This is a genomic window from Enterococcus sp. DIV0187, from assembly GCF_051713785.1.
GTDB classification, from domain to species: domain Bacteria; phylum Bacillota; class Bacilli; order Lactobacillales; family Enterococcaceae; genus Enterococcus_A; species Enterococcus_A avium.
Window position 1 is genome coordinate 1,473,872 of sequence record NZ_JBIOQO010000001.1, and the last position, 57,671, is coordinate 1,531,542.

General features: G+C 40.9%; 44 protein-coding genes. 14 read left to right on the plus strand and 30 right to left on the minus strand.

Translation table 11 applies throughout. The features are described from left to right. Positions 1 to 317 precede the first annotated feature (317 nt). The 10 genes from IGI52_RS07275 to IGI52_RS07320 all read right to left on the minus strand — a co-directional run bounded on the left by IGI52_RS07275 (position 318) and on the right by IGI52_RS07320 (position 10,086). Positions 318 to 1,184: a class II fructose-bisphosphate aldolase gene (locus IGI52_RS07275; protein WP_438780853.1), complete on the minus strand. Its 867-nt coding sequence runs from the start codon at positions 1,182 to 1,184 to the stop codon at positions 318 to 320. Beyond that, positions 1,178 to 1,717 (minus strand): hypothetical protein, encoded by a 540-nt coding sequence (locus tag IGI52_RS07280; RefSeq protein ID WP_438780854.1) that lies wholly within the window; start codon positions 1,715 to 1,717, stop codon positions 1,178 to 1,180. Before IGI52_RS07280 ends, IGI52_RS07275 begins: the two co-directional genes overlap by 7 nt. Continuing rightward, positions 1,714 to 3,183, minus strand: coding sequence for a xylulokinase (locus tag IGI52_RS07285; RefSeq protein WP_438780855.1), 1,470 nt, complete (start codon positions 3,181 to 3,183; stop codon positions 1,714 to 1,716). The genes IGI52_RS07280 and IGI52_RS07285 overlap by 4 nt, the downstream gene beginning before the upstream one ends. 19 nt (positions 3,184 to 3,202) lie before the next feature. Beyond that, a complete protein-coding gene (locus tag IGI52_RS07290; protein WP_102871450.1) occupies positions 3,203 to 4,246 on the minus strand; it encodes a zinc-dependent alcohol dehydrogenase in 1,044 nt (347 codons plus the stop codon). Between the two features lie 88 nt (positions 4,247 to 4,334). Continuing rightward, positions 4,335 to 5,165 carry a PTS system mannose/fructose/sorbose family transporter subunit IID gene (locus IGI52_RS07295; protein ID WP_016181929.1) on the minus strand — a complete coding sequence of 277 codons (831 nt, stop codon included), beginning with the start codon at positions 5,163 to 5,165 and terminating at the stop codon, positions 4,335 to 4,337. Beyond that, complete coding sequence (locus tag IGI52_RS07300; RefSeq protein WP_049222203.1) at positions 5,158 to 5,922, minus strand: PTS mannose/fructose/sorbose/N-acetylgalactosamine transporter subunit IIC; 765 nt, start codon at positions 5,920 to 5,922, stop codon at positions 5,158 to 5,160. The genes IGI52_RS07295 and IGI52_RS07300 overlap by 8 nt, the downstream gene beginning before the upstream one ends. Positions 5,923 to 6,233: 311 nt before the next feature. After that, complete coding sequence (locus IGI52_RS07305; RefSeq protein WP_016181927.1) at positions 6,234 to 6,710, minus strand: PTS sugar transporter subunit IIB; 477 nt, start codon at positions 6,708 to 6,710, stop codon at positions 6,234 to 6,236. Between the two features lie 31 nt (positions 6,711 to 6,741). Beyond that, positions 6,742 to 7,155 (minus strand): PTS sugar transporter subunit IIA, encoded by a 414-nt coding sequence (locus IGI52_RS07310; protein WP_438780856.1) that lies wholly within the window; start codon positions 7,153 to 7,155, stop codon positions 6,742 to 6,744. A 168-nt stretch (positions 7,156 to 7,323) separates the two neighbouring features. Further along, the gene (locus IGI52_RS07315; protein ID WP_438780857.1) at positions 7,324 to 9,225 is read right to left on the minus strand and encodes a BglG family transcription antiterminator; all 1,902 of its coding nucleotides are present in this window, start codon (positions 9,223 to 9,225) and stop codon (positions 7,324 to 7,326) included. Between the two features lie 24 nt (positions 9,226 to 9,249). Next, entirely contained in the window at positions 9,250 to 10,086 is an 837-nt protein-coding gene (locus IGI52_RS07320; RefSeq protein WP_438780858.1) for a class II aldolase, read from the minus strand. A 56-nt stretch (positions 10,087 to 10,142) separates the two neighbouring features. On the opposite strand from IGI52_RS07320, the gene IGI52_RS07325 reads away from it, so the two are divergent. After that, positions 10,143 to 10,349: a hypothetical protein gene (locus tag IGI52_RS07325; protein WP_438780859.1), complete on the plus strand. Its 207-nt coding sequence runs from the start codon at positions 10,143 to 10,145 to the stop codon at positions 10,347 to 10,349. Positions 10,350 to 10,745: 396 nt separating this feature from the next. Here the strand turns inward: IGI52_RS07325 and IGI52_RS07330 are convergent, their stop codons facing one another. After that, positions 10,746 to 11,837 carry a hypothetical protein gene (locus tag IGI52_RS07330; protein WP_438780860.1) on the minus strand — a complete coding sequence of 364 codons (1,092 nt, stop codon included), beginning with the start codon at positions 11,835 to 11,837 and terminating at the stop codon, positions 10,746 to 10,748. An 803-nt stretch (positions 11,838 to 12,640) separates the two neighbouring features. Here IGI52_RS07330 and IGI52_RS07335 point away from each other — a divergent pair. The 7 genes from IGI52_RS07335 (at position 12,641) to IGI52_RS07365 (ending at position 19,252) form a co-directional block, all read left to right on the plus strand. Beyond that, positions 12,641 to 13,495 carry a helix-turn-helix domain-containing protein gene (locus IGI52_RS07335; protein WP_438780861.1) on the plus strand — a complete coding sequence of 285 codons (855 nt, stop codon included), beginning with the start codon at positions 12,641 to 12,643 and terminating at the stop codon, positions 13,493 to 13,495. A 110-nt stretch (positions 13,496 to 13,605) separates the two neighbouring features. Next, positions 13,606 to 14,715, plus strand: coding sequence for an ABC transporter ATP-binding protein (locus IGI52_RS07340; RefSeq protein WP_438780862.1), 1,110 nt, complete (start codon positions 13,606 to 13,608; stop codon positions 14,713 to 14,715). A gap of 120 nt (positions 14,716 to 14,835) precedes the next feature. Beyond that, positions 14,836 to 15,594 carry an IclR family transcriptional regulator gene (locus IGI52_RS07345; protein ID WP_049219370.1) on the plus strand — a complete coding sequence of 253 codons (759 nt, stop codon included), beginning with the start codon at positions 14,836 to 14,838 and terminating at the stop codon, positions 15,592 to 15,594. Positions 15,595 to 15,801: 207 nt separating this feature from the next. Then, a complete protein-coding gene (locus tag IGI52_RS07350; RefSeq protein WP_438780863.1) occupies positions 15,802 to 16,449 on the plus strand; it encodes a bifunctional 4-hydroxy-2-oxoglutarate aldolase/2-dehydro-3-deoxy-phosphogluconate aldolase in 648 nt (215 codons plus the stop codon). Positions 16,450 to 16,506: 57 nt separating this feature from the next. Further along, complete coding sequence (locus tag IGI52_RS07355) at positions 16,507 to 17,517, plus strand: PfkB family carbohydrate kinase (RefSeq protein WP_438780864.1); 1,011 nt, start codon at positions 16,507 to 16,509, stop codon at positions 17,515 to 17,517. A gap of 70 nt (positions 17,518 to 17,587) precedes the next feature. Continuing rightward, complete coding sequence (gene kduI, locus IGI52_RS07360) at positions 17,588 to 18,427, plus strand: 5-dehydro-4-deoxy-D-glucuronate isomerase (protein WP_311894262.1); 840 nt, start codon at positions 17,588 to 17,590, stop codon at positions 18,425 to 18,427. Positions 18,428 to 18,463: 36 nt separating this feature from the next. Further along, a complete protein-coding gene (locus IGI52_RS07365) occupies positions 18,464 to 19,252 on the plus strand; it encodes a gluconate 5-dehydrogenase (RefSeq protein ID WP_016181910.1) in 789 nt (262 codons plus the stop codon). Between the two features lie 166 nt (positions 19,253 to 19,418). Here the strand turns inward: IGI52_RS07365 and tnpC are convergent, their stop codons facing one another. The 10 genes from tnpC to IGI52_RS07415 all read right to left on the minus strand — a co-directional run bounded on the left by tnpC (position 19,419) and on the right by IGI52_RS07415 (position 30,937). Next, on the minus strand, positions 19,419 to 20,981 hold the full coding sequence (gene tnpC, locus IGI52_RS07370) for an IS66 family transposase (RefSeq protein ID WP_070557863.1): 1,563 nt from the start codon (positions 20,979 to 20,981) through the stop codon (positions 19,419 to 19,421). 149 nt (positions 20,982 to 21,130) lie between these two features. Beyond that, positions 21,131 to 21,484, minus strand: coding sequence for an IS66 family insertion sequence element accessory protein TnpB (gene tnpB, locus IGI52_RS07375; RefSeq protein ID WP_070557861.1), 354 nt, complete (start codon positions 21,482 to 21,484; stop codon positions 21,131 to 21,133). A 1-nt stretch (position 21,485) separates the two neighbouring features. Further along, entirely contained in the window at positions 21,486 to 21,671 is a 186-nt protein-coding gene (locus IGI52_RS07380; protein WP_070557862.1) for a hypothetical protein, read from the minus strand. 147 nt (positions 21,672 to 21,818) lie between these two features. Further along, positions 21,819 to 22,907, minus strand: a complete 1,089-nt coding sequence (locus IGI52_RS07385; RefSeq protein ID WP_438780865.1) for a glycoside hydrolase family 88/105 protein — start codon at positions 22,905 to 22,907, stop codon at positions 21,819 to 21,821. Positions 22,908 to 22,992: 85 nt separating this feature from the next. Then, the gene (locus IGI52_RS07390) at positions 22,993 to 24,324 is read right to left on the minus strand and encodes an ABC transporter substrate-binding protein (protein ID WP_438780866.1); all 1,332 of its coding nucleotides are present in this window, start codon (positions 24,322 to 24,324) and stop codon (positions 22,993 to 22,995) included. A gap of 77 nt (positions 24,325 to 24,401) precedes the next feature. Beyond that, positions 24,402 to 25,238 (minus strand): carbohydrate ABC transporter permease, encoded by an 837-nt coding sequence (locus tag IGI52_RS07395; protein WP_102871459.1) that lies wholly within the window; start codon positions 25,236 to 25,238, stop codon positions 24,402 to 24,404. Between the two features lie 2 nt (positions 25,239 to 25,240). Further along, on the minus strand, positions 25,241 to 26,152 hold the full coding sequence (locus IGI52_RS07400; RefSeq protein WP_102871460.1) for a carbohydrate ABC transporter permease: 912 nt from the start codon (positions 26,150 to 26,152) through the stop codon (positions 25,241 to 25,243). 214 nt (positions 26,153 to 26,366) lie between these two features. Further along, positions 26,367 to 27,812: a response regulator gene (locus IGI52_RS07405; RefSeq protein WP_438780867.1), complete on the minus strand. Its 1,446-nt coding sequence runs from the start codon at positions 27,810 to 27,812 to the stop codon at positions 26,367 to 26,369. Beyond that, the gene (locus IGI52_RS07410; protein ID WP_438780868.1) at positions 27,809 to 29,542 is read right to left on the minus strand and encodes a cache domain-containing sensor histidine kinase; all 1,734 of its coding nucleotides are present in this window, start codon (positions 29,540 to 29,542) and stop codon (positions 27,809 to 27,811) included. Before IGI52_RS07410 ends, IGI52_RS07405 begins: the two co-directional genes overlap by 4 nt. A 39-nt stretch (positions 29,543 to 29,581) precedes the next feature. Then, positions 29,582 to 30,937, minus strand: coding sequence for a glycoside hydrolase family 28 protein (locus IGI52_RS07415; RefSeq protein WP_438780869.1), 1,356 nt, complete (start codon positions 30,935 to 30,937; stop codon positions 29,582 to 29,584). Positions 30,938 to 31,158: 221 nt separating this feature from the next. Here IGI52_RS07415 and IGI52_RS07420 point away from each other — a divergent pair, with 221 nt between their 5' ends. From IGI52_RS07420 to IGI52_RS07440, 5 genes are all read left to right on the plus strand, one after another. Next, positions 31,159 to 32,172: a LacI family DNA-binding transcriptional regulator gene (locus IGI52_RS07420; RefSeq protein ID WP_438780870.1), complete on the plus strand. Its 1,014-nt coding sequence runs from the start codon at positions 31,159 to 31,161 to the stop codon at positions 32,170 to 32,172. A 123-nt stretch (positions 32,173 to 32,295) separates the two neighbouring features. After that, entirely contained in the window at positions 32,296 to 33,720 is a 1,425-nt protein-coding gene (locus tag IGI52_RS07425) for a tagaturonate reductase (protein ID WP_438780871.1), read from the plus strand. Next, entirely contained in the window at positions 33,717 to 35,216 is a 1,500-nt protein-coding gene (locus IGI52_RS07430; RefSeq protein WP_438780872.1) for a UxaA family hydrolase, read from the plus strand. Before IGI52_RS07425 ends, IGI52_RS07430 begins: the two co-directional genes overlap by 4 nt. A 41-nt stretch (positions 35,217 to 35,257) precedes the next feature. Continuing rightward, positions 35,258 to 36,646, plus strand: coding sequence for a glucuronate isomerase (gene uxaC, locus IGI52_RS07435; RefSeq protein ID WP_438780873.1), 1,389 nt, complete (start codon positions 35,258 to 35,260; stop codon positions 36,644 to 36,646). 74 nt (positions 36,647 to 36,720) lie between these two features. Continuing rightward, positions 36,721 to 37,560: a sugar phosphate isomerase/epimerase family protein gene (locus IGI52_RS07440; RefSeq protein ID WP_438780874.1), complete on the plus strand. Its 840-nt coding sequence runs from the start codon at positions 36,721 to 36,723 to the stop codon at positions 37,558 to 37,560. Between the two features lie 380 nt (positions 37,561 to 37,940). Here IGI52_RS07440 and IGI52_RS07445 read toward each other — a convergent pair whose 3' ends face one another. From IGI52_RS07445 to IGI52_RS07485, 9 genes are all read right to left on the minus strand, one after another. Further along, positions 37,941 to 38,225, minus strand: coding sequence for a hypothetical protein (locus IGI52_RS07445; RefSeq protein WP_431414454.1), 285 nt, complete (start codon positions 38,223 to 38,225; stop codon positions 37,941 to 37,943). 36 nt (positions 38,226 to 38,261) lie between these two features. After that, positions 38,262 to 39,197: an Rpn family recombination-promoting nuclease/putative transposase gene (locus IGI52_RS07450; protein ID WP_438780875.1), complete on the minus strand. Its 936-nt coding sequence runs from the start codon at positions 39,195 to 39,197 to the stop codon at positions 38,262 to 38,264. Positions 39,198 to 39,390: 193 nt separating this feature from the next. Continuing rightward, positions 39,391 to 41,853: a VaFE repeat-containing surface-anchored protein gene (locus tag IGI52_RS07455; protein WP_438780876.1), complete on the minus strand. Its 2,463-nt coding sequence runs from the start codon at positions 41,851 to 41,853 to the stop codon at positions 39,391 to 39,393. A 13-nt stretch (positions 41,854 to 41,866) separates the two neighbouring features. Further along, positions 41,867 to 43,174 (minus strand): DUF5068 domain-containing protein, encoded by a 1,308-nt coding sequence (locus IGI52_RS07460; protein WP_438780877.1) that lies wholly within the window; start codon positions 43,172 to 43,174, stop codon positions 41,867 to 41,869. Between the two features lie 69 nt (positions 43,175 to 43,243). Next, positions 43,244 to 51,241 carry a VaFE repeat-containing surface-anchored protein gene (locus IGI52_RS07465; protein ID WP_438780879.1) on the minus strand — a complete coding sequence of 2,666 codons (7,998 nt, stop codon included), beginning with the start codon at positions 51,239 to 51,241 and terminating at the stop codon, positions 43,244 to 43,246. 278 nt (positions 51,242 to 51,519) lie between these two features. Continuing rightward, on the minus strand, positions 51,520 to 52,287 hold the full coding sequence (locus IGI52_RS07470) for a helix-turn-helix domain-containing protein (RefSeq protein WP_438780880.1): 768 nt from the start codon (positions 52,285 to 52,287) through the stop codon (positions 51,520 to 51,522). 241 nt (positions 52,288 to 52,528) lie between these two features. Further along, positions 52,529 to 53,257 carry a LytR/AlgR family response regulator transcription factor gene (locus IGI52_RS07475; RefSeq protein ID WP_438780881.1) on the minus strand — a complete coding sequence of 243 codons (729 nt, stop codon included), beginning with the start codon at positions 53,255 to 53,257 and terminating at the stop codon, positions 52,529 to 52,531. 45 nt (positions 53,258 to 53,302) lie between these two features. Then, positions 53,303 to 54,241 (minus strand): GHKL domain-containing protein, encoded by a 939-nt coding sequence (locus IGI52_RS07480; RefSeq protein ID WP_438780882.1) that lies wholly within the window; start codon positions 54,239 to 54,241, stop codon positions 53,303 to 53,305. Positions 54,242 to 55,150: 909 nt separating this feature from the next. Continuing rightward, positions 55,151 to 56,185: a tyrosine-type recombinase/integrase gene (locus tag IGI52_RS07485; protein WP_438780884.1), complete on the minus strand. Its 1,035-nt coding sequence runs from the start codon at positions 56,183 to 56,185 to the stop codon at positions 55,151 to 55,153. 619 nt (positions 56,186 to 56,804) lie between these two features. On the opposite strand from IGI52_RS07485, the gene IGI52_RS07490 reads away from it, so the two are divergent. Next, a complete protein-coding gene (locus tag IGI52_RS07490) occupies positions 56,805 to 57,506 on the plus strand; it encodes a hypothetical protein (RefSeq protein ID WP_438780885.1) in 702 nt (233 codons plus the stop codon). Positions 57,507 to 57,671 lie beyond the last annotated feature (165 nt).

Genomic DNA, 57,671 nt, shown 5'->3' on the forward strand with positions numbered 1-57,671 from the left:
ATCGCTCCCTTTTCCTCACATTCGATGATTTTTTTATCAGCAAAATTTCATCATCCTTTTATTATAGAGGATATGGTGCAAGGGAGCTAGAGAGAATTCATTTTTTCAGTAAAGATAGCTGTTTTTTGCTTAATCTAAAATGTTCTTTGTTAGCCCATTACTTTAAAAAAATCAGAACAACTGTATTTAACGAGCGGCTGGATATCTGGCGCCGTATTACTTTTACTGTGGATGCAGAATAATTCGAAATCCTCATCATTCAAGAAAAACGGTGCATAATCACCTTTCCTGATTACGCACCGTTTCATCTTCTCATTCTATTTTCCGTTAAAAATCTTCAACGCTTCCATATAATCTTCTCGCAACCCTTTTGTTGCAGCCTCAATACAATCTTCCAAGAAATAATCCTGATTATCCGCCTTCAGGTAATCCCTCAATGCAGCGGCGCCCGCTTGATTCGCATAGGTATAGTAATTGATTTTAGCGATGCCGTTTTCTATCGCGGTTCGATAATCACTAGCTTCTACCCCTGAACCGCCATGCATAACCAGTGGAATTTTCACTTCGTCATAAATTTTCTTAACTCGATCTAAATCTAATTTCGGCTCCTTCAAATAAACACCATGAACCGTACCAAAAGCCACAGCTAAACAATCCACAGCAGTCGCATCCACAAAATCCTTGGCTTGATTGGGATCAGTATAAATATCTGTTTCGCCAATTTGATCATCGTCTGGAGCGCGTCCTTCGCCACCGCCCAATGATGAGGTAAAAACATGCCCCAACTCTGCTTCAACACTGACGCCTAAACTATGGGCAATTTTAACAATTTCTTTGGTGCGAGCAATGTTTTCTTCAAAAGGTAAATCTGAGGCATCGATCATGACTGAAGTAAAGCCCAGCTTCATCGCCTGCATAATCATCTCAAAGCTTTTTCCATGATCCAAGTGAACAACTACTGGAACTTTGCTGCGTTTAGCATATTGGAGCATGATCGGACCAATCTCTTCTAATGAGATCAATGAAGCATGGCCCTCAGCATGCTGCAAAATCACTGGCACATTTACCTCTTCGGCCGCTTGAATTGCAGCTCGGATCATTTCTAAATTGGGTACATTAAAGGCTGCGATCGCTTGTTTTTCTGCTCTGGCTTTGACTAACACTTCTTGCAATCCGACTAACATGCCACGACCTCCTTCGATTGATTGACTTCGACAACAATATTTTTCGCCAATGAACGCATCGTTTTATAAGCCATGCTATCAATATTGATGTAATTCGGGATCAGCCAAATATCCCGGCTCTTGTTTTGGAAAGTCAAAACAACTTTGATACAGCCTAATTGCTGCGGCTTTTTCTTGACCACTCTTTCAATCTGTTCCTCCACAAGCTGGCAATCTACAATTGCAGAAAAGGAATAGACTTCTGGTTTTAACGTTTCCTTGGTATATTTTTTATGATTCGGCAGACAAATCTGCTGGTTGTAATCATCGAAGAAAATTAATTGATTGATCCTTCGTGAAATTTCAAATGTCTCCTCTTTGTTTTCTTCAAGAGGTACTTTCATAATTTCCAATAGCTCTGCTTTGGTTTTCCTTTTGATTGTCTGAGAAAAATTCATACTGGCCTTCTCGTAACAAGTTTTGCAGACGTGCCCTTCTGCACACTTGAATTTAATTAGCTTTAATGAGGCACTGCAAAGCAAACACTCTTTCATGATTCTTCACCTCCGAAAAGTCGTAAATGTTGGGATAATTTTAGATAATTTTCGTAACGCTGGTTGTACTTTGCGCTAATCACTGGATCAGGAGGGATCACCTGAGCATCACTTTTCGGAAAAACAAAGCTTCCTTCCACACCCATCATTGCTAAAATCGCCGCTCCGTGGACAGCCTCTTGCGAAGTCTGTATCCGCTTGGTTGGATAGCCTAAAACATTGGCAAAAATCTTAATCCACAGTTCGCTTTTGGCACCACCGCCAACGATGGTAAAATATTGCGGGGCTTCGTCATTTTTCAGTGAAAGAAACAATTGACGAATACCAAAAGCCAATCCTTCCAGCACGGCCAGATACATTTCCGCTCTTCTTGTCTCCAATCCTAGTCCGATAAAAGCACCCTTCAAATTGGGATCGGCAAAAAGTGTTTTTTCACCATTCATATGGGGAAAGAAGAGCACCTCGTTTTTTCCCAACAGCGTTAACGGAATTTCTTCTTGTTCCTTTGTATAGTTCTTGGTTCGTAAAATTTTTTCCATCCACCAGCTATTGATTTTCGCTCCAGATTGGACCGTTCCTTGCGTAATGATTGCCTCATCCTCATCAGTCAGTTTGGCCACAACATTTTTGCCTATCTGCTTTAATTGATGATGAGCATTTGGAATTACCACCACTCCTGAAGTCCCTAATGAGACCAGCGGCTGCATATTTTCGAAGCTTCCAGAAATCAACGCGGAGGCCACGTTGTCACCAGTACCAGAAACCACTGGTATGGTGCTCTCGATATTCAACTCCCGACATATTTCCTTCGTCAACTCGCCAATAATCGTCGATGCTGGTCGAATATCGGGAAAGAAACTCCTCGGTAAATCAAACAATTCTTGAACCTCTTCAGACCAGCAATCCGCATGTAAATCATAAAGAGAGGACGTAGACGCATCGCAATAGTCCGTGGTATAGGTGCCGGTCAATTTCAATTTCACATAATCTTTTGCAATCAGAAATTTATTGATCTGCTGATATTGCTCTGGTTCGTGCTCTTTTACCCATAATAAATTAGCTAAAGGACTGCCGGTCGAGACGATTTTAGCAAGATGAACCGTCTCCGCTTTACTTTCCAAACGCTGCTTGATTTCTGATAAACTGCTCTTTGTACGATTGTCGTTCCACATAATGGCTGGTCGAACGGAAAGACCGTGTTTGTCAACAAACACGGTCGTGTGCATCTGTCCGGTAATTCCAATTCCTGCGACCGTTTCGGCAGGAACCTGTTGGAACAGCTCTTTTAAGCCTTTTATCACGAGTTCGCCCCATGTATCTGGTTCAATCTCCGTCCAGCCTTTCTGAGGGACAAGGTAGTCATAGGCATACTGCTTTTCAAAAACCGTTTCTAATTGCTTAGTTACAGCAGCTACCTTAATCGACGTGGTGCCGATATCTAATCCAACATAAACAGATGCACTCATTTTCTTCTCCTGCTTTCTTCTAATCAAAGGTAATCATTGTTTTTAATGTATCTGGTCTTAACGCATATTCAAAGGCTTCAACTGCCTCCGTGTAATCAAAAGTCTTCGCTAATAATGGTGTTACGTCTACGATTCCTTTTGCAATCAATTGAACCGAACGATAAAAGGTTGGTATTTTAGGACTGACTGTTCCAGTAATCAACTTTTCATAAGAATGGACCGCCCCCATATCGGTCGGCACGGGCTCATTCGGATGCAGCGAGCTGAACATAAAGGTTTGCCCCCCAGTTGCTGTAAAATCCATAGCCTGTTTCGCAATTTGCGGAAGAGCCGTAGTATTGAAAACAACTTCCGCGCCGCGTCCTTCTGTATGTTCTTTGACAAAATTCACCGCATCGACCTTGGTTGGATCAAAGGTGAGGTCCGCACCTAATTCCTCCGCCAATTTCCTGCGTTCAGCATTGGGTTCACTGAGAATAACACGCGTTCCTGACAATTTCGCCAAAACGACATGAAAAAGTCCCATCACTCCGCCGCCAATAATCACCACGTCCTGTCCAAACATCAGCTGGGCCCGTTCAACACTATTTACCACACAGGCCAACGGTTCGGTAAATGCACTATGGGTAAAAGGAACCTCTTTCGGATATTTGTAAAGATCGCGACTTTTTACGGCGATGTATTGCGACATCCCTAAAAAGCCGGAAATGCCATCAGGGTTTTGGAAGGTCGTTGATTTTGACACCTCGATACATAAATTCTCACGCCCTGTTTTACAATAATGGCACTCTCCGCAGGCTGGAATAATGTATTTAACGACATGATCTCCCACATCAAAATGTTCAGGATTTACATCGCTGCCGATTTCAACAACTTCTCCGCTAAACTCATGACCGCCAATTCTTGGATAGGTATATTTCATGTCGCCTAAATAATCGCGCAAATCATTGGTACAAAGGCCATTTGCTCTAACCTTCATTAGTACTTCATCCTTTTCGATCTTCGGCATTGGCAGCTCTTGAATCTCCAGCTGCTTGATTCCTGTTTCAACAATTGCTTTCATTTCATAGCCTCGTTCCTGTTAAGGTAATATTTTTATCTGGTTAACCAGCCCAAACCACACTTGCTGATAGTTTGAGCTGGTCGATAGCTTAGCCTAAAATCCCAAAGAAGCCCGCAACTACTCCGACAACGACGATCAGACCAATGATTTTTAATGAAGACCAGCCTTTTTTCATTAAGAAATAAATCAGCATAGTAAAGGCAAATGGTAAAATATTCGGCATCACGGCATCCAGGAACTGTTCCTGAACTTTAAAGGTTGTGGTGGAGCTGACGATCTTCAAGGCAACATGCATTTTTACATAACTAGAAATCAGACCGCCCATTACCATACAACCCATGATTTCGGCGCCGCGCAGAACCTTATTTAACAGACCCTTCTCGAGAAAATCCATGACGGCATCTGCTCCGGCTCGATAACCGAACATGAAGTTGGCATAACTCATGCCCCAAGCGATCGCGATAATAGCAACAGCGTAAATGATCGAACCCCAGATTGTTCCTTTTAATGTCAAATCAATACAGATCGCTAACAAGATTGGGATTAAAACTCCTTGAAAAATCGTATCGCCGATCCCCGACAGCGGCCCCATCAATGATGTCTTCAAACTCGTAATAAACTCACTTGGAATCGCAACACCTTTGGCTTTTTGTTCCTCCAGCGCAATAATCATTCCGATAATACAAGAACCAAATTCGATATGCACATTGAAGAATTCAATTTCACGCTTCATCATTTCTTTTTTCTTTTCCGGATCATCGTTATACAAACGTTTCGAAATAGGAACGAAAACATGTGCAACCGCTTGGCCCATCATCCGTTCATAGTTGTAACAGGTTTGCGGTAAATTTTCCCAAATCAGCCAAGAGCGAATTAGATCCTTTTTGCGAATAACACTTCCTTCTACCTCTTTACTCATAGATTTCGTCCTCCTCTGAATCAGATTTATTGCCTGTCGCTTGTACATAGATCAATGCTGTTAATCCGGCGATCACACCTAATGGTAATAAATCCAAACCAGAATAAGTCGCTAAAATAAAGCCTAAGAACAAGAAGACACGCGCCTCTCCTTTAAAAATATATTGCAAAGTGATCGCAACCCCTAAAGCCGGCATCATTCCGCCGATAACTGTGAAGATCGTCAGAGCCGTTCCGCTCAATGCCTCAATGAATCCTGAGATGTAGCTCGCTCCGAAGTAAGCCGCCAATCCACAAGGAATGATCGTGATTACTGCGGTCAAAAGCTGCGGAAAGAGGACATTGGCTCGCCAAATTTTATTGTATTCGCCATTTTCGATATAATTATCTGCCACGTGAACAAAGATTGAACCAAAGGTCATTCGCCCATACCAGACGATTGTTCCTAACAAACCGATCGGTACAGCAACTGACAAAGCTGTTTTGGCATCAAGTCCACCTGTGATAGCGAAGGCTGTTCCTAAAATCCCCGCCAATGCCATATCAGCAGGCATTGATCCCCCAGCTGAAATAAAGCCTAGATAAACTAAATTGATCGAAGCGCCTGTCATTGCCCCCGTCAGCGGGTCACCCAAAATAATTCCTGTAATAAGTCCGCATACCAATGGTCTTTGTAATGACCATAATCCAACAAAGGGTAGATTTCCTATCGCTAGAAAATAAACAACCCCACATAGAAAAGCTTGAAAAACTGACATACATTTTTCCTCCTTATTCTTAATAATGTATCTATTTTTTTCAAAAATAGGTTCGATTTTCATGCCGTATATCATCCAACTATACTTCTCGACAAAGTTAATTTACTCAGTTTGTTTTTTTCTTCGTCGCATTTTAATCCTGCGAAAAGTTGGACTGACATCCTTATTCTTAATAATGTATCTATTTTTTTCAAAAATAGGTTCGATTTTCATGCCGTATATCATCCAACTATACTTCTGGACAAGTTGATTGACTCATTTTGTTTTTTTCTTCGTTGCATTTTAATTCTGCAAAAAGTTGAACTGATATTTTATAATAAATTTGTAATCTCAATTAACCGTTGTTCAGGTACTAATTGATAGAAAACATGGACCCCCTTATCAACCATCTGACGGATCGCTTCCACCTCCGCTTCATCACATGCTACATTTTTGATAAATGGTTTTCGTTCATCGCGAATCCCCATTCCGCCAAGATTTACTTGCGGCAAATCAATCCCGCCTTCAACCAATTTGGCATACGTGATTGGTGTCTTGGTTAAGAGTAAAACACGTTCTTTTTCATTAAATGGTTTTTTTAGCTCTTCGATTCCTTCTTCAGTCGTAAAGGCATCCACTCTGACCTTCGTTGGTGCTAACGCTTTCAATATTCTTTTTTGGAAAGGGTCGCTGGCTACAATGTCATCAATAATGATAATATGGTTAATACTGTATGAAGGCGTCCAAGCTGTAACCACCTCCCCATGAATCAATCGATCATCTACTCGCGCAAAAACAATGTTTTTCATATTACTCGCTCCTTTTTTTCAGTTTTTTGTATTAATCTTCTAAATTTACGCCTAAATAATTATTGACATCGATAAATGTGGCAGGAGCTTCACGTAGCAGCTTGGCACAGATATCCTCGGCTGAATCCGTTTCATTCATTCTAGCCATAAAAGCCTCTAGCACCATCGGCAAGTTCATTCCGGTAATGTGACGAACCGGATACTCGCCCATCAATCCAACCACCGCATTAAATGGACTGCCGCTGAATAGATCGGTGAAACAAATAATATCCCCTCCGCCGCCAAATTCTTCAATTGCTTGTTTGACTTTAGCCTTCAGACCGCCGATATCATCCTTTGGGTACAAGCCAAAAGCCTTAACCTCTGTCTGTTCCCCAACGATCATCTGGGCACTTTCTAAAATACTCTTTGCGAGATCACCATGTGACACAAAAATATATTTCATGTTCATCCTCCTACTTCATGTCTAATGTACTTATTTTTTCAAAATAAAAAATTGAGTTTCACCACGTAGATCATTCTGCTAAATCGCTGGTACAACAACTCTTGTAACCAAAGATTTCACTTTCTTTTGTCGCAACCTGCAAAAGCAGAACGGATATCCTAGTCTCTACTAAATGTATTCATCCAAGAGCTGAGAAAGATTTTCTCGGAAATTCTCAAAAGTCGGATTTTTGATGACGCGATCAACAAATCCTTTTTCCTGAATGATTTTTGCTAGATAGTTCCATAATTGAAACACCTTGGCATTATTTTTTTCAATCGCCACTAACATGACCAAATGCACCTTGTTCCCATCTGAATCCCAATCAAGTTCATTCTTCAGTAAAATGACTGACACAAACGTTTCCGCAAGGATTGGATTGATCGGATGGGGCAATGCAATACCATTTCCAAAATAACTGCTGCCGATCTCTTCCCTTAGTTCAACTGCCTCTCTTAATTGAAAAACCTTATCGCCAACTTTTGAAACAGAGATAGAACAAAGCTTATCCAAGACTTCCTTCTTGTTGGTAAAATGACCATATCGAAAAAGTGCTTCATCAAACAGATTGACGATTTCAAATTTATCATTAAATCCATCGATGGCTAATTTGATTTTGGAATATTCTTGTTCGCTAGGGAAAAAGCTGATCAAAATCGCCCCCATTTTATCAGTCAATTCAGTTTGCTCCGTCGTAAAAATGACATCATAATCCTCAATATCCAGAAATCCAACCTCATGGGTGTTCACTAAAGTCAATATCGTAATTTCATTTGAGAACCAGGTAGCGAAGCGCTGCCTCAGAAGAATACTTTCACTGCGTTTTAAGCTAGTGATGATCAAAATCCGCTTCTTGCCGGAAATATCGTTGTATTTTGCTAGATATTGATTGAAGTAAATTGCCAGATAAGCGATCTCGCCTTCTTCAATTTTCTTGTCGATCGTATTTTGCAGCAGCATACACATATAGGCAGCAATATCAAATCCTAATGGAAAGGATTGCTTGATTTGATCCAGCAATTTATTTTCATTTTGAATATTGTATTCAATTCTTGTGAGTAATGGCATCAGGTGTAAAGCTAATGAAATTCGTAAATCAATTTCTTGACGAAAATCAATATCAAATTTTTCATTGATTTCCTTCAACGCATGAAGAATGAAGGTATTGACCTCTTCAGAGATATAGTCGTCATTTTCATAATCACTTTTACCTTTGATATAGATCGCCAGATTAAGAATTTCTTCTTGCGAAACCTTGAAATAGGAACGTTCAGCCAAACGCTGGAATATTTCTGTCGAAACCTCCATCTCTGAGTCAAAGTCCGTGATTCCTCCAAATTCATCTGAACCGATATAGAAGCCGCTTTTCATTCGTTTGATCGCCATTTCGATATGGACGATCAAGTTTTGGAAAAGCGTTTCGGAAATATGAAAATGATGCTTCAAAAGAACACTGACTAAAACCATCTCAATCTCTTGCCGGAAGGATTCTTCGGTTTCCATATTGCTTTGATTCTGATGAATATCCAGATGACCCAATTTCAATAAGCATTTTCTTTTATCGTATTCATTTCCACTGATAAAAATCCCTGAATTTCGTTTTCGCTCCACACTCAACTGATAATTACTCAACAGCTTGTCTGCTTCCTTTAAATCCATATTCAACGTTGACGAAGCAATAAATAGCTGATCAAGAATTTTTTGACGGTTGATCGGCCTTTTCTGATTCAACAGTAATACACACAATTTTCTTACTCGATCTGATTGATTTGATTCACTTATGTTTTCTTTTTGCTGGATATTTACTTGAAAAGCCGTATAATCCTTGATGATCAACTGACTGCCCTTAGATGCCACTGAGATCAGCTCAGCATATCGGGTAGTCGCTAAATGCTCCCGTATTTTTTTAATATCTGATTGCACTGTACGCATGCTTACTTGAAATTTTTCTACAAAATGGTCAGCAGTTAAAAAAGAGGGGCTGTGTCGTTCAAATTCTTGAATCATTTCTTTTTGTCTCTTTGTTAACACGTTATCTCCCTCCCTGTTTTAACCTTATTTCTCATTTACCTCGGTGATGATGGCTTTTACTCGATCTTCGACGTTGTCGATCGCCAGTTTTGAAAGCGACATAATATCAAATTCATTATGATTTCTTTCATAGGCTTGACCAAAGGTTCGGATAAAGGCCTGACGAAGATCGGAACCATAATTTACTTTAATCAAATTTTGCTGCTTCGCTCTTCTAACTTGATCAAAAGGAATTCCCGAACCACCATGCAAAACTAACGGAACCGATGATCGCGCCGCAACTTTCTCTAACAATGGGAAATCTAGATTCGGAGTCAGATCCATCCCATGCACATTTCCAATCGATACCGCCAACAAATCACAGCTGGTCCGCTCAACAAACTCTTTGACATCTTCAGGATTGGTTTTCGCATCTTCTTCAGAAATATGATCATCTTCTTTACCGCTGATCGCTCCTAGCTCCGCTTCCACCGGTATTCCATAAAAATGACAATACTCAACCGTTCGTCGAACTTCTTCAATATTTTCTTCAAATGGCAGGTGTGACGCGTCTACCATGATCGAAGTGAATCCCGCTTCAATACACGCCTTCACATCTTCAAAGCTCTTTCCATGATCCAAATGTAAGGCAACTGGAACAGACGCTTCTTTCATTGCTGATTTAACCATGTCAGCGATAATCTTTGGATTAGAAAGCTTCAAATTACTCGATGAAATAGCAATGTATCCTCCTAAGCCTTTTTCCTGATAGCCGCGAATGATTCCTGCCGTAAGCTCATAATTGGTTGTGTTGAATGCAGGTAAGACTAAACCTTTTTCTTTTGCATAATCCATCAACTTAAAACCATTTACTAATTGCATGTTGTGTGCCCTTCTTTCTCTCTTACTACCTGAATCATATAATGAAAGAAGAGAGCTTGGAGCCGAACTTTCTGCAGGATCAATCATGCAATTATTTGTACAAGTCAATCCTTGCGATCCAGATAATCATGACCATTACTTATTTATCCAGTTTTTTAGCGTCTTCCACAAAAGTTCGCGCCATTGGTAACAAAAAAGTTGCAGGAACGATCATGCAATCATCGTTGCTAAAGCATGCTTCAATTAATGACAACTATGAATAGTTTAAAAAATCTCTTTTTTACTGTTGACCATAACAGTAGGCGTACCATTTGATTATCTCAAAATTATAGTGCCGTGAATATTTTGATTAAAAAAAATGCGGAATTGCCTTATCATAGCTAATTCCGCATCCTTAATATTTATCTAAAATTTCGTGAATCTTTATGTGTAGGAAAATCAGTCACTTAATTCTTTAATCAGCAAAAGCTGTAATCACAGGATCTGTCAGATTTTCATGCTGGATTATCCAATGAATATTCGATTCTTCATTTGCAGTTCTTCCTTTGGCACACTTCTCCCTAAAAGCCCATTAGCAATACAATCAATCTTTATTACCATAACTGAAATCGCTATGTCCATGACAAATAACCCTTGAAAAAGGGATATAAAAATTTCTTCTATACCTTGCTAAATCTTTTCAGTAGCGCCCGTTCCGTTTTTGTATACTTCTTTTTGGGTGCGCTGTTGGATTTTGGTGGTTTTTCGGTAGGCTTTTCGAGAGATGTTTCCATCTTGGCTTCAGCTGCCACTAAAAACGGTATTTCTTCGCCTTTTTCCGATTCAGATTGATTAGACTTAGATGATCGCCGCTCTTTATCAGAAGTATCCGGAACAATTCGATCATTTAGCCTCGTTTTCTGTGAGATTACTTTATTGTAAGGTAACATGTCAAAATCTTCTTCACTTACCTCACCGAGCTCCGCTTCACGCATTATCGCTTCTGCTTCCTTTAGTAAACTTTTGATTAATGTAATCAGCTGTTCCTTATTCAGCAAATGAAGGTCGTAGCCCTTCAATAGATCTGACTCTGCATATGTAACCGCTTTTATTTTTTGAGGTTCAACAACAACTTCTTTTGCTTCTTGCTCTTTAGGTGCTCGTGTACTATAAAGCGTAGTGGTCCCTTGGCATTCGCAATCTAAGAATTTTGCAAATTGGCGTATATCTCCCTTTTTAAAAATTGTCATTTTTGTCAGAATGCCAAGCATGCGCTTCGTCTCTTCAAGGGTGTTCTTTGGATCAACGTCTCTCAATTTCCATGCATGCTTCTTCCCACTTTCATCTTCAAAGTAAGAGATAAGTGTAAAGCTATCGTATTTTTCAGTAATTTCAGCAGTCCCTTTGTTTTTCAAGTAGCTCTCAAAGATTCGGATCTTTTTGGTTGCTTTATAATAATTTGTTTCAGTTTTAAACAGACGTTTAATAACCGTGATCCATTCAGATTCTTCCACATAATCCTTCAAGAATGGACAAAACTTTTTAAGTGTTTCACTCGGCTCAGCATGAAAAAGCAGCTCACGAACAAGGTCTTGGCAAGGTAGTGAAAAATCACTAACCACCAATGCATTTCTTAAGATGATCGCGATAACGTATTCTATTACTAGATCTACATTTCCGGTCTCTTCCCAGAATTTGCACACTTTTTTCTCTAGGTTTTCCCTTTTTTTGACTGTAAAAAGTTGTCTCCTTGTCAGCTGCTTCATTTCCATGTATTTCGCTTCCTTTCCACTCACCGAGTATCCGTTTTCTTAGTTATCATAATTATGAAACAAAATGAAGAAAAATGGAAATCCAGCTTGCTTTGACAAAGAAACATTATTAGTAACTTGTCATTCTTGTTTAAGTCGACTTATTATGATTGCTAAAACAGAAAACGAGATTTCTCAGATACCTTCTAAAAATAATCAACAAAGAAACAGTCAAAAATTTTGAAAGCGGATTATAAAACATGAAAAATCAAACTGAAAATTATTACTTCTTGAATACTATTCTTTTTTTTAAATTTTTTTATTTGTCCTGAATTCTTATGCGTTCTAAACTTCTCTAAACTATAGAATTACATGAAGATAATCGCTGTTTCTAACCCAAAATGACCGCAAAAAAACCGTTGCAAGTTACACGACGATTCTTCTTATAGTGATCTCTCAATCGACATATAGATCAGTGTTGTTAGAATCAGAATAATTCTGATATGGATACTGACTCTAAATTTGAATATCCAAACTAACGCCGATGTCTTTTGCTCCATGCGCGGTTACTGGTGTAGTTCATCATCATTTGTTTTCCCCTTCCTTTTTCATAAAAAGACCATTAACCAAATTAAAAAGAACGAACACCCGAAACTTTTTTATGCTTTTCCCTTTAGAAATTATTAGACAAAAGACTGCATACATTACTTTTAGAACCTATAGAATGAAATTGACTTTTCCAAATATACCTTCTACTCTTAAGATAAATGACGAATTATAAAGCTTGAACGCTGTCGATCATTTATTATAAAGGAGCTGCTTTTATGAACTATCAAGAAATCAAATCATTGTTCCCCTCCTCTTCATTGCAGACCACAAACGATCATAGTCCTGATGATATAGCTATTCCCGTAGAAGCTGGATTCATTCGGATACCGAAGAAAGAATTAACTGCCCGTGAAGAAGAACTCTTAACTCTTCTCTTTGGTAAAAATAAAATTGATAAAGAAAAACATTCTTGGTATTCATTTTTATTCGAAAACAAATCAATTGACCAAGAAGGCCATTACCGAGTGATTCAAATAAAACTTAGCACCTCTGATTTCCCGCTAAAAGAACTTTGGATTGAAGAAATCAAACAAATTTTTCCGAATATCGTAGACTTCTTTTTTACAACCGAAACTACCGCCTTTCTCGTTGAAAAAGAATCCGATGACTATTTGAGTACCAATGACCTTGATGGCTTGTTTCTAGCTCTTGATACGGATTTCAATGTTTCGACAAGATTATTTGTGGGGTCCTTTCATTCTAGCCAACATAAATTTGCTGAATTTTTTTCTGAAGAGCAAACAGTCTTTTGGGAAACAACGACAAACTTGAAATGCAAAGATATCTCCAATGTGGCGATGTCCTTCTATTCAAACGAGAACATAAAAGCCAGTGTGCTTTTATCGGAGCTTTATACAATGTGGCTTAAGAAAAGTGAGATGTGTGAGATTATTCCGGCACTTTGGAACAATCTAGGAAATCTCAGCTCGACGGCAAAAGATTTGTATATGCATCGCAACACGCTGCTATATAAAATTGAAAAATTTTATTCTGAAACAGGACTTAATTTGAAAGAAGCGAATGCTTTATTTCTTGGTTACCTTCTTATCTTGAATTTTCATCATTCCTAGGATTTCGGCAAACTATACAAAAATTGGCATTTTTCTTGTGTACATTCACGTTGAGAGAAGAAAGCGCAATCATGTATAGTTTGAGTAACAAATCGAGGAGGGAACAAAACATGGTTGAAATCGCTTTAAATGGTATCCACAAGAAATATGAGAACAATGAGAATTACTCGGTCACGGATTTTAATTTACATATCAAGGATCGCGAGTTTATTGTATTCGTTGGCCCATCAGGTTGCGGGAAATCTACTACCTTAAGAATGATCGCTGGATTAGAGGATATTTCTGAAGGTGAATTTCTGATAGACGGCAAACTGATGAACGATGTTGCGCCCAAGGACAGAGATATTGCGATGGTTTTCCAAAACTACGCACTTTATCCGCATATGACAGTCTTTGACAATATGGCTTTCGGGCTTAAGCTGCGAAAATTTGATAAAAACGACATAAAAAATCGGGTTGAAAATGCTGCTGAGATTTTGGGCTTGACTGAGTATCTTCACAGAAAACCTTCTGCTTTATCTGGTGGACAAAGACAGCGTGTTGCCCTAGGACGAGCAATTGTCAGAGATGCGCAAGTCTTTCTGATGGATGAACCTTTATCCAATCTTGATGCCAAGCTGAGAGTCGCCATGCGAGCAGAGATCGCTAAACTTCATCAACGCTTAAATACTACCACCATTTATGTTACCCATGACCAGACTGAAGCCATGACCATGGCGGATCGAATCGTCATCATGAAGGATGGCTTTATCCAACAAATAGGCTCCCCGCAAGAAGTCTACAATACGCCTAAGAATGTCTTTGTAGCTGGCTTTATTGGCTCTCCGGCGATGAACTTCTTCACCGTTAGACTATCAAATGGCTGTATTATCAATGAGCATGGTCTGAACTTAAGAATTCCGCAAGGGAAAAATAAAGTCTTAGTCGAAAAAGGCTATGAAGGCAAAGAAATGATTTTTGGCATTCGACCTGAAGATATTCATACCGAGCAAATTGTCATAGATGCGACACCAGAAGCTACTGTAAGATCAGAGATCGTTGTTTCCGAATTACTTGGTGCAGAAACCATGCTTTATTCAAAAATTGGCGATACAGAATTTGTCTCACGTGTTGATGCCCGCGATTTCCATCAACCAGGTGAGAAAATTGATTTAGCCTTTGATTTAAATAAGAGTCACTTTTTTGATAGTGACACGCAAGAAGCGATTACACTGCCTTAAATCAAGCACATTTGTACTAAAGACCGCCCATTTTCACAAGGGTGGTCTTTTTGCTTTACTTGAGTAGTTGATTTTTCTTATTTATCGTATATAATTTCCTATATAGAAAGGATGAGAGAGATGTCAGAAGCAAAACCCTACGGAACGGTACTCATAAAAGCAGCCAAAATCATGGATTTTTTAGCAGAGGAGCCTGATCAATCCCTTCAGGAAATTACAGCTGCTACAAAGATGACACCTTCAACAACTATTAAAATATTAGACACCTTAGTCCTAATTGGCTATGTAAAAAAAAGTGAGCATAAAACCTATCGGCTAGGTTCAAAATTAATTCGCTACGCCAACCAACGGCTTGAACAAATAGATCTGGCAGAAATCACTCTTCCCTATCTAGAAAAGCTTCAGCAAACGATTGACGAAACCATTCATTTAGGAATTTTGAGCGATAATGAAATTCTCTACATAAACAAGCTGGAAGCGAAGCACCAAACGATTCGCATGTCGTCAAAAATTGGGATCACACGTCCGTTATACAGTTCTGCTATGGGAAAGGCTGTCCTAGCAACCTTTTCTCAGGAGGAATTTGATCAATATCTGGCAGAGCATACGCTGGTTCCTCATACAGAAAATACGATCACCAATCCTCTGAGATTGGCAAAAGAGCTGAAGGAAATCCGGCATTCAGGGATTGCCTTTGACGATGAAGAAGTCGAATTAGATATCTTTTGTGTTGGGGCTTCCTTAGAAAAAGATGGAAAAGCGATCGGTGCTTTTAGTGTCAGTATGCCTAAATACCGACTAAACGATGAGAAAAAACAATTGATTATTCAAACAATTCTCCAAACCAAAAAAGAGCTGGAACAGCTGTTAAACAAATAAAAAAAGATGGCTTAGCTGATTGGACACGTATCTGTCCAATCAGCTTTTTTCTATTTGAAAGCTGGTGTGCTCTTTCTTCAAACAAAATAGAAAGAAAAACAATTTTCTTCATTAAACCGTTTGCAATTTCTCCTATTCCATGTATAATGAAACTATAAATTTCCTTATAATAAAATATGATTTCCAAATAAGAAAAGAGTGGTAAATGTGAAAAAGATTGAGATTCTACAGCGATTAGAAAAGGCTGGCGTTATTGCGGTCGTCCGCGGTAAAACAAAGGAAGAAGCATTACAGGCTAGTCACGCGATTGTAAAAGGCGGGATGCATGGACTCGAATTAACCTTTACTGTTCCACAGGCAGACGAAGTAATCAGAGAACTATCTGATGCTTATCAAGACTCACCAGAAGTAGTCGTTGGTGCCGGTACTGTGTTAGATGCCGTAACTGCCCGATTGGCGATTATGGCTGGCGCTGATTATATTGTAAGCCCTACGTTTGATCAAGAAACAGCGGAAATCTGCAACCTCTATCAAATTCCGTATTTACCCGGTTGTATGACGATTACCGAGATGAAACAGGCGCTGAAGAGCGGCGTGGACATCATCAAGCTCTTCCCAGGAAGTGCATACGGTCCATCGATTATTCCAGCCTTTAAAGCTCCCCTGCCTCAGTTGAATATTATGCCAACTGGCGGAGTCAGCCTAGACAATATGGCTGATTGGTTTGAAGCTGGTGTCATTACGGTCGGTGTTGGCGGTAATCTGTTAGCTCCTGCGGCAACTGGCGATTTTGAAAAAGTAACCGAGGTAGCTGCCCAATACATGACGAAGTTCCATGAAATAAAAGGACACTAATCCCACATTCAATCGTTAAATAGAAACTTGAAAATAAATTCATAAAGGAGACTAATCATGGGAAAGGTTGTTACTTTAGGGGAAATCATGCTGCGGTTTTCAACCACAGCTGGTACACGACTCGCGCAGGCTGAAGATTTTTCTGCTCATTATGGCGGTGGTGAAGCCAACGTCGCAATTTCCTTAGCAAACTATGGTCATCACGCGGTTTTTGCCAGTAAGGTACCCACGAACGAACTTGGACATGCGGTGAAAAAGCATCTGAATCGCTACAGCGTTGATACCTCTCAGCTTCTGATGGGAGGCCCTAGACTTGGAACCTATTATCTTGAGGCTGGCGTCGGCGAACGTGGCGCAAGCGTTGTCTATGATCGTGCAGGCTCAAGCTTTGCTGTGATGGAAAAGCTTGAATGGACACTGGAGGAATTATTCCAGGACGCCGATATTTTCCATTTATCTGGTATCACCCCTGCTCTTTCAGCTAACTGGCGAGAACTGACCGTAACACTTTTGAAAGCGGCTAAAAAAGCGGGCTGCAAGATCAGTTTTGACGTGAATTACCGCGGCAAATTATGGACACCGGAAGAAGCGGGAAAATCAATCCGAGCTATTTTACCCTATGTAGATTATTGTTCGGCGGGCAGCTTGGATGCCCAGCATTTTCTAGGCATCCCCCCTTATACTGGTGAGTCAGATAAAGAAGAAACAATTTATTACTATCAAAAAATGCAGGAAGCCTATCCGAATATTTCTGTTTTTTATTCTACAAAACGGACAGTTCATTCCGCCAGTGTGAATGAACTGACTGGAACATTATGGGCTGATGGTGCCTATTATGAATCTCAGTGTCATTTAATCGATCCGATTATTGATCGGGTCGGCGGCGGCGATGCGTTTGCTGGCGGTATTCTTCACGGCCTTTTAATGAAGGATTCGTATCAAAAGGTGGTTGATTTCGCGACAGCGGCCTCAGCCTTGAAGCATACCGTTCATGGCGACTGCAATCAGTTTAGTCAAGAAGAGGTAGAAGCATTTTTAGCCCTTGGATCAGGAAAAATTAGTCGATAAGAATTAAACGCTACGAAAAATTACTATTAGATAAAAACAATTGATTTACAACACAAGGAGGAATTCAGCAATGCAAAACATGGAAACACGCTACACCCATAGCCCCGAGGATATTCGTCATTATTCGACAGAACAATTAAGAGATGAGTTTTTAGTGGAAAAGGTTTTTGAGCCTGGAGCAATCACCCTAACTTATACCCACAACGATCGGATGATTTTCGGCGGCGTTACCCCTACACAAGAACCCTTGGAGATCATTCTGTCTAAAGAGCTAGGTGTAGATTATTTTCTAGAACGCCGCGAGTTAGGTGTTATCAATATTGGCGGGCCTGGATTTATTGAAATTGACGGAAAAAAAGAAGAAATGAAAAAACAAGACGGCTATTACATTGGTAAAGAAACACGTCAAGTCATCTTCTCTTCACAAGACGCGGACAATCCAGCGAAGTTTTACGTTAGTTCGGTGCCAGCACATCATAAATATCCCAACGTGAAAATCAGTATCGATCAGATCAAACCGATGGAAACTGGCGAACCCTTGACCTTAAATGAACGCAAAATTTATCAATACATTCACCCGAATGTTTGCGAAAGCTGTCAGCTGCAAATGGGCTACACCATTTTAGAGCCCGGCAGTTCTTGGAATACGATGCCGTGTCATACTCACGAACGTCGCATGGAAGCTTATGTTTACTTTGATATGGAACAGGATACGCGCATTTTCCATATGATGGGCAAGCCAGATGAAACCAAGCATTTAGTGATGAAGAATGAACAAGCGGCTATTTCACCAAGCTGGTCGATTCATTCAGGAGTAGGAACAAGTAATTATTCCTTTATCTGGGCGATGTGCGGGGAAAACATTACTTACACTGACATGGATATGGTACCGATGGATCAACTGAAATAAAAAATACAAAAAAATAAATTAAGAAGGAGTTTTATCATGACATTTAGTATGGATAATTTTCGATTGGACGGCAAGGTAGCTTTGGTTACAGGCGGCGTGTATGGCATCGGTTTTGAGATTGCTAGTTCATTGGCAGCTGCAGGAGCGACCATTGTTTTTAATAGTATCAATCAGGAATCAGTGGATCAAGGAAATGAGAACTATAAAAAAGCTGGCATCAAGGCTACAGGTTATGTGTGCGATGTAACCGATGAAGAACAGGTCCAAGCGATGGTTGCTAAGATCAAAGAAGACGTTGGTTCGGTTGATATTTTGGTAAATAATGCCGGAATCATCAAACGGATTCCAATGGTTGAGATGGCGGCTGAAGACTTCCGCCAAGTCATTGATGTTGACCTAAATGCCCCATTCATTGTGTCTAAAGCAGTCCTGCCAGACATGATTGAAAAAAAAGCTGGAAAAATCATCAATATCTGTTCCATGATGAGCGAGCTTGGACGTGAAACTGTTAGTGCTTACGCTGCCGCAAAAGGCGGATTAAAAATGTTGACCAAAAATATTGCCTCTGAATATGGGCAATACAACATTCAATGTAACGGCATCGGCCCTGGTTATATCGAAACACCTCAAACAGCTCCATTACGTGAGGAAGGCCATCCATTCAATAACTTCATTTTAGGAAGAACTCCTGCGAGCCGCTGGGGTACTACCACCGATCTAGCAGGCCCAGCAGTCTTTCTAGCTTCTGAAGCTTCTGACTTTGTTAACGGACATGTCCTATACGTTGATGGTGGTATCTTAGCCTATATCGGCAAACAACCTTAAATCCTTCAGCACCCTAGCTGAAACGACTAAGAGTGAGCCAAACATCTACGGGTGTTTGGCTCACTCTTTTTTGCGTTACTAATTACTGCTCAAATCGATATATCGTAAATGCCCAATCACCAAGTACCTACACACCAAATAACCTAAGCCCTATAATGGACTTAAGTTATTTGGTTGTTTTTGCGTACTGTTTGGCGCACGTTGCTTGTGCGAGAGGCTGCCAAGGCAAAAGCTCATCCAACGCTTCATTAGAAACATGCGCTAGATTAGGAATGCGATCAAATAGAAATTCCAAATAGCTCACTGGATTCAGCCCATTTACTTCAGCTGTTCGATACACGCTTAGAATGATTCCCGAAGTTCGAGCACCTTCCAAACTGCACGAATGCATAGAATTCTTGCGACCGATTACCAGCTCTTTTATCTGGCGCTCTGCTAAGTTATTACTAAGTTCCAAGCGTCCATCCTCAAAAATCCGCTCAAATCCTCCACGCAACTTTAGCGCATACTTGACCGCTGTATCTAGTTTGGATTTTGGAACTGCTGTAAAGGAGCCCAGCCATTCATAGAAATTGATGAATAGAGGGGTTAAATAATCCCGGCGTTTTTTCTGCCGATCTTCAACGGATAAGTCGACCCACTCTCGTTCCAATTGGAACCAGATATCGATCATTTTGACAGCGATCCAAGCAGGCGTTTCCTCGTTTTTATTGTTCTTTGGAAGAGCTTCAAAAAACTTCCGACGTGCATGAGCCAAACAATAAACGAGTGTGACATTTTCCACCGCGTTATAGCCTGCGTAACCATCACAATGCAGATACCCGTTGAAATCTGCTAGAAATTGCTTTGGCACTTCGCCAGCTCGCGATACTGCGTGATGGTAATATACGATTGGATGTGTACTATGCTTTCCTGTGCTGAATAGCCAGTAATGCGTGTCTTTCTTGCCCTTCTCAATGACCCGATACGTGGTTTCATCGGCGTGAAGGATTTCCTCTTGGGTTAAATGACTTTTTAATCGTTGGGCTAAACTGTCTAAGGCGTTATGACAAACTTTGATATGCCAGTTGGTGATGTTATCTCGGGAAATATCCAGACCCAATGTTTCTTGCCAATAACTTTCCTGCCGATTGGCAGGTACTTTTTGACCAAACTTCAATCGGATGGTTTCGGCAATCACGCTGTTTGACCCTAAACTATTGGAAACGACAGGTCTTGGAACAGGAGCTTTTTTATAGGAAGAAACATCTGCCTTTTCGCATTCTTTGCAACAATACGTATGTTGGTAATGAACGAGCCGATCTAACATGGCTTGATGGAAAAGCACCTCTTCGCGAATCTTGGTTGTGCCAATGTCGGTCATTTGAGTGCCGCATTGGTCACAGATTCGTTGCTCAGTTGACAATTCATGGTGTCTTTCTTTTAAGGGAAGATAGGCGATCTTCGCCGCTTTTTGACCGATTTTTCTTTTGTGTCCTTTTACCATTGTTTCTTGTCCTTCTTCTGTTTGGGGAACGGCCTTACTATCTTCAACCTCATCAGAAAATAGGTTTAACTGACCAGTCACTTGTGAATCCAGTGTTTCTTTGGAACGACCAAAAAAACGATCCGTAAAATAGCTCAATTTCTCATTGAGAAGATGAACCTCTTGGTTCAATGCTTGATTCGCATGCTGGAGTTCTTTGATTGTTTCTGTCTGAGATTCAAGGAGTTGAAGTAGGATATTCACATCTACTTCGACGTTATTGTTAGAAGAAGAATTTGTTTGTAAGGACAAGAAATTCACCACCATTTTCATTGTTACTACTGTTATTATTATACCATTTAGACGCATCAAAAAACAGAGAAAACCGCATAAAATCAACGATTTCACTCTGTTTAAAAGAATCCTTTTGTCCCAGCCTTGATTGCTTTGGGTTGGTGAATACTTAATCCCTCAAGTAGCCAGTGAATCTGTTGCACAGACAGTTGGCGAACTTCTTCCTTTTTTCTCGGCCATTGCAGTCGACCGTTTTCAATTCGTTTGTATCCCAGAAAAAAGCCATCGTTATGCCAGTAGAGCAATTTAAATCGATCACAGCGATTGCCGCAAAAAAGAAAGATGGCATCTTCGTAAACATCCAGCTCATAGTCTTGTTGGATAATCCTAGCAAGTCCGTCAATTCCTTTGCGAAGATCTGTCTTACCAGTTACGAGAAAGATTTTTTCTACTTTGGTAAAATCGAGAAACATCTTATCCCAACTCCTTAAGGATCGCCGAGAGGATATAGCTGTTTACGCCATTATAGATCAAAACTTCAGAACCATCCTTCTGACGGATACGCAGGGCAATTTTTGCGGTACTGTTTTTTCTCTGATCACGAGCCGTTCTCGATTGATCGTGAAGTTGAATAGGAACGATATCATTTATGTTTTTCAAAAAAACACCTCCGTTTCACTTGATAGCTCAAGTATAGATGAAGGTGGAAATATTTTATAGGTACCGATTTATTAGGCATTTACGATATATCACGGCAAAAAAACTCCAAAGGCCAGCTCAACGTTCTAACCTTTGAAGTCCTAATTCTTATTTACTCAATCCATAAACGGCCAACACCGCCCAGATAAACGCCCCCACTCCGTGCAAATCATTTTCTGATGTTGGTCGTTCGACATAGTAACGGTATTCTCCTGCTGATGTTCCAATACAGATGCCAGACAGCGATAAATGATCTTCCTCCACGTGGACCATTTCTTTGACTAGCCCTTCTAATGCTTGTTCCACAGCTGCGCGCTTCGTCGAATCTACTAGCTGCAACTCAATGCTTTTAGCGATGGTATAGATGAACAGTGCACTACAGGAGGATTCCAGCCAGTTATCGCTTTTCTCTGGCTTATCCACGATTTGATACCAGCAATGACTTTTAGGGTCCTGATAATTCAACAACGTAGCGACATAGGCGGTCAACTTGTCTTCTAATTGTTGACGTTCAGCGTGCTTTTCTGGTAATAATTCCAAAATATCGACTAAAGCTGTGCCGTACCAGCCAGCTGATCGTCCCCAGATCTCAGGTGAACAGCCAGTTGCTGGATCGGCCCACGGCTGAAACTTTTTTTCATCCCAAGCATGATAAAGCAAACCAGTTGCTGGATTGTACATATTTTTGCGCATCAAACTTTCCTGATAGACAACCTGAGTAACCAAATCGGGTAGCTGAAAATAGCGGGCACATTGCAGTAAAAATGGCCCTGCCATATATAAGCCATCCAGCCACATTTGATAAGGGTATTTATCCTTATGCCAGAATCCTCCCTCAGAAGTTTTGTTAATGCCGTACACGATGTGAAGAAGTTTCTTTGCTACAACCAAGTAGCGCTCCTCCTTCGTTTCTTCATACAATGGAAATAACAACAAGCCTACCTGAAGCGAATCCAATTGATCGCGATCAAAATAAAGATTCCCCTCTTCATCAATCAAACTGTCGTAATAGCCTTTTATATAGGTTAAGTATTTTTCTTCCTTTGTCAGCTGATATAAACGGTACATGCCATCAAGAAAGACCCCCTGATGATAATGAAAATGGCCGCCAGGCGGCAATTCTTCTGGTGTATAGGTTCTCATGAGCGTATCACAGGCTTTTCCAGCTAATTCCAATAATTCTGTTTTGCTTAACATAGTTAGCATCCTTTCTTAAAAGAACCGCCGCCACACAGACCAGCTACAATACCCGATCTATTTGGCGGCGTTCATTTGTCATTGTTTATTCCATTGCTTCGTCGTATTTCACTTTTGAATCTTCAATCGCTTTAGCCCATTCATCTAAGAATGCTTTGACTGTTTTTTCTCCACTCATAACGGCTTGAATCCCAGGGTCTACTTTGTTATCTAAGATCGAACGGTAATCTGGCAAGTAGAATGGTGGTTCATACAGCTTAGTATCCGGATCATCATACACTTCAAAGGCTACCTTGATATGCTGCGCGTCTTTGATCCAATCTTCATTTAAGACATCCGAGTTCGTTGGGATCTGTCCAATTTTTTCATTCCAGTAGCTTTGGCTCTTCGCAGAGTTCAAGAATTCAACTAGCTTCCATGATTCCTCTGGATGCTCAGAATTGGCAAAGGCTGAGATACCGATTGTATTGCCGCCTTCAGCAACGTAATTGCCTTCTCCTGATTTTGGCAAAGGCACCGCTTCAAATTGATTGGCTTCTAACGATTTGCTGTGCTCGCCATAGGAACCGATGTTATGATGCAAAACAGCTGCTTTTCCAGTGTCAAAGACGGCCACCATTTCTTTATAGCCATTGGTAATATCACTTTTAGGTGTATTCTTTTGATAAAGAGCAAAATATTTTTCTAAAAATTCCACATGTTTGGGATCGTTGACTGTTGATTTGCCTTTTTTATTTACATACTCAGTGATACCCGAGTAAGCATACATTAAACGTTGCAGCTGCAGCGATCCTCCAGCACCACCGCGAATTGTATAGCCGTACATATCATCTTTTGTTAATTTTTCAACATCTGTAAAGAAATCATCCCATGATTCCGGCGCATTTAAATTGTTCTCAGCAAAGACATCTTCTCTGATCCAAAGGATATCCAGATTTTGTGTATAAGGAACGCCATACAATTTGTTATCTTGGACGATTTCTCGGTTAAACTTGATCGAGCCTTCATTAATTAAGTCCTTCAGCTCTGACTTTTTAAAATAATCATCTAGCGGCAGCAACGCTCCGCGAATCGAAAATTCAGGCAGCCAGCTGGATTGTAGTGAAGCCACGTCTGGTGTATCCTTCGCAGCGATCGCCGCGTCCAGTTTAGATTTTGCTTCGTCTTTTGGTAAACCAACGTATTCTACTTTGATATTTGGGTTTTCCTTTTCAAAATCATCAATCAATTTTTCCCAAATCGGCGTCCGGTCAGGTCCAGAATTTTCATCCCAGAAAATCAAGTTTACTTCTTCGCCCTTGTCCGTGCTTTTTGACGCGTCTGAGGATGTACTGGCACTATCCCCCGAACCGCAACCAGTAATAAACAATCCAGCTAAAGCCAACGCACTAACAAGTTTTAACGCTTTCTTTGACATCTTTTTTCCTCCTAATTTCTAATTCATTTTTCTTCAAAAAAAGTTTGAATTTCATAAAGTTGGACTGGTTTTCTAAGTTAGCCTTTTACTGCTCCGCCCATTCCATTCACCAAATGCTTTTGTGCAAACATGAAGAGGATCACTGATGGAACCAACGCGATGATACTTCCTGCGGCTAACGCGCCGTAGTTAACATTAAACTCACCCATCATAAAGCTTAAGCCGACTGGTAAAGTAAACTTGCTTTGTGCATTCGTGAGCATTAACGCTAATAAGAACTCGTTCCAGGCATAAACGAAAATATTGATCCCTGTTGCTACAACCCCAGGCAATAGTAATGGCACGATAACCTGACGAATGGCCTGCATTCTTGTCGCGCCGTCAATGGCGGCTGCTTCTTCCAGCTCAGGCGGAATACCTGAAATAAATCCGCTCATCAAAATAGCTGAGAAAGGAATTTGTACAGCTGAGTAAACCAGCATCAACGAAATGGGATTACTAATCATCCCTACATTGCTGAACATAACAAACAATGGAATAATCAGCATCGAACGAGGAATGAACTGCGTCATTAATAGAATCAGCATGAATACTCGTTTTCCTTTGAACTCATACCGAGCCAAGGCATAGCCTGCCAACACCGATAAAACTAAAGTCAAGATGACCGTTCCTACACCAACCACCACGCTATTCGTAAAATATTTTTCAAAGCCGACATCATTCCAGGCGTTGATAAAGTTTTGGAATGTCGGACTCGATGGCAGATATTGTAGTGGTGTTTGAATAATATCTCCTTCTGGCTTCAATGCTGTATTCAATGTCCAGTAAATCGGGAACAGTGTCCACAGCAGCATCATGGCCAGAGGGATATAGAATGTTAACGTCTTATCTAATTTTCCCTGTTTAGTATACAAGATTACGCCTCCTCAAATTTAGAGATTTTCAAATAAATCAATGCAATAACAGTCAAAATCAGGAAGGCCACAACCGTCAATGCCGAACCATAACCAAAGTCGCTTCCATGCACAGCCGTCTTGGCGATGTACATCGCGTAAGTCATCGTAGAGTTCGCCGGTCCGCCATTCGTTAAGTTGTACATCAAATCCACATTATTAAACTCCCAAACTGTTCTTAATAATGTCGTCAATACGATCGTCCGTTTCAATTGCGGAAGCGTGATATTGATAAATGATGTCCAACGATTCGAACCATCCATCGCAGCGGCTTCGTAAAGCTCGTCTGGAATACTTTGCAGCGAAGCCAAAATTGTTACCGCGAAGAAAGGAATCCCTCGCCACAGCTCTGCGACTACCACGGAAATAAATGCGCTGTTGGTGCTTGCCAGAAACGCCTGCGGATTGTCAATAATACCAAGCTTCATCAAAATATCATTGAAGACACCCATGTGTTCGTTATACATCAGGCTCCACATTACTGAAGTCAGCACACCTGAAATCGCCCATGGTACAAACACAAATCCCCGTGTCAGACCTCTGAATTTGAATTTCTTGTTTAAAAGCAATGCGATCCCCATGCCAAAAACTAGCTGAAGGGATACTTGAGAAACCACCCATTTTAAACTATTAATTAAGCTAGGAATAAAATACACATCTTTTGTAAACACCTTCACAAAATTATCCAGTCCGGCAAACGAATCATAAAACGGAGCTGAAATATCATAATTTTGAAAACTGTAGTAAAAGATTCTTGCCATCGGAAAGAACAAAAGAGCTGTAATCATGACCAATGTTGGTAATAAAAGTAGATATGGCGCTTTTATAAATTTCTTTTTCTTCTTTACTTTTGGCACTATCATTTCATTTTCCATTTTTCTCCTCCTTCTCTTTTGCTACACTTAAAATATCAGAAAACGCTTCCATCAAACATTCATTATTTTAAGATGATTGTATAAATTTTTAAGAAGTTAAAAAAAGTCAAGAAAAATGCTCAAAAAAAAGGTGCGGCATTTATCTGCCACGCCTTCTAGCGTTTGCTTAATCAATTTTATTCAACGCCTTATTCTCTATCTGCTACAAACTCGTTCAACCTTTTACCTTTTCTCTAAATTGTTTTGGTGAAAGGCCGCTGTACTTTTTGAAGCAGCTGGAGAAATAATTGGAATTATTAAAGCCAGTAAGAATCGCAATTTCAGTAATACTGTTCTCCGTTGTTTCTAACAAACTATAGGCGGCCTCCATTCGTCTTTCAAATACATATTCGGTATATTTCTTGCCGATTTCCAGCTTAAAAAGATTGCTTAAATAAGGATGAGAAACATGGATAAAATCCGCTACCTTCTGTAGGGATAGATCCTCATCTGCATAATGCTGATTCACATACTCAATTGCTTTTGAAATCGGTGTTTCAATTTTTGATTGATGTTGTGTTCGAGACTGCCATTCATGAACGAGGCTTTCGATCACCTGAAAGCCCTCAGTGAAATTGCGACATTCCTTTAGCTGATTGTAGGCTTTATAATAGTCCTGATTGGCTAATTTTCCTTCATGAATGATCTGGAAAATGACTTTGATTAGTAAGGGGTGTACGAGTTTCATAGGAATAGAACACAGACCTTGATTCTTTTTTAATTCCTCGATCTGCTTTTCCAGCTGATGAAATTTCTTCTCCTTGATTAATTTTGTTAAATGCTCCTCCACCTCTGCCAAATTTTGCGGAATCCCTAATGCATCATCTGTGATGTCATCGGCTTGATGGATTCCGGCCTTGTTCAGCTTGATCATCTCAAATTTTTCTTTTGTTTGCAGGAGCGTTTGATGAAACGAATCTGCATCTGTGGCAACCGCTCCGATCACAATCGTTCCCCCATGCTGGCGTAAAAAGAGCTGAAGTGTTTCTAATTTTGCGGAAAATTGCGGCTGGTCCTTCGCCCGCAGAACAGTCAAATAGCTGTTATCGTCTAGTTCAACTGTTGTATCAGGCAACAGCCTTCTCAGCTGCTCTGCCTCTGAACCGCTGGAGGATAAAATACATTGATACACACCTTCTAATGAGAACGCTCCGCGAATCTCCTGAAGCGGCACTTCCGTCGAAGAAAAGAGCAGCTTATTAACCAGATGCTGCCGTTTAAACTCCTGCGCCGATTGTCTGTTGAGAATATCTTCTTCTACTAGGCGAAAAGCATTTTCTACTTGGGGCAGCAGCACTTCTTTGTCAACAGGTTTAAGAATATAGTCAAAGGCCTTGATCTTGATTGCTTCCTTCGCATAATCGAACTCGTTATAGCCTGTTAAAAAAATGATTTGACAGCTTGCTCGCTGTACCAGCTCTTTCGCCATGGCGATCCCATCCATTAAGGGCATATTAATATCGGTAACAACCACTTCCGGCTGATGAAGAGCTGCCTGCCTTAATCCCTCCTCTCCATTGCTCGCATCAATGACCCGATCGACTCCGATGCTTTCCCAAGCTAAATTCAACAAGGCTTTTCTGATAATTTGTTCGTCTTCAACAATCAATAAGGTTCTCATGAGCTGCCCTCCTTTGGTATCACGATTTTAACGATGGTTCCCGTCTCACTAGCTTCAACCCATACTCCGTAAGCTGATCCAAAATAGCGTTTAATTCTTAGGTTCACACTTCGCAGACCAATTCCCACTAGCTTTCGTTCCACTCCTGCTGGCTGATTCAGCTCTTGATTGATCTGCTGAATATGATCCGGAGAGATTCCTGCACCATTGTCCTTAATAGTAATCAGCACCTCTTCTTTTACCGGCTGGACAGACAACTCCAGATGTCCAAAAGTCGAAAGCTGCTTTAACCCATGATAAATTGAATTTTCAACGATTGGCTGCAGGGAAATCTTAGGAATTTTCGCTTCCAGACAATCATCAGCGGCAATCTGAAGCCTGTAATCAAAACGATCCCCATAACGATAGTCCATGATCGTCAAATAATTCTGCACATGCTCCAGCTCATCCTTCAAAGTGATCAAGACATTCTCGTCGCTGATCCCCTGACGATAAAAGTCAGCTAACGCGCGAGCCATCATGGCCGCGTCCTCATTCATATTCATATCACTCAACGATTGGATCGAATACAACGTATTGTATAGAAAATGCGGGTTGATCTGAGATTGGAGCAGCTCGATTTCTAAACGATTACGTTCCTCCAAGTTATATTCATTTTCATCCAGCAGCTTTTCATTTCGCTTGATCATCGCATTAAAGCTTTGATACAGTACTGACAGCTCCTGAAAACGCGGATCGGACAGTGCCAGATCACCATTCTTATCCGTGATGCTTGTTCCTTCGATTTTCTTCGCCAGCTGTTGGATCGGCTTTGAGATGAATCGTCCCACTCCAAACATCATGACTGTTCCAACAACAAATAGAAATAGAATCAGCGTTCCGGCTAGATTCAGATATGCTCCCTGCCCGCTACGTAGATCTTTGTCAGGAAAAATGGCTCTCAATTTCCAGCCATTCAAGCTGAACTCCTTAGATAAGGTATGATACACGGTACCATCAACAGTCACTTTTTCCTGATCTGACGCCGCTTTAAACACCTCCTGTGGCATCTTAGTCGTACTAGGATACGGGACATTGTTGCTGCTAATTAGAAACAAACGACCATTTTCCGTGACATAACCCTCATCCAAAAGCTCACTGATCATCTCACTTTTCAAGTTAAAGACAATGACACCGTTCGCTTCTGCCTCGCCGTCGCCGATCGTTTTCCCTAGAGAAATCACGGGTTCTTCTTTGGTTGAAAAAGGATTTTGCGGCGCATCTAGCCAAAAATACTGTGTCTCCTCATCACTCAATTCAAAAAAATTGTGATAATCAATCCCATCCAGCTGCTGGTTGATGGTTCCGCCGTTAAAGAAAAATTCCCCATCATTAATGTTGATGTAGATGGAACTAAGGACATCCTGAAATCGGTAGTAAAGATCCTTGACGCTGGCATTCATGTTCACCGCAAGCTTCAAGGAGCCGCTTTTATCATTGATGACTTCTAGTAAATTAGGATTATTATTTAAATAAACGAGCTGCTCAAATAGCTGGTTGAAGGTACGATCTAAGGAGCCGTGCTTATCCTTCAGGCTGTTTTCAACGTTGGCATACGTAGTGTTAGCCACTTCTCTTGAAGTCGTCAGACTAGAAAAAAGGATCGAGAACACAATGATTAAAGCTAGAAAAAAGATATAAAAGGTATTAATGATTCGATTCAATGATTGGGGTTCTTTTTTCTTTCCCATATGCTCTCCCTCGCTTTTTTCACATTCAATCCTTCTCACCTAATCAATCTCGCCGATACTAAAAAAATCCGTTGTTTTCCTGATTTGCTTTTCCGTTATCGGCTTATGATCGCCTCGACAGGCGCTTATTTCTACAGCCTCGGTTCCCTCCAAAATAAAGGCAGGACCCTCATAGCCGGTAATTGTTACATGTTCAAAATATATTCTTCGGCTAAACGCAACATAAAAACCTTGTTTGGCTACCGGCTCCATCTCTGACATCATTGCGGGAATCGCAGGAACCGCAGTTTCAGCCATTGAAATATCAATCGAATGAAACGTGATGTCCTCTAAAAATTGCTCGGCTAACCCGAACAAAAAGCCAGCTGAGGCATGGACATTGCGCGCCGTAATATTCTGAAAATGAATCCTTCTGAAAACAGGCGTGCTCTCATCTAGCGGATATGGCCGCTTATCCCAGACACGCTGCTCGTTTCCTTTAGGTCCCCAAAAGTAATAAAGATTCAAGATAAATGGACAGTTCACGTGATCCATCACCAGATTACTAATGCGAATATCTTCGATCGTTCCGCCTCTGCCTCTGCGACTTTTCAGCCGGATGCCGCGGTCGGTTTTCTGGAAAACACAATTGGATATAACGACATTTCGAATACTGCCGCTCATTTCACTGCCAAGCACCACCCCGCCATGCCCATGAACCATAGTACAATTAGTAATAGTAATGTTTTCACAAGAACCCTGATCATTCATCTCTTCCGTTCCCGCTTTTATCGCAATACAATCATCTCCCACATCGATGTGGCAATCACTGATGCGCACGCCTGTGCAGGATTCCGGATCAATCCCATCTGTGTTGGGCGAATCAGGCGGATTTTTAATCGTTACGCCGGAAATCATGACATTTTCACATTTAATCGGATGAATGGTCCAGCTGGGGGCTGCTTTCAGACTGATGTTTTGGATTTTTACTTTGCAGCAGTGATGAAAACTAATTAATTTAGGTCTTGGATAAGCAAGCTCAGGGGATTTTTCTTTGAACAGCTGCCACCATTTTTCTCCCTGTCCATCTAGCATACCCATCCCAGTTACTGAAATATTTTCTGCAGCTTCTGCATAGATACAAGAGGCATAGACAGACTGCTGGACGCCTTCCCAGCGTGACGTAACAACGGGATAATCGGCGGGATCATTTGAAAAGCTCAAAACCGCTCCTGAACACAGATGCAGCTCGATATTACTTTTCAAAAACAGCGGACCGGTTTGATAACGACCAGCTGGCACAACCACTGTTCCTCCGCCAAGTCGACTAGCGGTGTCAATGGCTGTCTGAATTTGTTGGGTATTCGATCGCTGGCTGCAGTCGGCACCAAACTCAAGAATCGATACAGTTGTCAAAATCAATTCCTCCTCTTAATTATAGCTTCTTTAGAAATCGCTTTCACTAATATTTTCAAAATCTTTTTCCTTCCTAACATATCACAGATCATTCTAAATTCCAACAAAATGTTTAACGTGTGCATCATTGCTATATAAGCTTTTTAATTATTTTACTGATTGACAAACGATCAGCTGGATTCTATAATGTTAACGTTAACAAAATTATTTCGAGGTGAACGATGGTTACAATCAAAGACATTGCCAAAATGGCCGGAGTATCCCATACAACAGTTTCCAGAGCCTTGAACGACAGTCCGCTCATTAAAGAAGCGACCAGAAAAAAAATCCAAGAACTCGCTAGTCAAATGAATTACGTACCGAACTTTAACGCAAAAAGTTTAGTCAATCAAAAAAATTATATGATTGGTTTGTTTTTCTCTAGTATTGCAGAAGGTACCAGCTCCAGTTTTCTTGTTGATGTCATCAAGGGCATCCATTCTAAGCTAGACGAAAGCTATGGTCTTTCCGTACAGGGCATTGATGAGATTCAACATATAGAGCACATTAATTTTCAACGGTATGACGGAATTATTGTTATGAGTCAAAGTGACAGCGACCAAGATTTCATAGATTATCTCAAGCAGCAGCAGCTCCCTTTTATCGTACTTAATCGACAACTGGAAGACAAAAGTATCGTCAATATCAGTGCGGATGATGCGGCTGGTGTTGAGACGGCGATCGATTATGCTATCGATCAAGGACACAGAAAAATTGCCTATATTGGCGGAATCGAAGGCTTTCGCTCAGCCAGTGAACGAAAAGCCGGCTTGCTGAGAAGTTTGACTAAGCATCATTTACCTATCAACGAATCCTATTTTTTCGAAGGGGATTACAGTATTGAGGGCGGCTTTCAGGAGATGAAGAAAATGCTCTCGTTGAAAGTCTTACCGACATTGGTGTTCTGTGCAAATGATGACATGGCCATTGGCGCCATTCGAGCAGCAGAAGAAAATGGACTGCAGATTCCAAAGGATATTTCCTTTATCGGCTTTGACGACAGCCCATTTGTTGCTTATTTAAATCCGCCGTTGACTACAGTTCACAAGCCGATCTATAAAATCAGTCAACAAGGCACTGAATTGCTTTTGAGTATGATTGCCAAGCTTCCGATAACGAAGCAGCAAGTCAAAGTCCCTACCCGCTTGGAAATCAGAAAATCAGTCGCTGCTTTGACTCCAGAAAGTGATTCTTGAGAGTAAATTGAATAAGCTCCAATCGTTTGTTTGGTTTTTAGTGTAAGGACATTCCTCTAAAAGGATGTCCTACTCTTAATAATAAAAATGTTCACGTGTGCATAAAAAGAAAGGATGTTAAAAATGAAGCAATTATCAGCAGCAATCGTAGAAAAAGCCCCCGCACTCCCGACAAAGGTCATTCAATTTGGTGAAGGAAATTTCATGAGAGCCTTTATTGACTGGCAGCTTCAGCAAATGAATCAAAAAGGTCTGTTTAACGGCAAGGCTACGATTGTTCAGCCGCTTTCACAAGGTTTGGGCGAGATGTTGAAGGAACAGGATTATCTCTATACCGTTATTCTTGAAGGTCTGATGAATGGAGAAGTTATTAATGAGGCAGAGATTATTACCTCCGTCGAATCAGTCATCAATCCTTATGAAAATTGGGATGCTTACCTTGCTCTAGCAGAAAATGACGACGCTGAATTTATTATTTCCAATACCACCGAAGCAGGTATCCAGTATAACCCAAAGGATACCTTGGAAAACGCGCCGCAGCAAAGCTTTCCAGCTAAATTAACCGCCCTATTGTATAGACGCTTTCAATTGGATAAAGCTGGCTTCACCATTATCCCCTGTGAACTGATCGATCGAAATGGGGAGCGTTTGAAGGAGATCGTTTTGACCTATGCGAAGGATTGGCAATTAGGAGACGCCTTTATTGATTGGCTGAAAACGGAAAATGTCTTTTGCTGCAGTTTAGTTGACAGAATCGTACCAGGCTACCCGCGAGAAACCGCTCAAGAGCTGAATGAGAAACTCGGATACATTGATAAGCTGATGGTCAAAGCGGAGCCCTTCCTGCTTTGGGTCATTGAAGGGCCAGAAAAATTGAGAGACACCTTGCCTTTGGAAAAGGCTGGGCTGAATGTTGTGGTCACAAATGATATGACTCCTTATCGCGAACGGAAGGTCCACTTATTGAATGGTCCTCATACAGCGATGGTTCCTTTGGCGATGCTCGCTGAATTGGACACTGTGGAATCTGTCATGACGGATCAGGATTTTCGACTCTTTGTCGATAATCTCTTTACGGATGAATTGATTCCAGTCCTCTCGCTTCCAAAAGAAGAACTGGTAGACTACTCCGAGCAAATCAAGGAACGCTTCTTGAATCCTTTTGCCAATCATCAGCTGTCGGCAATTTCCTTAAACAGTGTCTCCAAATTCAAAGCACGTTTACTGCCAGTGTTCCTTCAGTATGTTGAAAAAATGCAAACGCTGCCACCATACATGACCGCTGCTCTGGCTGCTCTGATTCTGTACTATCGGGGAGATCGGATCACACCGCAGGACGATCCAGAAGTTCTCTCCATCATGCAATCAGCTTGGAAACAACCGGAAACAGCTGTCTCTTCAATTTTGAGTCAAAGCACACTATGGGGACAAGATCTTACAGAAGTTCCGGGAATAGTCTCGCAAGTAGAAAAGAATTGTGCATTTATCGAAGAGCACGGCTCAAGAGCATTGATCCAAAATCTAAATAAAGGAGAATTGCACCCATGATTGAAACAAAAGCAGCGGTATTGAAGCTGAATCCGCGAGACACCGTCGTAGTCGCGCTTCGCCCAATAACCGCAGGTGAAATCATTGAGATCGACGAAATCAAGCTAACTGCAGAACAAGACATTCCTCAAGGCCACAAGATCGCTCTACAGCCAATGGAAGAAAATCAGGATGTCATAAAATATGGCTACCCAATCGGCCACATGCTCTCACCTGTTGCAGCAGGCGAATGGCTGCATACTCACAATGTAAAAACGAATTTATCCGGCGAACTGGACTATACCTACACACCCGATATCCATCAGGTTCATTACCCGAAAAAGGCGCTGACATTTAAAGGCTACCGCCGCAGTAACGGCAAGGTCGGTATTCGCAACGACCTGTTTATTGTACCTACTGTTGGCTGTGTAAACGGTATGGCTGAGCTGATGCTGAAGCGATTTACCGCAAAGCATCCCGATTTGGGTCCGTTTGATAATATTACGATTTTGAAGCATCCCTATGGCTGTTCGCAATTGGGGACCGATCACGCCAATACTCGTGAGGTCCTGATTGATGCGGTAAAACACCCAAATGCTGGCGGTGTGCTTGTCTTTGGGCTTGGCTGTGAAAACAATACCGTCGATGCTTTCAAAGAAAAGCTCGGCGACTACGATCCTGAACGTGTGAAGTTTTTGATTGCCCAGGATGTTTATGATGAGGTCGAGTCTGGGTTTTTTTTATTAGAAGAGCTCTATGCTGCGGCAAAAAAGGATCACCGGACAAAGGTGCCTCTGGCTGAATTGAATGTAGGCTTGAAATGCGGTGGTTCGGATGGTTTTTCAGGCATTACCGCGAATCCGCTGTTAGGCGCCTTCTCGGATTTCCTGATCGCACAAGGCGGGAGCACCATTCTGACCGAAGTGCCAGAAATGTTTGGGGCAGAGCACATGCTGATGGCTCGTGCTGAAAACGAAGCGGTTTTCGAGAGGATTGTTCAGCTGATCAATGATTTTAAGCAGTATTTCTTAGACTTCGGCGAGCCTGTTTACGAGAATCCTTCTCCTGGAAATAAAGACGGCGGTATTACTACCTTAGAGGATAAATCCTTGGGGTGCACCCAAAAAGCCGGAACCGCGCCTGTTGTAGATGTCCTAGGCTATGGGGAAAAGCTCAAAAAGCAAGGTTTGAATCTTCTGCAGGCGCCCGGAAATGATTTGGTTGCCACCTCTGCCCTCGCTTCGTCAGATTGTCATTTGGTTTTATTTACTACTGGCCGCGGAACGCCATTTGGCGCCTATGTTCCGACAGTCAAGGTGGCGACCAACAGCACGATTTTTGAACGCAAGGGACACTGGATGGATTTTAACGCTGGCACTTTATTAGAGCAGTCGATGGAGACTGTCTTAGAGCAGTTCATCCAAAAAGTGATTGCTGTAGCCAGCGGCGAACCAACGAGAAATGAAGAAAACGACGTTCGAGAAGTCGCCATTTTTAAAACTGGTGTCACGCTCTAAGTCTTGAATACGAGGAATTCTTTTAGAAAGAAGGAAAATACATGTTTTTAAATGATGATTTTTTACTCTCGACAGATTGGGCGAAAAAGCTATATCACGATCATGCCGCTCAAATGCCGATTATTGACTATCACTGTCATTTAGATCCGCAGGAAATTTATGAAAATAAGCCATTTACTTCGATCACAGAGGCTTGGCTAAAAGGCGATCACTACAAATGGCGCCTGATGCGTGCCTGTGGTATTCCAGAATCACATATCACCGGAGATGCTTCCGATTACGAAAAATTTCTAGCCTGGTGTCAGACTGTGCCAAAAACGATCGGCAATCCTTTATATACTTGGACACATCTTGAATTGAAGCGGTTCTTTGGGATTGATTTGCTAGTAAACGAAGAAAATGCAAAGACAATCTGGGAACAAGCAAACAAAAAAATCACCGGCACAAGCTTTAAGCGGCGGGAAATTATTAAAAGCGCCAAGGTAAAAGTCATCTGTACAACCGATGATCCGGCAGATGACTTAAGCTATCACCAATTGCTGGCACAAGAGGAACCAGACTTTAAAGTTCTGCCGTCTTTTCGTCCCGATAAAGCCTTAAACATTGATCAAAAGGGTTTTTCAGCATGGATAAAGTCTTTGGCCGAAAGCACTGGTTCAGATATTTCTACCTATGAGGAGCTGATCGCTGCTCTTGGTAGTCGAATCGATTACTTTCATTCGCTGGGGGGACGTTTGTCTGATCATGCGTTAGATGTTCTTCGTTACAAAGAAGCAGATGCTGCGACCCTAGACTCTATTTTTCAAAAAGCTTGCCAGGGACTGTCCTTATCCCTAGAAGAAATTGATGCCTATCGTACAGAAACCCTGATTCGTTTGATTCATTTTTACCATCAATATGATTGGACAATGCAGCTCCATATCCATGCATATCGCAATTGCAATCAAGTGATGTTTGATCAGCTGGGACCAGATACAGGCTATGATGGCATCAACGATCTATCGATTACGATTCCGCTGCAGAGGCTATTAAATCGAGCAGAAGCGACGAATCAATTGCCAAAAACCATTCTTTATTCTTTAAATCCAAACGACTATCCTGCCTTAACAGCATTAATCGGCTGTTTCCAAAAGGATATCAAAGGAAAAATGCAGCTGGGGTCCGGCTGGTGGTATAACGACACCCGCGATGGCATGCGTCAACAATTGTCTCAATTCGCCAACGGAAGTGTCCTGCATCATTTTGTTGGTATGCTGACGGATTCTCGCAGTTTCTTATCGTATACCCGACACGAATACTTCCGCCGCGTGCTCTGTGAATTTATCGGAGAGATCGTCGCACGCGGCGAGGCTCCAGAGGATGAAGCCTTGTTAGGCGATTTAGTTGAAGCGATCAGTTACACAAATGCCGAAAGCTATTTCAATTTCTAGTTTGCCCGCCCAACGGTCTGTCCGAGTTTTTTTAGACTATTGGATCGTATGTATAAGAAAATAAGGAGGAAAACATGCTACCTTTAAATTTAGGGATTCGTGCCCATGATATCTCGGCGGCTTCTCGTGAAGAGCTAGGCGAAAAACTTGTGGCTCACGGCTTTTCTCATATCCAATTAGCGGTAAAAAAATCCTTTCCCGCTGCATTGCCCAGTCTAGACAGTATCTCTAGCGGTACAGGACACTTCTTCGGTGATTATTTCGCTCGTCTAGGTATCAAAGTTTCGGTCTTAGGCTGCTATGTTAACCTAGCCAGTCCAGATTCAACGGTGCGAAGACAAGCAATCGATCATTTTAAGCAACACATTGCTGTTGCCCCAAGCTTTCAAGCAGCGGTAGTTGGAACCGAAACAGGTAGTGTAGGAAATGGCTATACAACGAAGAACTATACCCATGAGGCTTATCAAACCGCCAGACAATCTGTTGCTGAAATGGTAGCCTATGCTGAAAAATTGGGAGTAATCGTCGGAATTGAGGCGGGCATCAATCATCCTCTATATACCGTTAATTTAGCCAAACAATTGGTTCAAGAGATTCAGTCGCCAAATCTGCGCATCATTATGGACTGTGCAAATCTGATGTCTGTCGAAAATCATCAGCAGCAAGAGAAAGTCATTCATCAGGCCTTGACTGATTTGCGAGACGATATTTGTTCCATGCACTTAAAGGATTTTGTGGTGGCACATGGTCAGATAAAAATCGTTCCCGTTGGTACCGGCTGGATGGACTACTCCCCCATTCTGAAATTTTTAAAATATGACAAGCCCTTGATGTTTGCCAGCCTAGAAGCTACGACTGAAGAGCATTTACCTAAGGCGTTAAGTCATCTTAAAGAACTTTACGCACGAATTTAAACTCTCATAAGATCCTCTAGTTGACCGCCGTTTAATCGTAAAAAGGAGCTGATCGAAAGTCTAAAAGACTTTTGGTCAGCTCCCACTTTTACAAATATTCGGTATTCCAGAAATGACTTCTTCGAAAACAAATCGAAATATAATGAAAATTATTCTAGTAATTTTCATGCCTTCTGATGATCCAATGAGAAGTAACTAATAAGCCCCCTAAATGACGGCCATCACCTTTTGTTTCCGTTGATTTCACAATCTAATCTGCATTAGCCCGGAAACCAACCACTCTCTAATACTGCAAACGCACTTCCTGAAAAATCACCTCTGATAATTAGAAATAGTTCAAAAAAGCTCCATTTTCGTATTTTTTATGATCACTTTTTAAATTACTTCTTAACTGCTAACTCTTTAACAGTATCAACATCTAGTTCGGTCATCTCAGAAATATCTTCGATGGAATAATCTTTCGTTAATAGGTATGTCGCAGCCTTAATTTTCACTTTCCTACTTCCGATTTCTACCCCTTCTGCATATGCCTCCTTGTATGCTTGTTCGTATTTTTCTCTAAGTGCCTCTTCTTTTGCTTGTCCAAGTCCGGCTGTTCCTCCATACAGTTGAGAGATGGCGGCGACAGCGTCGTTAATGACTTTAGTTTTTTTATCAATTCCCATAGACATCTTTTCCTTTCAGGAATAGTAGACAAAGTATCAATCACCATGTTGAGTTTGCAGCTGCTTAACCGTATCAAGCTCCAAGCCAGTAGCTTCCACAACCTGTTCAAGCGGCATCTTCATTTCGATGAGGTTACGCGCAATCAAATATTTCTCACGTTCACGCCCTTGCTTGTCTCCCTTTTCAATGCCTTTTTTAATCCCTTTTTCAATCCCTTTTTCAATCCCTATCCTCTCACTCTCTAGTCGAACAGAGGAGATGACTGCATCGTTTATTGCTTTGGATTTATCGATTTTCATAATCATCTCTTTTTCCTCCCTTCCAAGTTTGTAATAGTCTATTTTTTGTTTCGCTTCTTTGATGTAATCTGGGGCGTCAGCGTGGACTGTACCACTTTTGAAAAAGTATTGCCAATGATAAGCAGCGCTTTGTTGTTCGACTGTTTCGTTTTTTAAGCTAAGGAAACAGGCGATCAGCAGCTCTTTGCCAGTGGTTCCGAGAAAGGGAACCGAACTTTCTTCATTTAGTAAACGGAAGCGTTGCAGAGCGGGCTGTTTTTTGTCAAACAAGTGAAAATCGATAATATTGATTCCATATGCGGGACGTAATGCGGAAAAATTGTTTCCTTTAATAAAATTAGCGGTTTCTAAGTTTCCGAAGGGACTGCAAAATGCTTCCGCCAGATAAAAAATGGTTCGTTCGCGAAAGTACATATGCGGCTGAATCTGACACTCAATCGTGGTGTGACTGCCGTCCTCACCGATCGCTAAGATATCCACTTCGGTGCGGGTGATATCCAGCTCATCAAAGGACTTTTTATAGCTATCGATGTGATACGTTTCTTTTGGCTTCAGTTGCTTGAATTCAATACCGAGTAAATCTTTGACAAATGCCTTTAGTATATGCAGGGAATCTTCAGAGGTAAAACATTTCTTGAACAGTAGATCGTTTGTTGGTAAGTATTTTTGCATCGTTCTCACAGCCTTTCAGATAGGACACGTTTCCACATTGAAAGGCTTTTCTCGCCTACATTATAGCATGGAAATTTGTGTGCCATCTATATTCGTTTACTCTAAAATACGCAAACGAGTAGAGAAGATTGCAAGAATATCGAGACCACAAAAAAGAAGGTGTGACAAATGTTCGGTCACACCTCAATCGTTTTTAAATATTAGTTTCTTTCATTCTACGAAGCACTATCATCAGCCCGCCCAAGACCACTAAAAAGCCGATCATACTTCCCAAGACATTCTGCTTGCTGCCTGTTTTGGGTAAGATTTTGGTTGAATCCGCGGCTTTGTTCTGTTTTCGTTGCCGTGAATATCGCCATTCTACCGCGTGATTGACCGTCGTTTTTTCTGGTGTTATTGATGGTGTTGCTGACGGAATCGAACCAGTGTTCAACTGATCTGATGATTTTGTTGGATCGAAGGTTACAGTTTGATTGGTATCGGATAGCTCCTGATGACTGGCCACAAGGCTTCCGTTACTATTAAAGAGCTGTTCAAAAACAACAAGGGTGATTCTTTTCGTCAACGTCCGAGTCGGAAATTCAAATATTACCTCAGCTATACCGCTAGTCTCAGCTGTAAAAATGGCTTCACTGACAACTGACTTTCCATCAATCTGATAAGGTAGTCCAGTCGTCTGATCCATCAACTGACCCTTGACTGTGTACTTCTGACCAGCGACTAGCTGGTCATAGGTGATTGTGTCTTTGATTTGAATCTTTTCTCCTGCTACTTGTCCCGCAGCCTTGGTTGTAATAGCAGGATAGGTGATTGTTTGGTTTGGATCATTGATCATGGCATGCTTTGCTGCTTCTTCTGCTGCTTGAGTCAAACTAACGAAGACTACTGCTTTTTTCCCCGCAAGACTACTGCTGTCAAAGCTGATGGCTACATCAATTGATCCATTAGGTTTTTTGGCTGTAAATGTTTTATCCATATGAATTTCTACGCCATTAATCAGCAGTGGCTGACTAGTCAAAGGGTCCATCAGAACGGTCTTGATCGTGTACTCTCTACCGACTTCCGCATTATGATAGCTGACCTCTTCCATAATGGTGCTGTTTTTTTGCGCATAGCCTTCATTCGCGTCGGTACTCTTATCTCGTGCTTTACCAGTAATTGTCGTGTTCTTTTGTTCAGACAGCTTTTTATTGGTAAGCTTGACAACTATCTCTTTGGCAGTCGTATCAATACGAAAGGCTTTTTGAATATCTTGCTTTTCATAACCTTCAGGAATCTTGGTTTCTCGCAAAGTATAGGCTCCAAAATCGAGATCTTCAAAAAGAAGGTCTTCACCGGCAACAGTGACTTTGCGTGCAACTAGCTTTCCTTTTTCATCGTACAAGCTAAACTCAGCGCCTCCAATTGTGCTCTTTTCGTCACCCTCGGCATATAGTTGAACGCGTACCTTGCCGTCGGACTTACTAGACAGCTTTTTATTATAGACTCTGAAACGAAACGCTAATGCTTGATAGGTTACATCAAAGCTTTCATCAAAGAGCGGCTGCTCTTCCGTTGATTCTTCATAACCTGCTGGTGCCTTGGTTTGCTTAATGCGATAGCGTTGGCCTGGTCGTAATTCTCTAAAATAAAGCAGTTCCCCCTGTTCTGTCTTTTTTTTCTCTAGCACATTTCCAGCAGCATCGTACAAAGTAAACTCTCCACCTGCCAGAGGCGTTGTCTCTCCAGCGGCTAAGTATTCGATCGCTGCATAGCCAACGTCTGTTCGTTTGGTGTATTTGAACGTATAAGTGGGAAAATCATTTTCTTCAATTTGCTTTAACGTAAGCGGAAAAGAAAATGACACTGTTGGACCTGTATAGCCTTCTGGCGAGCCATTTTTTGTGAGACGATAATGTCCCGCTGGCACATTTTTGATTACCAATTTGCCGTTGCTGTCTGTCGGCGCCGTTTTGTCCAGAAAGATTTCTCCAGTCGCCGTATTCTCAAGCTGATAACAAGCGCCCGCCAGACGCTTAGCAGGATCGGCGTCATCAACACTGATCACATGAATTTCACCAACAGGTACAGCAGTCGACTCCTTCATATTCGTAACCGTATACTCAATTAAAGCAGCTTCCTCCTTGATTTCAAAAGTGACCTTAAAGCCAGAATGCTGGTAGCCAATCGGCGAGTCTGTTTGTTCAAGAATATACGTTCCAAATGGCACATTATCGTATACCAGATCACGATTCAAATCTGTCCAGCCGATAGAAACATACTTGCCACTTACTTCCGTTAATTGAAAGGCGCCGTTTCCTAGACGCAGTTGATTATTTTCCTCATCCAGAAGCCGAACAACGACTTTCCCCGTTTGGTTTACAGTTGCAGTCGCAGAATTCGCCGCTGCTTCTTGTCCTTCTTCGGTGACTTGCGGCGGTGCGTTTGCTTGAGGTTCCTCGGATTGTTCTACAGGTGGCACTGTTGCAGCCGGCTGTGAAGGTTCTGTTGTTTGCTCCGGCGGTTGAACTTCTGGTTCCAATACCTGTTCGCTGCTGGCTGTGGTCTCAACGCTGACCGTGTCCGTTCCCTGCACACCCACACTGAGCATTGGGAAAAGGGTACTGAATAACAATACTATTAGCGCTGCGATTCCCCATATTCTTTTCCTTTTCATTTACTTCTCCCTTCTAATTCTTGAATCGAAATTCGATATCACCTGCTGAATTCATCCGTGAATGGCTTTCATCGTGGATATTGATATTCAGGACAAACTCTTGGTCTTTGTATAATTTGTCATAGGATTCCTTATCAATCGGCACCACAAGATACTTGGTTTGTGTTTCCCCAATTGCCAGTTCACTTGGATAGGCGCGAACTTCTAGGGCGCTTTGACTGATGATGCTGCCCTTGTTGCCGACCTTCAAGCTGCCGGAAGTATCATTAAATTGCAGTATTTCTTTGCCATTGTTTTGAATCGTGACTTTTGCGGTAAGTAGAACGATGCCAGTCTCATAGCGACGGAAACGTGAAGCTTGCTCTTCATTCGGCTCGAACTCGGCGAATTGATAGCCGTCAAGCGTCACCTTTACCCCTTCAAATTCCTTCGTTTCATCGATTTTTTTGTCGACCAGCAATCGTTTCGTGCCCATATTCTCTACGGTTGCTTTATCTTCATAAAGGTGAGAGACGGCTTCTGACTTGGCTTCCCCCTTCGCATCAAAAGGTACCGTTTCCTTTGTCCCTAAGAACAGCGCATCATCAGATTTGAAGCTGCCCTTCTTGGTGAAGATTCCAGGAACCTCTAGAATCGCTTCATTATTATCATCCAGTTTCTCCATTTCAGCGGGCTCCACCGCAAAGGGAACAAAGCCAGTTAGCTCTTCTCCTGCGGCGATTTCACTATCGTTTTGCAGCAGCTCGCTTTCTAAATCTTCTGTAAGCATATTTTTCGTTCGCATCAGACTTGACCGTGAGCCTGTGATGGAAAAGGAAAATCCATTGCCATAATATGCGGCCTTTCCTGTGTCATTTTTAATCGTGACTGCTAATACAATGACGCCGCCTTCTGCATTTTGATCACCAAAGGGAATGCGCAGATTACGTGTGAAATTCTGGATTTTATAGTAACGATAGCCGTTGACCTGTACCTCGACATCATTTTCAGCGTAGATCATTGGATCACTGTTTTCATAAAGCCTATCGAGTGACGCTGTCTCTGTTTTCTCTTCAAGGTCCTTCTCCATGTCCTCCCACGAAATTGAAGGGTTAGAACGGCTCTCCTTCTTCGATTCCACGGTTATGTCAGAGGAGTCGCTACTTTCTTCAATTAGCAATTCCTCCGTATCCTCTTCTGAACGATTTGAATGTTCTTCTGATTTTTTTGTTGCGGATATTTTAGTGGACTCCTGCGGCTCATCATTAGCGGACTGATCTGAGTTGCAGCCGCTAAGCAGCAAAAATGAGACAGTGAGTAAAGCTAAATAAGACTTTTTCATTGTGTACACTCCTTTTTAGTAAAAAATCCACCAAGCCACCTGAAAGGGGCCTGGTGGATCGTTTACTGATTAGTGATTTCTTTTCGCTCTTCTAATATAGACAAAGTAGAAGGTTACAGCTGATCCAATAATAATCAATCCTAGAATGACGAATAGTGGATTCGTTACACTACCTGTTTTCGGTAATGAGCCTCTTGAAGTAGAGGTACCGTAACTATAGGTTCTGCCGCCAGATTTTGTATTGGTGCTTGGCAGTCCAGGTTTTCCTGGTGTATCGTCGCCGACTTCAACAGTTTGATCCTTGTCGTTGATGTCTTCGTGCGTTCCCACTAGATAGCCCTTACTATTGAATAGCTGTTCAAAGACGACTAATGTTTCCTTCTTCGTCAAGGCGCTCTTCGCAAATTCAAAGGCCACTTCGACTGTTCCGCTGGCTGTTTCTGCCACGAAGGTCGTTTCGCCTAAGACCTTCTTACCATCTACTCGGTAAGCAAGTCCGGTTGATTTGTCCATCAAGACTCCTTTGACCGTGTATTTCTTGCCAACAACTAGGTTTTCGTAAGAGACGATATCCTTGATCACAACGGTATTATCAACGGTACTTTCTGACGCTTTTGTACCAACTTTTGGATACGTCACGGTTTGATCCGCATCATTGATATCCGTATGCGTTGCTACTTCTTTATTGTCTGTATAGAGTGTTTCAAAGACTACAACGGTGGCTCCAGCAAGTGCGCTGCCGTCGAAGGTGAATTCTAGATCAATGGTGCCGTTTGGTTTCTTCGCGGTGAAGGTTTTCTCCGCGCGAACTTCTTTGCCGTTTGCTAACAGTGGTTGATTCGTTGCTTTGTCCATCAACACACCCTTAACGGTATATTCCTTGCCGACAATCAGGTTGCGGTAAGAAACCTCATCAGTGATCGTCACGTCCTTCTTGGCTTGTCCTTCGTTGCTTGCAGTGCCTTTGTCTTTGGCTTTGGTTGAAATTTCCGGTGTGTCTGGGTTGAAGGATACGGTTTGATCCGGATCTTCTAAGTCTTCATGGGTTCCGATCACTTTGCCATCAGCATTCAAGACTTTTTCAAAGACCACCAGACTGATTTCTTTGCCTTCAATTGCTTTTTGCGCAAATTCAAAGCTCACTTCGGTGGTGCCATTTTCTGTTTCTGGTGTAAAGGTTGCTTCCGCTGTCACTGCCTTGCCATCAACCTTGAAGGCTTCACCAGTTGCTTTGTCCATCAACGTCCCTTTAACGGTATATTTCTTGCCAACGGTTAATTTTTCGTAGGCTACGATGTCTGTGACAACAATTTTATCGCCAACGGTTTTTTCAGAAGCTTTCGTACCAACCTTTGGATAATCGACACTTTGGTCTTTATCCTCGATGTCAGTGTGAGCTGCTACTTCCTTGCCATCACGGTACAAGGTTTCAAAGACAACGACAGTCTTCCCTTGCAAATCGCCATTGGTGATAACAAATTCCAAATCAACAGAACCATTCGTAGCGTCTGGAACAAATTCTTTTTCCGCACGAACTTCTTTGCCATCTTTCGTTAGGAATGGCTGGTTCGTTGCTTTGTCCATTAAGACACCGCTGACCGTATATGTCTTGCCGATCGTCAAGTTATCATAGTGAACAGTATCGATGATGGATACTTTTTCATCTGCGTAGCCTTCATTGGTGCCTGTTTCGCTATCTTTGGCAGTCGTTGAGATTTCCGGTGTATCTGGATTGAATTCAACTGTCTGCTCAGAATCTTCTAAATCTTCGTGGGTACCGATGACTTTGCCGTCTGCATTCAGAACTTTTTCAAAGACGACTAAGCTGATTTCCTTGCCTTCAATCGCTTTTCGATCAAATTCAAAGGTCACTTCAGTGGTGCCGTTTTCTTCTGTTGGCGTGAATGGCGCTTCAGCTGTTACTGCTTTGCCGTCCACTTCAAAGGCTTTACCCGTTTCTTTGTCCATCAAGGTGCCTTTAACGGTGTATTCCTTGCCAACCGTTAATTTTTCGTAAGATACGATGTCCGTAACTCTGATCGTATCTCCGGCGAATGATTTCGATGCCTTCGTACCAACCTTCGGATAATCCACACTTTGGTTCTTATCTTCAATATCCGCATGGACCGCAACTTCTACGCCTTCACGATATAAGGTTTCAAAGACGACAACTGTCTTACCAGTAAGATCGCCATTGGTAATCACAAATTCCAAATCGATCGTACCGTTAGATTTGTCAGCAGTGAAATCTTTCTCTGCATGAACTTCTTTGCCATCTTTCGTCAGGAATGGTTGGTTCGTTGCTTTATCCATTAGAACACCCTTGACTGTGTAATCCTTGCCGATCGTCAAGTTTTTATAGGTCACGGTATCGATGATCGTTACTTTTTCATCGGCGTTCCCTTCATTTGTGCCTGTTTCACTGTCTTTCGCAGAAGTTTCGATCACTGGTGTATCCGGTTTGAACTCAACAGTTTGCGCGGAATCCTTCAAGTCTTCATGGGTTCCGATGACTTTGCCGTCTGCATTAAAGACTTTTTCAAAGACAACTAAGCTGATTTCTTTGCCTTCAATTGCGGACTTATCAAATTCAAAGGTCACTTCCGTTGTGCCATTTTCCGCTGCTGGCTTGAATGGTGTTTCCGCAGTCACTGCTTTGCCATCCACTTCAAACGCTTTACCGGTTTCTTTGTCCATTAAAGTACCTTTGACCGTGTACTCTTTGCCAACGGTTAATTTTTCATAAGACACAATATCCGTTACTGTAATCTTATCGTCTTTTGTTGATTTTGAAGCTTGAGTGCCAACTTTTGGATAGTCCACACTTTGTTTTTCGTCTGTGATGTCACTGTGAGTCGCTACTTTTTTGCCTTCAGTTTCCAAATCTTCAAAGACTACAACCGTTTTTCCTTGAAGATCGCCATTGGTAATTTCGAAGGTTAATTCGACTGTTCCGCTGGTTTTCTCTGCATCAAAGCTTGTTTCCGCATGGACTTCTTTGCCGTCTTTTGTCAGGAATGGTTGATTCGTCGCTTGATCCATCAAGGTTCCTTTGACCGTGTATTTCTTGCCGATCGTTAAGTTTTCATATTTCACTTCATCAATGATCGTGACTTTTTCATCGGCATAGCCTTCATTGGTACCCGTTTCACCATCTCTAGCAGAGGTTTGAATTTCAGGGATTTCTTTATTCGCTACTTTGTATTCAAAGCTCAACTCGCCAGCAGTAACCTCAAACTCTTTTTCAAAGACTGGTTTTGCTTCTGTTGATTCTTCATACCCTGCTGGGGCTTTCGTTTCCTTCAAAGTATATTTACCATATGCCAAACTATCAAAGACTAACTCTTCACCTTTAACGGTCGTTTTCTTAGCTACTTCATTGCCGTCAGCGTCGTATAAGGTAAATTCCGCATCACCGATCAACGCTTCGGTGGTGTCTCCGTCTTTGTATTTCTTAATGCTGACTTTCCCAGTTTGTCTGCTTGGTGTCGGCACGTTCGCTACTTTGTATTCAAAGTTCAGATCGGCTGCCGTTACTTCAAACTCTTTTTCAAAGACTGGTTTTGTTTCCGTTGATTCCTCATAACCTGCTGGGGCTTTCGTTTCCTTCAACGTGTATTTGCCATACTCAAGATTATCAAAGACCAATTCTTTGCCTTCAACCGTTGTTTGACTAGAAATCTTTTTGTCATCAGCGTCATACAACGTGAATTCCGCATCAGCGATTAACGCTTCTGTCGTATCGCCATCTTTGTATTTCTTGATGGTCACTTTGCCTTTTTCTGGTTCTGGGGTCTTCGCATTGTAAACTGTGTACTCAAAGTCCAGCTTCACGCCGTCTTTCACTTCAAATGTTTCTTTGAAGGTTGGTTTTTCATATCCCGCTGGTGAAGACGTTTCTTCTAAGGTATACGTACCTTCCGCTAAGTTATCAAAGACTAATTCCTCGCCTGCTTTCGTGGTCTTCTTAACTTCTTTCCCTTTTGAATCAGTTAAAGTAAATTCCGCATCGGCGATTAGTGTTTTATCCGTATCGCCTGTTTCATGTTTTTTGATCGTCACCTTACCTGTTGGTTCTGGTGTCTTCGCATTGTAGACTGTATACTCAAAGTCCAGTTTCACGCCGTCTTTCACTTCAAATGTTTCTTTGAAGGTTGGTTTTTCATATCCTGCTGGTGAGGATGTTTCTTCTAAGGTATACGTACCTTCCGCTAAGTTATCGAAGACTAATTCTTCACCTGCTTTTGTCGTCTTGTTAACTGCTACACCTTTTGAATCAGTTAGGGTAAATTCCGCGTCGGCGATTAATGTTTTATCCGTATCGCCTGTTTCATGTTTCTTGATCGTCACTTTACCTGTTGGTTCTGGTGTCTTTGTATTCTTGAAGTTAAAAGTTTGAAGTGTCGATGCATTCCCTGCTGTGACTTCAAAATCAATTGTTTCTTTTGATACATCATAGCCGGTTGGAGCTTTTACTTCTGACAGTATATATTTTCCGACTGGAATATTTGAAATTGTTAGTTCACCATTCGATGCAGTTGGATTACTTTCGGCTAACCATACTTTATCTGTGTCTGCGTTTGTAATCTTGAACGTAGCGCCGGCTAATTTCGTGCTTGCCACGGCACTGTCTACTTTCGTGATCTTCACTTTACCTAGTGGTTCTTCACTCTTCGTGTTTTCGAAATCGAAAGTTTGAAGTGTTGACGCATTCCCTACGGTGACTTCAAAATCGATTGTTTCTTTCGATAAATCATAACCGGTTGGTGCTTTCACTTCTGACAGTACATATTTTCCGACTGGAATATTAGAGATGGTTAGTTCACCATTCGATGCCGTTGGCGCACTTTCGGCTAACCATACTTTGTCCGTGTCTGCATTTGTAATCTTGAACGTAGCACCCGCTAATTTCGTACTTGCCGCGGCACTGTCGACTTTTGTGATCTTCACTTTACCTAGTGGTTCTTCACTCTTCGTGTTTTCGAAGTCGAAAGTTTGTAAAGTAGCGGCATTCCCTGCCGTCACTTCAAAGTCGATTGTTTCTTTTGATAAATCATAACCAGTTGGAGCTTTTACTTCTGACAGTACGTATTTTCCGACTGGAATATTAGAGATAGTTAGTTCACCATTCGATGCAGTTGGCGCACTTTCGGCTAACCACACTTTATCTGTGTCTGCGTTTGTAATCTTGAACGTAGCACCCGCTAATTTCGTGCTTGCTGCGGCACTGTCGACTTTTGTGATCTTCACTTTACCTAGCGGTTCTTCACTCTTCGTATTCTCAAAGTTGAATGTTTGAAGTGTTGACGCATTGCCTGCGGTTACTTCAAAATCGATTGTTTCTTTTGATAAGTCATAACCGTTTGGTGCTTTCACTTCTGACAGTACATATTTTCCGACTGGAATGTTAGAGATGGTTAGTTCTCCATTCGATGACGTTGGATTACTTTCGGCTAACCACACTTTGTCGGTATCTTTATTTGTGATCTTGAACGTAGCACCCGCTAATTTCGTACTCGCTGCGGCACTATCTACTTTCGTGATCTTCACTTTACCTAACGGTTCTTCACTCTTCGTGTTTTCAAAGTTGAAAGTTTGAAGTGTCGATGCATTACCTGCGGTTACTTCAAAATCGATTGTTTCTTTTGATAAATCATAACCGTTCGGGGCTTTTACTTCTGATAGTACGTATTTTCCGACTGGAATGTTAGAGATGGTTAGTTCTCCATTCGATGACGTTGGATTACTTTCGGCTAACCATACTTTGTCGGTATCTTTATTTGTAATCTTGAACGTAGCGCCCGCTAATTTTGTGCTCGCTGCGGCACTATCTACTTTCGTGATCTTCACTTTACCTAGTGGTTCCTCACTCTTCGTGTTTTCGAAGTTGAAAGTTTGAAGTGTTGACGCATTCCCTGCTGTGACTTCAAAATCGATTGTTTCTTTTGATAGGTCATAACCGTTTGGTGCTTTTACTTCTGACAGTACGTATTTTCCGACTGGAATATTAGAGATGGTTAGTTCTCCATTCGATGCCGTTGGATTACTTTCGGCTAACCATACTTTATCTGTGTCTGCGTTTGTAATCTTGAAAGTAGCACCCGCTAATTTTGTACTCGCTGCGGCACTGTCGACTTTCGTGATTTTCACTTTACCTAGTGGCTCTTCGCTCTTCGTGTTTTCGAAGTTGAAAGTTTGAAGTGTCGATGCATTGCCTGCGGTTACTTCAAAGTCAATTGTTTCTTTCGATAGGTCATAACCGTTTGGTGCTTTTACTTCTGATAATACGTATTTTCCGACTGGAATATTAGAGATGGTTAGTTCTCCATTCGATGCAGTTGGATTACTTTCGGCTAACCATACTTTGTCGGTATCTTTATTTGTAATCTTGAACGTAGCGCCCGATAATTTCGTACTTGGCGCGGAACTATCTACTTTCGTGATCTTCACAGAACCTTTAGATTCATGTTCTTTTTCTACTTCAGTCTTACTGTTACCCGAAAAATTAACAACCAAACTATCTTTACTTAAAAGACCTATACTTTGCCTTGAAGAGACTTCAGACGGTGTATACAAAATATAAGATGTTGCTTTAGTTTTACCACTAATTTCTATTTTATATTCACCATCACCAGTGACATACTGTTCAGGAATTCTTATCTTGAAGTTAACAAGTTGTTTATAATCTTTTAGTTCGCCAATCTTAGTATTATTCTCATCATAGACGGTGGCCTGTTTATTTACACTAGAATAATTTGGTCCACTGCTGATTTTTAATCCTATGCTTTCCAAATTAACCTGAAAGAGTTGTTCGTCTACTCGGTAAAGTCCAGTTTCATAGTATCCAGATTGCTCACCATTTCCTGGTACATAAGTCATTTTCTCAGACTCAGAATTAATATCTATTTTATGACTCCACGAACTACCATATGCATCCAGCATCTCATTAACTCTATTGATTAGAGTAACAATTCTTATTACTGCTTGCTTCCCTTGTATTGCTGCTGGTTCTGAATCATATCGAGGATCAGATAATCTAGGATCATTCAATCCCAAATTGGCATCCACATAAGTATCATCACCCGCCATCGCCCAAATAGCCATTTGTCTTACAGCATAATCCTCATCGCTTCCCTCTGGGTACCCCGTATCTAAACTCATTAACGCAGCTAATTGTACATCCCAATAATCAAAATCCACTACGTAATTAGGAACAAGTCCATTTTTATCATATTGGTGTCCATCTGGATAACCTTTGTTGTAATTAAGACAATACGCTGTTTGCTTTACTCCATTTTCCAGAACGTAGAGTTTCTTGAAAGAATTTGGACGGAGTCCTGAATCACCCTTTAGAATATAGAGAAATGATGGGGCTGTATTTCCATCAGTACCACAAACAACTCCACTCCTAATGTCCCCCGATGCGATTAGTACGTCATTCTTTTCTGTTGTATCACTATCCGACTGTCCAGCTGTCGCTTGTTTTGTCTTGATCGCTGCTAGACTCACTTTAAACGTCTTAGAAACATCTTGCGTGTGATCGCTTGATAATACCAACTTTGCTTCTTTGTTCGTTGATTTCACAGTTAGCGGAAGACTTAATTCAAATTCTTTTTCTGCTTCTTCTACTTGTGAGAAATCAACCTTAAAGCTGTCATCTGAAAGTTTGATTACTTGAATGTCTTCACTTGGTGCTTTTATGTCATCATCTAAGACAAAATCACTATTCAGTTTGAAAGTAATCACTTTCTCCGAACTTTCTTGTAGATTACTGAAGATTCCTTTCAGATTTGCGGTAAAGGATTCGTCCGCTTCTAAGGTATCCTTTCCATCAGTATCGATATCTTGTAACTCAATCTTTGGTTGTTCCTCGACTTTTTCTAAGCTGCTTTCTAAAGTTCCACTTTCCAAAGTTTGGCTACTTTCATTTAAACCAACTTTTGGTTCTTGACTGCTATCTGTGGCTACTTCCTCCGCAATCACACCAACCGGTGATGTCAGCGTATTAGCCAATATCGCGACTAATGCCAGCTTCGCGGATAGTTTTCCTCGAAAAAACTTTTTCATCTTGTTCCCTCCTGTGTCATCCTATTTTTTATCTCTTATTATTTCTGCTTAACTACCCCTTTTTATCCATTCCCCCTCTTGTTCTAAATAAGAAAAAGGTGCGATGAGAAAGGTCTCTGCTCCTTTACTTTGTTACATTTTGCGGTTTTCTATCGATTGCTTCGATTAAATCTTTATTAGTTTACGTTGTATCGATTGTCATACTCGACCTCTTTTCTTTTGATACTATTAATCAAACTTGGATTGCTCCAATATGATTGCCCACTTATCAGTTGTACTTAGCAGATTTCCTCCTGCGTTTGCAGTGGCTCTTCTATTTCCTCCAGCACTTGATCGGCTTCGAAATAATCATAGAAGCGTTGGGTTAGCTGATAGCCTTTGCCCCAATGCGTACGGATCGTGTGCTCTGGAAAGCCCTCAAGCTGCAACTTTTCCTTTAGCTTTCGAATCAAATTCGACAGCATGACCAGTCGCGAATTAGTGATCTCTCCCTCCCATGTCTGATGACACAGCTCATCTCGCGAAACGATCTGACTATTAGCTGAATACAGAGCATTGAGGATTCTCATTTCCAAACGGCTGAGCCGCAAATCAGATAGCGACTGCTTAATGCCAAACTCTTGATTCGACTCCATCTCGTGGGGCTTTGACTGGCTCGTCAGTAATGCCCCTGATGTCGTAAAGCCTTGAATAGTATTCGAGCCAATCAATAGCTCCCTTAGCTCTTCGATACTGGATTCATTGGAGATCCAAAGCTTCACCTGAAAGTCCTGCTGATTCTCATTGGCATGATCGTTCTTCCGAATGAGCGTCGTAGTTGATTTTCTCAGTATCGGCAAGAGCTGCTGCAGCTCAATATCTGAGATTGTTTCACTGATGATCGTGTAATAGAACAAGTTGAAGAATTGAAGAAATTCTCCCTGTGTCCCCCTTTTCGTCAACAGGCTGCTTGAGCTAAACACCTCATAGTTCAGATGCTGCAATTTCTTTTGTGTCTCTTCCTCTGCTAAAACATTCTTGGTCAACAATAGAATCGGTCCCATCATTACCCACCCCTTTTATCTTTTGTCCTCAGGCCGTCTCTTGTTGCACTTCCTGACTTTTTAAAATTTGATCGCCGCGTATCCAATATTTAATAGCGGATTATATTATTTATCATAGGATATAATTACTATTTAATTGATTTTTGTAAATAAAGTGTTGAAAATGATTAACAACGTGCGTTATTAACAAAAGAAAAAAGCCGAACAATTAATTAGTAACTGTTCGACTTCACTATTTTTTACCTCATAATCCATTGCCATTCATCATTCGCTGCTTTAACTCCCGCTTCATGTTCCGACTCACCTTCCATTCCTGCTGATCGGTCATTACGACCTGTTCTCCATTAAAAAAGACTACCTGTTCCAGATTAATAATTGTTTGTTTATGGATACGACAGAACCGAGCCTTTTCCAGCTTTTCCAGATAGTCTGTCATTTTCCCATACGCCGCCAGTTCCTGTGTCTCCGTCTTGATGATGACGCCGCCCTTTCGTCCTAAGCTTTTTGATTGGATCGTCAAGATACTATTGATCGGAAGAATCTGAAATCCACCAGAAACCAGCTCGACAGTCAAGCGCTGATTGTTCTTTACCAGCTTGTTCATCAAAGGGCGAATCTTCTTTTCAAATTCCTCATAGGCGACAGGCTTCACTAAGTATTGATTCGTTCCAACTTCAAAGCTGTCCTGCATCAACTCGATATGACTCGTCAAAAATACCAGCTGTCCATCATACTGATGAGATTCTCTTAAGAGCTTGGCAGCCTGCAAGCCATTTATCCCTGGCAATTCAATATCCAGAAACAGCAGATCATAGACATGCTCTTTTTTCTCATAGCTTTCCAGCAATTCCTCTCCTGAAGAAAAGCTGTGAGTACGAATATCCAGATCCAATGAAAAAGACAGCTTCACCAACATTTCCCGCAACTGATTGCGATAACGCGGCTCATCTTCGCAAATTAAAATGTGTATCATACGATTCGTTCTCCATTTAGTTCATTTATTTTTTGGACTTATACTTTATTTCAAAGGCAATAGTACGCTGATGCCGTTCGTGCCTTGTCTCTCAGTTGTTTCGTACATACCGCTATACTTTTCAACAATTCGATGAATGATTTGCGTATCTTCCCATTGCTCGACGGTTCCTTTTGGTAAAACAGTGACCGGTTCTTTAGGATATTCAACCGCAAGGATCAGGTGATGCTTTTCGGTTTTCATCGTTACTTTGATGGTTCGCTCTTGTGATGTTTGATTTGCCGCTTTGATGGCTCGATCAAATAGACTGCCAAGCAAGACCGCCAAATCCTTTTCCGCTAGAGTGATCTTCTTATCGATATGAATGTCACAGGTTAGCTGAATATCTTCTTTTTGGCATTGCTCCTGTAGCGAAAAGAACATACTGTCTACCACTTGATTGCCAGTAAAACTGGTGTGCTCTCGATCGAAGTATTGCTGGTAGACACCTTTCATGTATTCCTTAACATAATTCATCTGATTTTCCGATAAGGCATGTTCGATCTCTAGGTAATGCTTTTTGATGTCATGCATTAGTCGATTGTTCTTTTCTAGGTACGCTTTATTCTGTGCCAGCTTATTTTCTTGAAACTCAACTTGTTTACTGATGACGAGATTTTCCTCGAAGATTTTTCGCGTCTTCTCTAAGTAGTAGGCGAAGTAGATGTTGATACCGCTGGTTAAGAATAAGATTGCGGAAATTAAGCCCTTCATTTGATTGGAAAATTCAAGGCTCGTAAGGACACTTGCCAACAGGAAAAAGTTTAAAGTAATCAATATCCAAATCAGAATGTATTTTTTATCAAAATATTGAATTAATGGCTGCTTTCCTCGACGATAAAAATTTAGAGCGATAAGTACAATTATTGTGACTATTTCAATATAGATATCCGGTAATGGATTGTTGGGAAAATAACTATAATCCAATACAGACGCTTTCATCATAAGAATCATTCCATGAAGAAAATCTAAAAACACCATAAGCTGTAGTAATAACATTACTGATAGAATTTTATTCGGAATCGTACCTTTGTAGAAAAAAAGAAGCGCTCCAAAAAACATGATCATTGTCCTCACGATTGAAAACCAGTCATATATATAGGTAATGTAAGTAGCAACAAAACATACTCCGAAAAGAAGAAAATAAGAGTAGATTTTCTTTTGTTTTCTAACCAATAGTAAATTGAATAACAGTAGAATTACTGATAAGTAAATAAATGTATTAAGCATGTGTTGGAATACGATACTCATTTCTATCTCCTTTTAGTTCACCAATAAATTTTCTTATATTAACAATTATTATAATATTTTTAATACATATTTAATCGTATCATCTTTTATTTATTATGCAAAGCGTCTAATTAAACAAAATAAAAATACATTCGTTTTAAAAATAATTACAAATAGCCGATCAAGTATATTTTTATTCTAACAATGCTAATTTTCTGTGTTCCCGAACCAATCGCCTTTTCCCATTCTATTTTTAGAAATTCTATAATGGAAAAAATGGTATTCTGTTGTTAGGCTATTATATTCATTAGGCTAAAAATAAGTATTATTTCTATAGATTGCAGCTTAGATTCGCTATTGAATAACGATTTCACTAAATGATAAGTTTCTTAGTTTTGTGAAAACTAAGCAAAGCTCGAAAAACTCAATAGTATCAAGGGTTTAGGAGCATTTTTGACGGTGTATGACGGCGAATGGAAAGTTATTAAAAGTTGATTATCCATTTTTTTAATTCCTAATTAAATTTTTGCATTTGAAATAGATTGACAAACTTGAGAAAACGCTTTCTGTAAAAAAGACAAAAAAAGAGAGCCTAATGATCACGCAACTAATTTTTTTTAATTGTTATCGGATTCGATTTTCCATCTGATGGATAACTCTAACACGTGCTTCCATTAGAGAATCGGCATAGGTATCCAAAGTTAATTGGGTCGACGTATGACCTAACAAAGCGCTGACGGAAAGAATATCTCCTTGCGCTTCCAAGCAGCGTGTCGCAAAGGTATGCCGTAATTGATGGAAATGAATATCCATTAGCTGACATTTTTCACGAATTCGATGGAAATGATAGGTTAAGAGACGTGGCTCAATTGGTTTATCATTCGTTGAAAAAACAAAGATTCCCTTTGACACGTTTCTTTGATTCAGCAGAATTTTTTTTACTTTATTTGACATTGGAATTGTACGAATGGCAGCATCTGTTTTTGTGCTATCTAACACTAATTGGGTTCTTTGCACGCCATTTCCAAGAGATATACGTTGATAGGTATGGTTAATTTGAATAAGTTTTTGGTCGAAATCAACGTCTGTCCAGCGCAAAGCAGCAATCTCTCCAATTCTCAAGCCTGTGTGCAAGGATAGGATTGCTGGGATTCCAATTCCTCTTTTTTCTGCTAGTGCTGTTTTCTCTAAACGTCGTTGTTCCTTTTGGCTGAGTGAGCGTATTTTTCGTTTCTTGTCTTTTGGCAACTTTATTGTCGCGAAACAATTTTCCTTGATATGAGCTTTTCTTTTAGCTTCATTCAGACATTGCAGAACAATACGGAAAATTACTTGGATCGTTGATTTTCTTAGCTGCCTATTAGTTAATTCAGACAGTAATTTTTGTCCCGTTTCTTCTGTTAGTTCATTTAATGGGATCGCCCCGATAATAGGTAACACATACGCATTCAATTTATAGTTGTAATTCGAATATGTGGTAGGCTTTATATCTATACGAATCCTATCTAACCAGTACACGCTCCATTCTTCAAAAGTGATAGAGGAAATTCCTCTCATTTCCTGATAGGTCTGATATTTAAGCTTCAGCGGATAAAGTTTTTCCCTAACTTCTTTTAATGTGCGGCCATACACATAACCATATCTAACTTTCCCAATCATCGTCCTTCCTTTGATGTATCGTCCTTCCCATCGTCCATCTTTTCTATGGTATATATTTTCTCCTCTACGCATATGTCTCTCCCTTTCTGACGGCTTATTTGACGGCAAAAAATACATTTCCATTCGATACAAATTCCAACTTGAGCCAAAAATTAAATTATTAAATATTTTAAAAATTAAGCTTAAATATTTTTTATCCTTAATTTTCCATTGATTGTTATCTTAATATATATTAAAATACAAATAAATAAAACAGTAAATTGAGATATTAAACACATTTTCCGAATATTCTTTCTTGTATTTCACAAAAACAAGAGGATTTTCTTCTTAAAATAACTTTTAATAAACCAAGAAATAATTTTTCCTCCACTACTTCACTTTTCTCATTTCCTTCTATATCTATCCTCTTTATCTATCATCGCGTCCCAGACCACCTAACCGACTATCTGTTAAAATAATTTGTCTGTTGATTTTCAGTAAAATCCATCAATAACAATAAAAATCATTTTTTCTTCTCCGATTCTTTTTCTCCAGCAATTTTTTGAAATCGTTTTCGTTTTTATCGCGTATTTTCTTTTGTAACACTTAAGAACAATACTAATTTTTAGGAGGAGTTTTTATGTTTTTATTTGATGAATGTTTTTATTTTGATGATCGAGGTCAGTCTGAATTATGGGAAGCAACATGGAGACATGCGGAACCGTTTATTTCCTTAGCTGTCCACGAGATTGAGCTGATCTTACCGCACCCAACAGAAAATGGCTCGCTTATCCTTACGATAGATAGCTGTTTTCGCAGTCCTAACACACCGCTGAAAGTCTTACAGGATTATGCTGATGTCTATTCCTTCTCAGACTATAAGGCGATGAGTACCTGTCTCAAATCTTTTCGCTGTTTTGGGCAATACAAGTCTTCTTGGATTTGTCCATTCTTCACTCTGTGTCCTCTTGAAGGCATTGATCAGACCATGTGGATCAATCCTTTTAGTGTTTGCGAGATCGAGACAAAGGACGGCATTTTATTCGCTGTGCTTCAATCCGGTCACGTCGTCTCGCTCCCGATCCAACGCCGCAGCTTTATCCAACGTATCGAGCTGTCCTGCTTAGCCTTAGCCGCATGGCGCCGAGAGTGCTTTTACTTTTCTATTCAGGGAACAAAACCGCTTGATTATCTGCCTTTTCCTGATGAACGCTTTTCCAAACTTTTAAAGCAGCGAGCAGCTCTGCAATATTTCACGATTCCTTATGGTGAATTATTTAAGCGCTATCAACAAACGTTGCTGCTGCTTTCTTATGAAGAATTCGAGGATGATTTTTCATAGAATAGCTTCTATTTCAGATCTATGAGTTCAAATGATTGATGAGAATACATCATTTGGAAATGTTGCATACTATCAATAGATAGAATGCTATTTCGATGAATAAAGGGAGCATACTTCGCAAATAATTGCGTTGCATGCTCCCTTTACTTATGAAAAATTATATCT

Bases quoted from the DNA above. Each gene is read 5' to 3' on its own strand.
- IGI52_RS07320 (WP_438780858.1), bottom strand. From the start codon at position 10,086: ATGCAATTAGTAAATGGTTTTAAGTTGATGGATTATGCAAAAGAAAAA.
- IGI52_RS07310 (WP_438780856.1), bottom strand. From the start codon at position 7,155: ATGAAATATATTTTTGTGTCACATGGTGATCTCGCAAAGAGTATTTTA.
- IGI52_RS07340 (WP_438780862.1), top strand. From the start codon at position 13,606: ATGGTTGAAATCGCTTTAAATGGTATCCACAAGAAATATGAGAACAAT.
- uxaC (WP_438780873.1), top strand. From the start codon at position 35,258: ATGTTTTTAAATGATGATTTTTTACTCTCGACAGATTGGGCGAAAAAG.
- IGI52_RS07425 (WP_438780871.1), top strand. From the start codon at position 32,296: ATGAAGCAATTATCAGCAGCAATCGTAGAAAAAGCCCCCGCACTCCCG.
- IGI52_RS07285 (WP_438780855.1), bottom strand. From the start codon at position 3,183: ATGAGTGCATCTGTTTATGTTGGATTAGATATCGGCACCACGTCGATT.
- IGI52_RS07290 (WP_102871450.1), bottom strand. From the start codon at position 4,246: ATGAAAGCAATTGTTGAAACAGGAATCAAGCAGCTGGAGATTCAAGAG.
- IGI52_RS07450 (WP_438780875.1), bottom strand. From the start codon at position 39,197: ATGCAAAAATACTTACCAACAAACGATCTACTGTTCAAGAAATGTTTT.
- IGI52_RS07490 (WP_438780885.1), top strand. From the start codon at position 56,805: ATGTTTTTATTTGATGAATGTTTTTATTTTGATGATCGAGGTCAGTCT.
- IGI52_RS07445 (WP_431414454.1), bottom strand. From the start codon at position 38,225: ATGGGAATTGATAAAAAAACTAAAGTCATTAACGACGCTGTCGCCGCC.
- IGI52_RS07385 (WP_438780865.1), bottom strand. From the start codon at position 22,907: ATGTTAAGCAAAACAGAATTATTGGAATTAGCTGGAAAAGCCTGTGAT.
- IGI52_RS07460 (WP_438780877.1), bottom strand. From the start codon at position 43,174: ATGAAAAAGTCTTATTTAGCTTTACTCACTGTCTCATTTTTGCTGCTT.
- kduI (WP_311894262.1), top strand. From the start codon at position 17,588: ATGCAAAACATGGAAACACGCTACACCCATAGCCCCGAGGATATTCGT.
- IGI52_RS07330 (WP_438780860.1), bottom strand. From the start codon at position 11,837: ATGGAAATGAAGCAGCTGACAAGGAGACAACTTTTTACAGTCAAAAAA.
- IGI52_RS07475 (WP_438780881.1), bottom strand. From the start codon at position 53,257: ATGATACACATTTTAATTTGCGAAGATGAGCCGCGTTATCGCAATCAG.
- IGI52_RS07440 (WP_438780874.1), top strand. From the start codon at position 36,721: ATGCTACCTTTAAATTTAGGGATTCGTGCCCATGATATCTCGGCGGCT.
- IGI52_RS07400 (WP_102871460.1), bottom strand. From the start codon at position 26,152: ATGGAAAATGAAATGATAGTGCCAAAAGTAAAGAAGAAAAAGAAATTT.
- IGI52_RS07355 (WP_438780864.1), top strand. From the start codon at position 16,507: ATGGGAAAGGTTGTTACTTTAGGGGAAATCATGCTGCGGTTTTCAACC.
- IGI52_RS07410 (WP_438780868.1), bottom strand. From the start codon at position 29,542: ATGGGAAAGAAAAAAGAACCCCAATCATTGAATCGAATCATTAATACC.
- IGI52_RS07470 (WP_438780880.1), bottom strand. From the start codon at position 52,287: ATGATGGGACCGATTCTATTGTTGACCAAGAATGTTTTAGCAGAGGAA.
- IGI52_RS07390 (WP_438780866.1), bottom strand. From the start codon at position 24,324: ATGTCAAAGAAAGCGTTAAAACTTGTTAGTGCGTTGGCTTTAGCTGGA.
- IGI52_RS07430 (WP_438780872.1), top strand. From the start codon at position 33,717: ATGATTGAAACAAAAGCAGCGGTATTGAAGCTGAATCCGCGAGACACC.
- IGI52_RS07335 (WP_438780861.1), top strand. From the start codon at position 12,641: ATGAACTATCAAGAAATCAAATCATTGTTCCCCTCCTCTTCATTGCAG.
- tnpB (WP_070557861.1), bottom strand. From the start codon at position 21,484: ATGTTTCTCGATTTTACCAAAGTAGAAAAAATCTTTCTCGTAACTGGT.
- IGI52_RS07280 (WP_438780854.1), bottom strand. From the start codon at position 1,717: ATGAAAGAGTGTTTGCTTTGCAGTGCCTCATTAAAGCTAATTAAATTC.
- IGI52_RS07275 (WP_438780853.1), bottom strand. From the start codon at position 1,184: ATGTTAGTCGGATTGCAAGAAGTGTTAGTCAAAGCCAGAGCAGAAAAA.
- IGI52_RS07365 (WP_016181910.1), top strand. From the start codon at position 18,464: ATGACATTTAGTATGGATAATTTTCGATTGGACGGCAAGGTAGCTTTG.
- IGI52_RS07455 (WP_438780876.1), bottom strand. From the start codon at position 41,853: ATGAAAAGGAAAAGAATATGGGGAATCGCAGCGCTAATAGTATTGTTA.
- IGI52_RS07295 (WP_016181929.1), bottom strand. From the start codon at position 5,165: ATGAGTAAAGAGGTAGAAGGAAGTGTTATTCGCAAAAAGGATCTAATT.
- IGI52_RS07345 (WP_049219370.1), top strand. From the start codon at position 14,836: ATGTCAGAAGCAAAACCCTACGGAACGGTACTCATAAAAGCAGCCAAA.
- IGI52_RS07465 (WP_438780879.1), bottom strand. From the start codon at position 51,241: ATGAAAAAGTTTTTTCGAGGAAAACTATCCGCGAAGCTGGCATTAGTC.
- IGI52_RS07300 (WP_049222203.1), bottom strand. From the start codon at position 5,922: ATGTCAGTTTTTCAAGCTTTTCTATGTGGGGTTGTTTATTTTCTAGCG.
- IGI52_RS07420 (WP_438780870.1), top strand. From the start codon at position 31,159: ATGGTTACAATCAAAGACATTGCCAAAATGGCCGGAGTATCCCATACA.
- IGI52_RS07405 (WP_438780867.1), bottom strand. From the start codon at position 27,812: ATGAGAACCTTATTGATTGTTGAAGACGAACAAATTATCAGAAAAGCC.
- IGI52_RS07485 (WP_438780884.1), bottom strand. From the start codon at position 56,185: ATGATTGGGAAAGTTAGATATGGTTATGTGTATGGCCGCACATTAAAA.
- IGI52_RS07305 (WP_016181927.1), bottom strand. From the start codon at position 6,710: ATGAAAAACATTGTTTTTGCGCGAGTAGATGATCGATTGATTCATGGG.
- IGI52_RS07480 (WP_438780882.1), bottom strand. From the start codon at position 54,241: ATGATGAAAGCGTCTGTATTGGATTATAGTTATTTTCCCAACAATCCA.